This is a genomic window from Fortiea sp. LEGE XX443, from assembly GCF_015206815.1.
GTDB lineage: Bacteria > Cyanobacteriota > Cyanobacteriia > Cyanobacteriales > Nostocaceae > Nostoc_B.
On record NZ_JADEXZ010000007.1, the window covers coordinates 1 to 57,671 of the forward strand.

At 41.7% G+C, this 57,671-nt stretch carries 53 protein-coding genes, 2 tRNA genes, 1 other RNA gene and 2 pseudogenes (1 of these 58 running past the window's edge); 28 read left to right on the forward strand and 30 right to left on the reverse strand.

Features of this window, described 5'->3' with window-relative positions; genetic code table 11:
- The 4 genes and pseudogenes from IQ259_RS04745 to IQ259_RS04760 all read left to right on the forward strand — a co-directional run.
- Positions 1-93: pseudogene (locus tag IQ259_RS04745) on the forward strand (IS5/IS1182 family transposase); the annotation flags it as partial.
- Between the two features lie 88 nt (positions 94-181).
- Positions 182-973, forward strand: coding sequence for a Nif3-like dinuclear metal center hexameric protein (locus tag IQ259_RS04750; protein ID WP_193881614.1), 792 nt, complete (start codon positions 182-184; stop codon positions 971-973).
- Positions 974-1,249: 276 nt separating this feature from the next.
- Positions 1,250-1,465 (forward strand): hypothetical protein, encoded by a 216-nt coding sequence (locus tag IQ259_RS04755; RefSeq protein ID WP_193881617.1) that lies wholly within the window; start codon positions 1,250-1,252, stop codon positions 1,463-1,465.
- 477 nt (positions 1,466-1,942) lie between these two features.
- Positions 1,943-2,254, forward strand: a complete 312-nt coding sequence (locus IQ259_RS04760; RefSeq protein ID WP_096578253.1) for a DUF6679 family protein — start codon at positions 1,943-1,945, stop codon at positions 2,252-2,254.
- A 49-nt stretch (positions 2,255-2,303) separates the two neighbouring features.
- Here the strand turns inward: IQ259_RS04760 and IQ259_RS04765 are convergent, their stop codons facing one another.
- The 4 genes and pseudogenes from IQ259_RS04765 to IQ259_RS04780 form a co-directional block, all read right to left on the reverse strand.
- On the reverse strand, positions 2,304-3,974 hold the full coding sequence (locus IQ259_RS04765; RefSeq protein WP_193881620.1) for an MBL fold metallo-hydrolase: 1,671 nt from the start codon (positions 3,972-3,974) through the stop codon (positions 2,304-2,306).
- A 712-nt stretch (positions 3,975-4,686) separates the two neighbouring features.
- Positions 4,687-4,848, reverse strand: a pseudogene (locus IQ259_RS04770) (IS1 family transposase); the annotation flags it as partial.
- Positions 4,849-5,007: 159 nt separating this feature from the next.
- Positions 5,008-6,492 (reverse strand): site-2 protease family protein, encoded by a 1,485-nt coding sequence (locus IQ259_RS04775; protein ID WP_193881623.1) that lies wholly within the window; start codon positions 6,490-6,492, stop codon positions 5,008-5,010.
- A 336-nt stretch (positions 6,493-6,828) separates the two neighbouring features.
- Positions 6,829-8,757: an alpha-amylase family glycosyl hydrolase gene (locus tag IQ259_RS04780; protein WP_193881626.1), complete on the reverse strand. Its 1,929-nt coding sequence runs from the start codon at positions 8,755-8,757 to the stop codon at positions 6,829-6,831.
- Between the two features lie 771 nt (positions 8,758-9,528).
- Here IQ259_RS04780 and IQ259_RS04785 point away from each other — a divergent pair.
- Entirely contained in the window at positions 9,529-10,581 is a 1,053-nt protein-coding gene (locus IQ259_RS04785) for a hypothetical protein (RefSeq protein ID WP_193881629.1), read from the forward strand.
- Between the two features lie 4 nt (positions 10,582-10,585).
- Here the strand turns inward: IQ259_RS04785 and IQ259_RS04790 are convergent, their stop codons facing one another.
- Positions 10,586-11,137: a 2'-5' RNA ligase family protein gene (locus IQ259_RS04790; RefSeq protein WP_193881971.1), complete on the reverse strand. Its 552-nt coding sequence runs from the start codon at positions 11,135-11,137 to the stop codon at positions 10,586-10,588.
- Positions 11,138-11,287: 150 nt separating this feature from the next.
- Between IQ259_RS04790 and IQ259_RS04795 the strand changes: the two genes are divergently transcribed.
- From IQ259_RS04795 to queF, 5 genes are all read left to right on the forward strand, one after another.
- A complete protein-coding gene (locus tag IQ259_RS04795; RefSeq protein ID WP_193881632.1) occupies positions 11,288-11,554 on the forward strand; it encodes a YciI family protein in 267 nt (88 codons plus the stop codon).
- Positions 11,555-11,591: 37 nt separating this feature from the next.
- Positions 11,592-11,688, forward strand: an RNA gene (ffs, locus tag IQ259_RS04800) — signal recognition particle sRNA small type.
- A gap of 25 nt (positions 11,689-11,713) precedes the next feature.
- A complete protein-coding gene (locus IQ259_RS04805; protein ID WP_193881634.1) occupies positions 11,714-12,097 on the forward strand; it encodes a phasin family protein in 384 nt (127 codons plus the stop codon).
- A 158-nt stretch (positions 12,098-12,255) separates the two neighbouring features.
- Positions 12,256-12,651 (forward strand): hypothetical protein, encoded by a 396-nt coding sequence (locus IQ259_RS04810; protein ID WP_193881974.1) that lies wholly within the window; start codon positions 12,256-12,258, stop codon positions 12,649-12,651.
- Between the two features lie 115 nt (positions 12,652-12,766).
- Positions 12,767-13,165 (forward strand): preQ(1) synthase, encoded by a 399-nt coding sequence (gene queF / locus IQ259_RS04815; RefSeq protein ID WP_193881637.1) that lies wholly within the window; start codon positions 12,767-12,769, stop codon positions 13,163-13,165.
- 127 nt (positions 13,166-13,292) lie between these two features.
- Here the strand turns inward: queF and IQ259_RS04820 are convergent, their stop codons facing one another.
- From IQ259_RS04820 to IQ259_RS04835, 4 genes are all read right to left on the reverse strand, one after another.
- Positions 13,293-14,678 carry a cytochrome c biogenesis protein gene (locus IQ259_RS04820; protein ID WP_193881640.1) on the reverse strand — a complete coding sequence of 462 codons (1,386 nt, stop codon included), beginning with the start codon at positions 14,676-14,678 and terminating at the stop codon, positions 13,293-13,295.
- A gap of 3 nt (positions 14,679-14,681) precedes the next feature.
- A complete protein-coding gene (locus IQ259_RS04825; RefSeq protein WP_193881643.1) occupies positions 14,682-15,422 on the reverse strand; it encodes a cytochrome c biogenesis protein CcdA in 741 nt (246 codons plus the stop codon).
- A gap of 330 nt (positions 15,423-15,752) precedes the next feature.
- Positions 15,753-16,649 carry a CoA-binding protein gene (locus IQ259_RS04830; protein ID WP_193881647.1) on the reverse strand — a complete coding sequence of 299 codons (897 nt, stop codon included), beginning with the start codon at positions 16,647-16,649 and terminating at the stop codon, positions 15,753-15,755.
- Between the two features lie 106 nt (positions 16,650-16,755).
- Positions 16,756-17,985: a succinate--CoA ligase subunit beta gene (locus tag IQ259_RS04835; RefSeq protein WP_193881650.1), complete on the reverse strand. Its 1,230-nt coding sequence runs from the start codon at positions 17,983-17,985 to the stop codon at positions 16,756-16,758.
- 882 nt (positions 17,986-18,867) lie between these two features.
- On the opposite strand from IQ259_RS04835, the gene IQ259_RS04840 reads away from it, so the two are divergent.
- On the forward strand, positions 18,868-20,637 hold the full coding sequence (locus tag IQ259_RS04840; RefSeq protein WP_193881653.1) for a hypothetical protein: 1,770 nt from the start codon (positions 18,868-18,870) through the stop codon (positions 20,635-20,637).
- Positions 20,638-20,752: 115 nt separating this feature from the next.
- On the opposite strand, the gene IQ259_RS04845 is transcribed toward IQ259_RS04840, so the two are convergent.
- The 3 genes from IQ259_RS04845 to IQ259_RS04855 all read right to left on the reverse strand — a co-directional run bounded on the left by IQ259_RS04845 (position 20,753) and on the right by IQ259_RS04855 (position 22,926).
- Positions 20,753-21,376 (reverse strand): J domain-containing protein, encoded by a 624-nt coding sequence (locus IQ259_RS04845; protein ID WP_193881656.1) that lies wholly within the window; start codon positions 21,374-21,376, stop codon positions 20,753-20,755.
- 182 nt (positions 21,377-21,558) lie between these two features.
- The gene (locus IQ259_RS04850; RefSeq protein WP_193881659.1) at positions 21,559-22,152 is read right to left on the reverse strand and encodes an ATP-dependent Clp protease proteolytic subunit; all 594 of its coding nucleotides are present in this window, start codon (positions 22,150-22,152) and stop codon (positions 21,559-21,561) included.
- Positions 22,153-22,263: 111 nt separating this feature from the next.
- A complete protein-coding gene (locus tag IQ259_RS04855) occupies positions 22,264-22,926 on the reverse strand; it encodes an ATP-dependent Clp protease proteolytic subunit (protein ID WP_193881663.1) in 663 nt (220 codons plus the stop codon).
- 239 nt (positions 22,927-23,165) lie between these two features.
- Between IQ259_RS04855 and IQ259_RS04860 the strand changes: the two genes are divergently transcribed.
- From IQ259_RS04860 to ureC, 10 genes are all read left to right on the forward strand, one after another.
- On the forward strand, positions 23,166-24,422 hold the full coding sequence (locus tag IQ259_RS04860) for a VWA domain-containing protein (protein WP_193881666.1): 1,257 nt from the start codon (positions 23,166-23,168) through the stop codon (positions 24,420-24,422).
- Positions 24,419-25,699, forward strand: a complete 1,281-nt coding sequence (locus IQ259_RS04865; protein ID WP_193881669.1) for a VWA domain-containing protein — start codon at positions 24,419-24,421, stop codon at positions 25,697-25,699. The genes IQ259_RS04860 and IQ259_RS04865 overlap by 4 nt, the downstream gene beginning before the upstream one ends.
- Before the next feature lie 156 nt (positions 25,700-25,855).
- Positions 25,856-26,371, forward strand: coding sequence for a hypothetical protein (locus IQ259_RS04870; RefSeq protein WP_193881672.1), 516 nt, complete (start codon positions 25,856-25,858; stop codon positions 26,369-26,371).
- Between the two features lie 1,101 nt (positions 26,372-27,472).
- Positions 27,473-28,501: a hypothetical protein gene (locus IQ259_RS04875; protein WP_193881675.1), complete on the forward strand. Its 1,029-nt coding sequence runs from the start codon at positions 27,473-27,475 to the stop codon at positions 28,499-28,501.
- 362 nt (positions 28,502-28,863) lie between these two features.
- Positions 28,864-29,409: a PEP-CTERM sorting domain-containing protein gene (locus tag IQ259_RS04880; RefSeq protein ID WP_193881678.1), complete on the forward strand. Its 546-nt coding sequence runs from the start codon at positions 28,864-28,866 to the stop codon at positions 29,407-29,409.
- Between the two features lie 119 nt (positions 29,410-29,528).
- The gene (locus IQ259_RS04885) at positions 29,529-30,365 is read left to right on the forward strand and encodes an urease accessory protein UreD (protein ID WP_193881681.1); all 837 of its coding nucleotides are present in this window, start codon (positions 29,529-29,531) and stop codon (positions 30,363-30,365) included.
- 31 nt (positions 30,366-30,396) lie between these two features.
- Positions 30,397-30,699: an urease subunit gamma gene (gene ureA / locus IQ259_RS04890; RefSeq protein ID WP_193881684.1), complete on the forward strand. Its 303-nt coding sequence runs from the start codon at positions 30,397-30,399 to the stop codon at positions 30,697-30,699.
- 21 nt (positions 30,700-30,720) lie between these two features.
- Positions 30,721-31,026, forward strand: a complete 306-nt coding sequence (locus IQ259_RS04895) for an urease subunit beta (protein ID WP_193881704.1) — start codon at positions 30,721-30,723, stop codon at positions 31,024-31,026.
- 8 nt (positions 31,027-31,034) lie between these two features.
- Positions 31,035-31,571 (forward strand): DUF1349 domain-containing protein, encoded by a 537-nt coding sequence (locus IQ259_RS04900; protein ID WP_193881708.1) that lies wholly within the window; start codon positions 31,035-31,037, stop codon positions 31,569-31,571.
- Positions 31,572-31,580: 9 nt separating this feature from the next.
- On the forward strand, positions 31,581-33,287 hold the full coding sequence (gene ureC / locus IQ259_RS04905; RefSeq protein WP_193881711.1) for an urease subunit alpha: 1,707 nt from the start codon (positions 31,581-31,583) through the stop codon (positions 33,285-33,287).
- Between the two features lie 195 nt (positions 33,288-33,482).
- On the opposite strand, the gene IQ259_RS04910 is transcribed toward ureC, so the two are convergent.
- Positions 33,483-34,169 (reverse strand): hypothetical protein, encoded by a 687-nt coding sequence (locus tag IQ259_RS04910; protein ID WP_193881715.1) that lies wholly within the window; start codon positions 34,167-34,169, stop codon positions 33,483-33,485.
- A gap of 599 nt (positions 34,170-34,768) precedes the next feature.
- Here IQ259_RS04910 and IQ259_RS04915 point away from each other — a divergent pair.
- On the forward strand, positions 34,769-35,227 hold the full coding sequence (locus IQ259_RS04915) for a hypothetical protein (protein WP_193881719.1): 459 nt from the start codon (positions 34,769-34,771) through the stop codon (positions 35,225-35,227).
- A gap of 13 nt (positions 35,228-35,240) precedes the next feature.
- Complete coding sequence (locus tag IQ259_RS04920) at positions 35,241-35,486, forward strand: hypothetical protein (protein ID WP_193881722.1); 246 nt, start codon at positions 35,241-35,243, stop codon at positions 35,484-35,486.
- Here IQ259_RS04920 and IQ259_RS04925 read toward each other — a convergent pair.
- From IQ259_RS04925 to IQ259_RS04950, 6 genes are all read right to left on the reverse strand, one after another.
- Complete coding sequence (locus IQ259_RS04925; RefSeq protein ID WP_193881724.1) at positions 35,455-38,589, reverse strand: efflux RND transporter permease subunit; 3,135 nt, start codon at positions 38,587-38,589, stop codon at positions 35,455-35,457. The genes IQ259_RS04920 and IQ259_RS04925 overlap by 32 nt on opposite strands.
- Positions 38,590-38,715: 126 nt before the next feature.
- The gene (locus IQ259_RS04930; RefSeq protein ID WP_193881728.1) at positions 38,716-40,299 is read right to left on the reverse strand and encodes an efflux RND transporter periplasmic adaptor subunit; all 1,584 of its coding nucleotides are present in this window, start codon (positions 40,297-40,299) and stop codon (positions 38,716-38,718) included.
- Between the two features lie 330 nt (positions 40,300-40,629).
- Positions 40,630-41,103 carry a CRR6 family NdhI maturation factor gene (locus IQ259_RS04935; RefSeq protein WP_193881731.1) on the reverse strand — a complete coding sequence of 158 codons (474 nt, stop codon included), beginning with the start codon at positions 41,101-41,103 and terminating at the stop codon, positions 40,630-40,632.
- A 239-nt stretch (positions 41,104-41,342) separates the two neighbouring features.
- Positions 41,343-41,927: an RdgB/HAM1 family non-canonical purine NTP pyrophosphatase gene (gene rdgB / locus IQ259_RS04940; protein ID WP_193881744.1), complete on the reverse strand. Its 585-nt coding sequence runs from the start codon at positions 41,925-41,927 to the stop codon at positions 41,343-41,345.
- Positions 41,928-42,121: 194 nt separating this feature from the next.
- Positions 42,122-43,696 carry a calcium-binding protein gene (locus IQ259_RS27690; RefSeq protein ID WP_193881756.1) on the reverse strand — a complete coding sequence of 525 codons (1,575 nt, stop codon included), beginning with the start codon at positions 43,694-43,696 and terminating at the stop codon, positions 42,122-42,124.
- Positions 43,697-43,977: 281 nt separating this feature from the next.
- Positions 43,978-45,414, reverse strand: coding sequence for a phosphoglucomutase/phosphomannomutase family protein (locus IQ259_RS04950; protein WP_193881759.1), 1,437 nt, complete (start codon positions 45,412-45,414; stop codon positions 43,978-43,980).
- 166 nt (positions 45,415-45,580) lie between these two features.
- Between IQ259_RS04950 and IQ259_RS04955 the strand changes: the two genes are divergently transcribed.
- Positions 45,581-45,826: an AbrB/MazE/SpoVT family DNA-binding domain-containing protein gene (locus IQ259_RS04955; protein WP_193881977.1), complete on the forward strand. Its 246-nt coding sequence runs from the start codon at positions 45,581-45,583 to the stop codon at positions 45,824-45,826.
- Positions 45,813-46,202, forward strand: coding sequence for a type II toxin-antitoxin system VapC family toxin (locus IQ259_RS04960; protein ID WP_193881763.1), 390 nt, complete (start codon positions 45,813-45,815; stop codon positions 46,200-46,202). Before IQ259_RS04955 ends, IQ259_RS04960 begins: the two co-directional genes overlap by 14 nt.
- 66 nt (positions 46,203-46,268) lie before the next feature.
- Here the strand turns inward: IQ259_RS04960 and IQ259_RS04965 are convergent, their stop codons facing one another.
- The 3 genes from IQ259_RS04965 to IQ259_RS04975 all read right to left on the reverse strand — a co-directional run bounded on the left by IQ259_RS04965 (position 46,269) and on the right by IQ259_RS04975 (position 49,580).
- On the reverse strand, positions 46,269-46,487 hold the full coding sequence (locus IQ259_RS04965) for a PIN domain-containing protein (protein ID WP_228014363.1): 219 nt from the start codon (positions 46,485-46,487) through the stop codon (positions 46,269-46,271).
- A gap of 4 nt (positions 46,488-46,491) precedes the next feature.
- A complete protein-coding gene (locus IQ259_RS04970) occupies positions 46,492-46,728 on the reverse strand; it encodes a hypothetical protein (RefSeq protein ID WP_193881771.1) in 237 nt (78 codons plus the stop codon).
- Between the two features lie 314 nt (positions 46,729-47,042).
- A complete protein-coding gene (locus tag IQ259_RS04975; protein ID WP_193881774.1) occupies positions 47,043-49,580 on the reverse strand; it encodes a tetratricopeptide repeat protein in 2,538 nt (845 codons plus the stop codon).
- Positions 49,581-49,750: 170 nt separating this feature from the next.
- Here IQ259_RS04975 and IQ259_RS27505 point away from each other — a divergent pair, with 170 nt between their 5' ends.
- Positions 49,751-49,876 carry a hypothetical protein gene (locus IQ259_RS27505; protein WP_255525238.1) on the forward strand — a complete coding sequence of 42 codons (126 nt, stop codon included), beginning with the start codon at positions 49,751-49,753 and terminating at the stop codon, positions 49,874-49,876.
- Positions 49,877-49,975: 99 nt separating this feature from the next.
- On the opposite strand, the gene IQ259_RS04980 is transcribed toward IQ259_RS27505, so the two are convergent.
- The 8 genes from IQ259_RS04980 to murA form a co-directional block, all read right to left on the reverse strand.
- A tRNA-Leu gene (locus IQ259_RS04980) sits at positions 49,976-50,059 on the reverse strand.
- Positions 50,060-50,295: 236 nt separating this feature from the next.
- The gene (locus IQ259_RS04985; protein WP_193881777.1) at positions 50,296-51,396 is read right to left on the reverse strand and encodes an alpha-hydroxy acid oxidase; all 1,101 of its coding nucleotides are present in this window, start codon (positions 51,394-51,396) and stop codon (positions 50,296-50,298) included.
- 65 nt (positions 51,397-51,461) lie between these two features.
- Entirely contained in the window at positions 51,462-52,163 is a 702-nt protein-coding gene (locus tag IQ259_RS04990) for a DJ-1/PfpI family protein (protein WP_193881780.1), read from the reverse strand.
- Positions 52,164-52,250: 87 nt separating this feature from the next.
- Positions 52,251-52,673 (reverse strand): AraC family transcriptional regulator, encoded by a 423-nt coding sequence (locus IQ259_RS04995; protein ID WP_228014364.1) that lies wholly within the window; start codon positions 52,671-52,673, stop codon positions 52,251-52,253.
- 312 nt (positions 52,674-52,985) lie between these two features.
- Complete coding sequence (locus IQ259_RS05000; RefSeq protein WP_228014365.1) at positions 52,986-53,246, reverse strand: hypothetical protein; 261 nt, start codon at positions 53,244-53,246, stop codon at positions 52,986-52,988.
- A 72-nt stretch (positions 53,247-53,318) separates the two neighbouring features.
- Positions 53,319-54,251: a hypothetical protein gene (locus IQ259_RS05005; protein WP_193881786.1), complete on the reverse strand. Its 933-nt coding sequence runs from the start codon at positions 54,249-54,251 to the stop codon at positions 53,319-53,321.
- A 73-nt stretch (positions 54,252-54,324) separates the two neighbouring features.
- Entirely contained in the window at positions 54,325-55,200 is an 876-nt protein-coding gene (locus IQ259_RS05010) for a M48 family metallopeptidase (RefSeq protein ID WP_193881788.1), read from the reverse strand.
- A gap of 204 nt (positions 55,201-55,404) precedes the next feature.
- Positions 55,405-56,781 (reverse strand): UDP-N-acetylglucosamine 1-carboxyvinyltransferase, encoded by a 1,377-nt coding sequence (gene murA, locus IQ259_RS05015; RefSeq protein ID WP_193881984.1) that lies wholly within the window; start codon positions 56,779-56,781, stop codon positions 55,405-55,407.
- A gap of 364 nt (positions 56,782-57,145) precedes the next feature.
- Here murA and IQ259_RS05020 point away from each other — a divergent pair.
- Both IQ259_RS05020 and IQ259_RS05025 read left to right on the forward strand, forming a co-directional pair.
- Positions 57,146-57,227 (forward strand) — tRNA-Leu (locus IQ259_RS05020).
- Between the two features lie 84 nt (positions 57,228-57,311).
- Positions 57,312-57,671: the 5' portion of an RNA methyltransferase gene (locus tag IQ259_RS05025; protein WP_193881791.1), read on the forward strand. Its footprint extends 423 nt past the window's final position; only the first 360 of its 783 coding nucleotides appear in the window; its start codon is at positions 57,312-57,314; its stop codon lies beyond the right edge, outside the window.

Here is a 57,671-nt window from a genome sequence, read left to right on the forward strand (position 1 = left end):
CGATTAGTTCGAGATTATGAGTTATTGCCCGAAACATCGGAGACGTTTATTTACCTTGCCATGATCCGGATCATGGTGAGGCGATTGGCATAAAATTTCACCACTCAAAACTTTTCAAACACCCTCTTAGTGGTAGCGGGGCGTTCAGCTCGTGCTGAGTAAATATTTAACTAAGACAATTATGAAAATTATTGATTTAATTAGTTGGTTTGAAGAATGGGCGAATCCGGCTTGGTGTGAAAGCTGGGATAATTGTGGTTGGCAAGTTGAGCCTGGCGTTTTGCAGGAGTCAGCACGGGTGTTGGTATGTCTGACTCCGACTTTGGCGGTGATGGAAGAAGCGATCGCTCTCCATGCTAATTTAATTTTTGCCCATCATCCTTTGATTTTTACTCCTCCTAAATCTTTTCGTCGTGGTGAAGCGATCGCAGAAATGGTGCGTTTAGCTTTTACCCATAATATTGGTATATATACTGCTCATACTAATTTTGACCAAGTACAAGACGGTACGGCTGATGTTTTGGCACAAATTCTCAACCTTCAGGAAGTCACACCTATAGTACCTACTGTTTCAGGCTTGGGTTATGGACGTGTGGGAGTACTAGAAAAATTAGTGACACTACAAGAGTTATTAGCGGTGATTCAAAAGCAACTTGCTCCACCTAATTTGATTTTTTCCCCAACGGCTGATTTACAACAAACTATTTCACGCGTAGCAGTTTTGGGTGGTTCGGGAGCTAGTTACATTTCGGCGGTTGTGAAAACCGGGGCGCAAGTTTATTTAACTTCTGACTGCAAATTTCATCAGTTTCAAGAAAGCCGCGATCGCGGTTTAATTTTAATTGATGCTGGACATTACGCTACGGAACGCCCTGCTTGCGATCGCTTGTCACAAAAATTTATATCTTTAAACCTTGAGTGGGTGCAGTTGAGTCAACAGGATGAGGATTTCCGCCAATTTTTTGCTTTTTAAGTATATTTTATGACTAATATAATTTTATTATTTCTTAATAAGAAATTGTATATTTTTTTAATAGATTTTAGCAAGAATACTTAGGAGTTAGAAATTAATTATTTAATTTATACTGTTAAACAAGGAACTTGGGTTATTACCATGCTTGAAAGATACGTGATTTAAATCACAACTTCTTGTAATTATAATCACTAGTATAGACTGTCTTGATCAATCAGTATAGAACATTAATGTTCCATACTAGATGTATCAAATTGCTTATTATGCCCTAATCAAATGATTCGCGCACTCGTTGAATCTGCTTTTCAAACTGGATATCTTAGTGTTGAATCTGAAGGTCTGCTCCATCAAGTCCTAGCTACTAAGTGCTATCATTCTGAGGATTTGGCAGTTTTGGCAGACCTATATGATGCAGTTAGAGCAGGTGAAATCAAACGAGAAGGAACTTCGGAGCGACTTATAGAATTTCTCACCCAGTACAAATCTTGCTAGGTTGGCAAAAACTTCAGTGAAATCTCTCTTCTACACCCAGCCTAATCACCAAACAACAGCCTAAAATTTAAAACTCATAAGATGTTGTTGTTGAAAACCATGAAGGTCAGCAAAATAATGAGTTAAGATCAAATACACAGGGGCAAAAGTACAGCAGAATCCCCTGACTTCCCAGTAATGCCCATGACTACAAGTAGGCAACTTAAACAACCGCAATCACCGCTTGTTTTGGAGTATTTATTATTACATAATGATAGAAAGACTCACCAGCAGCTGTTAAACTGGTTAGGACGAATCCCGGATTGTGTGACTTCTCTGAAGTAGACAGTCGCTCTTACTATCCTAAAAGAGATTGAGTTCAACTGGTGCAGTCACTATGAACCGTGAAACTGACCTCTCTAAGGATGTGATCTAATGGGGTAAAACCCAAATTTTTTCAGGTTTAACGTACGTTGTTTAAAAAGGCAGAAGCAGTACATGCTACACCGCAAGATTTATCAACTGTGTTGCGATGGGCGGGAGGTATGTGTTTTCTTGCGGGACCAGCAACGCTGGATAGAACGCGCCCGCATCCTCGACATAGAGGGAGATTTGGTGACGTTACGCTATGAAACAGATGAGGAAGACGAAGTTTGTTCTTGGGAAGAAATGGTTCGCCTCGAAAGTATTGGCGCTGTCACTCAAAAATTAGCTTCCGTACCAAGGGGTAATGTCGAACCTCTCCTAACTGAAGATTGTCCTGAGGCTGAACGCATTCGTAACCGTTTTACCGACTCCAATCCTGATTAACTCAAAACACAGTGCTGCGTCCTGGGTGAGTGAGATTAACTTCCTTTACTCAGGACTCAGTAGTTGAAGAACGTTCAAAAGCTGGACAGTAACCTTCGAGAGTGACTTTAAAGTTATAAAGAGGAGAAGCAGGGTTCCAACAGCGTTGTCCTCTTTGGTGTCGGCAAGTACCACAGCAATCTACATCAGATAAATTATAGCGATCGCCGCTTTGATTCAATAATTCTCTTTGAGACAATCCCCGCAAGACAATTTCCTCTCCTTGCCAACGCGCTTCAATTAAACCCGTATCGGCAAATTCGCGCCAACGCGGATCTTCTGTAATCGCCTCAGGTAGGGTAATGGTGATGACTGTTTCTAGTTCTGTAAGTTCGCCTTCGTAGTTCGTCTCTGGTGCTGCTGGTTGTACAAATGTGTCACCAATAGGCAGTTCTACCAAGGTGTTAGCCGCTGGAGAATGGATATGATAGCGGTTTTGTAACTCTTCTAAGCTAGTTAAATCTGCTAAGTAGGCAGGAGAACCGTGGACGAATAGGACATGCTGGGGACGCAAATTATGAATTAATTGAGTCGTACCAGGGCCATCACTGTGTTGAGCGAGAAGATAGCTTTCAACCGTGGTAGGCGCTAAATATTGTTTATTAACTTTTATATCAATTTTTTCTGGGACAAGGATCAGCCAAGGGCCGGTGTTTGCTTGGCAGTATTCACCTAAATCAGCGGTTGAGTCAGTGAGAACTATACACGGCGAATTTCCAACAACAACGCGTTGTTCTGGCTGCAAACGCCGTACCCTAGGACGTACCCGTTCATCCCAAAACAAGGGTTGATGGCGAGCAAAGTTTTGGACGGATGGAGGGAGATAGGGTAGCAGTTCTAAATAAGCATCACACCCTTTAGCTACAGTACCATCGACCCAAATATCTAAATCCCGTCCTGTGAAGTGATGATGACTCCGTAGAAGCATCAGTAGTTCTTGTCCCAAACCTAATGCAGGTGTAGGTAAAAGTACAGAATTATACTCAGCGATCGCTCGATTGATGCGTTCAGCTAGTTGGTTTTCTTGGTTGCGGCGGTGGGGATGACGCGATGTGCCGTAAGTACCTTCGATGATTAGCACATTTACATCTAATCCCCGCAATTCTTCTAAGCGTAAACCTTCTACCAGTCGGGAATTTGATAAGAAAAAGTCACCTGTGTATAATACTTTGTAAGAGCGCTGCTCGGTTGTGTAGGTGAGTAGAATTGCTACTGCCCCTGGTAAGTGTCCTGAGGGAAATAATTCTACAACTAAACCCTCTTGCAATTCTATAGGCGATCGCAACGGCAGGGCATGACACAATTGGGGAATTTCTTTGAAGTTCTGCTCTGGCCAGTTCAACGGTAGTAACTTGGTTGTTACTTCACTGGCGTAGATTGGTAATAGTGGGAAAGCTTTGTGTAATGCCAACACGCCTCTAGCGTGATCGGGGTGAGCATGACTTAGTAATACCACATCAGCAGGTAACGGTGAACTACCTCGACGAGCCGATTTAGTTAGTCCCTTGTGTAATGAAGAAATATTCTCCATACCACAATCTAAGAGAATGCGATGTGGCCCTATCTTGACAAGTAAACACACACCCTCATCATCATGCTGGACACTGTAAGGAAAACAGTTTAATTCAACACCTGTTTCTTCAGTATCAAAGCGAGAGGATGCCGACAGATTATCCCTCATGCTTTCCCCCCTCCAACCTGATCATCATTGACATATCCCAAAAGCGAAGAATTCTGGCGATTTTGCTTTTGTGATCTAGGGTAAGTTTTGTCGTGCGTTTATACACCCTGAGATATGGATTTTTGATTGGAGAGAACGCCTTTTGCAAACCCGCACTGGTTTGGAAAAGATGGGATTTGCCCTAAAACTCTAAGTTAAGGGAACTGCTTTTTTGCTGTTGCACTATTATTAGTGTGCAGAGCCATTACCATGATAGTTCTCTGAATCATAAAATCCATTTTTCGTACCAAAAAACAGGCACGCAACTGTAAATACTACTGTTAATCCAGCTAGTATCAGCTTTACATCCATTGTTTACCATCCTCTACTAAAGACTTTCTTATCTTAATAGAATGCTTCCACCGTCGAGTGGAATCACCAGAAAATCTTTACTATGCTTGGGTTGATGGAGCAATAAGTAGATTTACTTTTATCTGTCAAATTGTAGAACTTTTCGGTAAACCTGTCCATCTATCTGAGTCTTGATGAACAAAAGATGATCAACAATTTGAAGAGATACCCGACTGTTCCCCGGATATTTACTCAAATAGCCAGAATAAGCGATACAATCGTCTAAGAGGATGTTTGAAAAGTACCAGACTGTATCAAGATCCCCCCTTAAAAAGAGGGGAATAACGGATCAAATTCCGGCGTTGCATAAATGCGGGAGGAATCAACTAAATACAGGTATTCGTCCATACTTGAGATAATGGAGTAATAAACGAATTGAATATTTAAGCATATCTACTGATTTGGAATAACATAACGTTTTGCGATGTAGACGTGCTAAATAATGACGTAAGCGTGTATTTTCTCCTTCTACTCTAGTCATGAAAAGGTAAACGCAGCGAAAAGTTCTCAGGAGGGTTGGAAACTTTTCAAGACAAAGTTACACAAAGTTTTTGTGGTAATAGTGGCGTGGGCTAATTAATTTAGTTGAGTCACGCCACTACAATTAATTTGTTGAAGATTCAGACTTCAAACTTCATACTTATCAGCCAATTCCCAAACGCCCAGCCAGTCCGGGAGTTAATGGCAAAAGAGTCGCAATCATCAAGAATAATGCCAAAAGACCTAAAGCGGCTCTGGCATCATCTGGTTCAGTGATTTCATTTAAGCTGGGGCGTTCTAAATCTCGTTGTAAAAACAAAATCACGATCGCCCAATACATCGCTAAAGTATTACCAAGGGAAATTACTGCCAACAAAATCAAAGTAGCAAATGTCGCCCGTCCAGCAGTTTTGCGGCCATAAATTGCTTGGACAATGCGCCCACCATCTAGTTGTCCGGCTGGCATTAAGTTTAAAGCAGTAATTACCAAACCTAGCCAACCAATGATTACCAAGGGATGGACGTTGACCACAGGTGATTGTAAAGCCGAACCGAGGACAACTCGCGCCAAGCTACCCACCAAAATTGAGCCTTGAAAAAACTGATTGGGCAATTGAAATAAACTGCCTGGATGGGAAAGCAGTAACCCAACAATCAACATAGTTAAAGATACGATACCGCCGGCGGCTGGCCCTGCCAAAGTAATATCAAATAATGCGGTGCGGTTGGGTAATAAAGATTCAAAACGAGTAATTGAACCAAAGGAGCCAATTTGCACAGCAGGTAAAAAGAAAGGCCAACTAAGACGGACTTGGTAACGACGGGCAAGTACCCAATGACCGATTTCGTGTGCTATCAAAACTACAAATATGCCAATGCCGATAGGTAAAGCTTGGGTGAAACGTGCAGGAGTGGTAAATAAGTCAAAATTCAGCAATAGTCCCGCAGTTTCTAAGCAAGTGGCAAGAGTGGCGATGAGTAATATCCCGGCAAAAGCTTTTTGCGCTGCTGTCGTTGGACGAGGATCGTTACGGCTAGGTAATACAATTACCACAGGTTTACCGTCTGTGTTTTCTACTAAAAATAGACGATATTGCTCACCAAGACGTTGTTGCAAACTAGCGCTGAGGCGATTGTGAACTTCTTGGGGTTCTCCCCGCAGATTACCTTTAAAGATAGCGCCTTCTTGGTAGGCGATCGTTTCTGTGGCGAAAAATGTATCAACACCAAAAATGCCTTTAATGGCGCTCAAGTCTGCTTCGGGAATTGATAATACTTCAATTTTCAGTTCGGTACTAACTGGTTGTTGTGCTGCATTTCCTTCTGCGGAGGAATTAGCCGCAAGCCTTTCTGTCGCTCGTTGCTTGAGGATGGCATCTTGTCCAGCAGCGCGCAGTTGTTTCCCAAGATAAATGTATAACCCAGCAGAAGCTACCACCAACAATAATATCCCGACTATGTTGAGGTAAATTCCAGCAGCAAATAAACCGAAGAATAACAGCCAGGGAGACATCAACACCACTGACTGCAACCAGGCTAAGATTCCCAGTTTTCCAAAAGGTCTGGCGCGATAAAAGCCCCAACCCAAAATTCCGAAAGCTACTAATACAATTGCCCCAATTATAGGAGTCTCTGAGGAAGCAAACATTTCCAAACCCTTCGCTGTGAAAGACCAAGCCTGAGTTGGTCAGGTGTGAGAGATATAGCAGGAGGCAGGAGGCAGGAGGCAGGAGGCAGGAGGAAAAGTATGACTATTCCCGCCATTCATGCTTTCTGTCTAAATCTCTATGCTTCTTGCTATACATTTAATGTATAACGCCACCTGTTTTTCGCCCAAATCACTCATAGGGTGATAGATAAGTTTTAGTAGCGTGACAATGTGTAATACTTAGAAATTACAACTTGTCACGCCACGCCCTGGGAGTTTTCAGACTTGACACTAGCCTGCGGCAAGCCGCTAAAAGCGTCTACAGACTTCAGACTTCTAAGATTCCCGTCCTGTTGCCCAAGTGTCACGCCATTTGACAGTGCCTTCTTTGGCTACTACCCAACGGCGGGGTGTGGTGTTTTCGCGTAGGGGCGATCGCTCTTCGCGCCACATGGCATATTTATAACTAATCAACTTGCCAGCACTTTCATCAAAGGGAATCTCGGCAAACCAAGTATTAGCGTTGATGTATTCCAACTGATAAGCTTTACTAATATCCCAATTGCCTAATTCTGGGCAGTCTCCAGTAACAACAATTGTTTCCCCAGGTTGGGTATTTACGCCGTTAAGTTGGACACGCACGATGGTTTGTCCTTTGATGCGTTCGCCAACGTGGCTAATAACAATCACTCCTCGTTCTTCTAGTTGCAGGTTGTTAATTTTGCCATCTTTAACTCCATATTTATTGCGAGTGATGACACAAGTGTGTTCACCGTCGGGTAATTCTGTCTCGATTTCTGGTAATGTCACTTCTCCACCCCGGTTGAGGGCGACGAAGCACAAAGAATCACGATAGCGGCGCACGTAGCAGTAAATATCGGGAGTGATGTATTTCGGCCATTGACTACCCATTGAGATGGCTGGATTCAAGCGTCGTAAGCCGGAGAGTAATCGAATGTAACGATAAACTTCTGTATCATTGTCCCATTTTTCCATCATTGGGCGGTTGTATGGGTCGTTACCGCCATCGGTATCGTTATGGAGATACTGCTCTGTACCGTAATAGATGCAGGGAATACCGCGCGATGTCATAATCAAGGCGATCGCTACTTTCAACATTGCTGGATCAGGGTTCAGCGATTGAAAGCGCGGCATATCATGATTGTCAATGAAGGTAATTAACTCGGTTGCGCCGCTGTAACGATAGTCTTCATCAAAGATGTATTGAATTGTGTGAAATCCGTTTTCTGAACCTTGAGCCAGTGCGGCGCGAATTGCCACACACAGCCCAAAGTCTAGTATAGTCATCCCGGAATTATTGGCAAATTCCACCGAGCGATCGTCACCAGGATGGCTGTAAATCCATTCGCCAAAAATAAATACATCTGGTCTGTGGTTGTACATATCGCCGGTGAATTCTTGCCAAAACCAGATGGGCATATGTTTCACAGTGTCTACCCGCAGTGCATCTACACCTCTATCTAGCCATTGTTTAATGGCTGATTTGATGTACTCACGATATTCACTGTTATTTTCGTTGAAGGTTGCCAAACCAGCTAATTCACAGTTTTGAACTTGCCAATCATCTTCCCAATTCTGCACTTCACCATAATGGTGATACCAGTGATTGGCATCGTTATTAAAGTCAGCAATTTTTACGCCATCGTCATACAATTCACCTTTGCTACCGCTGGTATCAGGGGTGCTATGGTTGCAAACTATATCTAGCACCAGCTTCATATTACGCTTGTGCAACTCTGCAATTAAGCGATCGAAGGTTGTATTTTTAGCTTCTTGAGTTTCATTTAAAGAAGGGTTTTCTCCTTGAGCAATATAGCGGGGATTGATGCGCTTAAAGTCTTTTGTCCAATAGCCGTGCATGGCTGCATTACCCACCAATAACTCTTCCACCTGCTCGAATAGAGGCGTTAACCATACAGCAGTGACTCCCATGTTTTTGAGATAGTCTAATTTGTCGATTACCCCTTGCAAATCGCCACCCCAGTACTTACCCCAGTCTTGTCCGCTGGGATCGTAGAGTTCTGAGTTAGTACCTTGACTATTTTCGAGGTCGCCATCATAAAAGCGATCTACAACAAGAAAGTAAATTGTTTCTTGGCGAAATTCAATATCTCTGGTGTAGAGAAACTCTAAATCAAGCTCTGTATCTGATGGTGGTGTTTGGATGAGAGCTTCTACTTCTGCTGTGGCTGAATCTACCTTGTATTGCTCTGGTGAGAATTGAGATGGAGGTGTTTGCACCATAAAAGTTTTAAGGTTGGATTTAAATATTTGCTATGTGTTGCTTTGCACTTCGGTATTATGCCATCCTTCCTTTGGTAAAGAAAATCTATCGAGAGCTAGTTTATGTTTCTATCGTTGGATATATTTCGCTTGCTAGAGGATAAAAACTGAAGAATGTCACAGTCAATTTCTAGAGATTTTAAAGCCAATCTTAAATTAATCCTAATAATTTTGTTTTTTTAGATGTATCTTTAAAAGACTGTCAAGCTTTTTTGATACAAAATATCTAAAAAATTGAGTGTTTGTTGATATTCAGCCTCTTCAATAAAACCGAGATTTACCAGTCAAAAGCTTTACGTGTTGTGTCCTCATCCTAAATCAGGATTGCAACCTCTGATTGCTCTAGAGAATTGCTGTTTGGTTATGAGAGAATTTATAGAACTGTTAAAAAAAATCATAAATTCCATTTTTATGGTAATCATTAGCAGTAGATGAATTATGAGATTCAACTATTAAAACCAAATAATTTTGATGAAAACTATTGTTCTCAAGACAGATTAAGATTAGTGATGAGCAACTTTCCCAAGTTTGCACCAAATTTTTGTTAATTTCTGGGATGAGCTAAGTTTTGAGAGAAGATTGCTAATTGCTGCTTGGATGTCTCATACGGAGGATGAAGAAAGTTAAGAGTATTGAATACAAATGAATTTCAACATGGCTTAGTGGAATTGAGATTCTAGGCGATCGCTAATTTTAAACAAAACTCGTAAGCAATTGACAGGTGTAGCAATTATGACTAAATATGACAAAGTTTTTAACTCACAAAAGACACTAGAAGAATCTTTAACACCCGAAGAAGCCGTAGCTGCGATCGCTGTGGTGACTGCAATTGCAGATTCTTCGGCTGAAGAAGTAGATCCAGAAGGTTTAGCAGGTATCCTGTGGGAATTTGAGGTTTTTGAAGAATACTCAGAAGATGAAATTATCGAAATCGTCGATAGACTCATCGGTATTGCAGAAGAAAAAGGGCTGAGTCCATTGTTTAATACCGCCAATGAATCGCTTACCGAAGATTTAGTACTAGATGGTTTTGCAGCTGGGGTAGTTGCACTTTTAGATGACGAAGAATTGATTATTCCTAATCAGAAACAGCCTTTTTTAAAACAGTTACAAGAAGCCTTGGAACTCGAAGATGAAGAAGCAGACGAAATTGTTAAGGAAATAATTGCTGCCTTTCAAGCAGCAGGAAATGAAGAATACTTAGATGATGAAGATGATACAATTACTGTAGAAGAATATACCGAAGATATCTATGAATCGCCCCTAGGAAATTTTACAGTCCCCATTCCCGTTGACCCAGAGCAAGGCGGTAAGATTCAAACACAAGAAGGAGTAGTCGGATTTTCTGATGACTTTGGTACTTTGCTACGGATCGATTATTATCCCGTACCTCCAGAACAGTTAGCAGAACTAGAATCTCAAGGACAGGAAGAATATCTGCAATCTATAGTAGTCGAAAAGTATGTACCACAAGCAATTTTTGCCAATGTAGCAGATGCTCAAGTCAAGTATAGTGAGTATCTAGAAGACATGTTTGAAGGAGCATACTACGCCTTAGTTGATATGCCTAAAGGTTCAACTATGTCTCAACAAGAAAATAATGGCACTTCTACTAGATTGGATGCTTACCGAGGACTGCTTGCCTTTATTAATGGTGAGTTTTTATATATAGTTAGCAATCAACGCAGCTTTTTAAATGGCGAAATACCTAATGATATCGCCGAAGAAGCTGAATATATCAAGGATAATATTTTGTCCTTTGTTGAAACTATAGAGTTCAGTTAGATATTCATTCGTTACTTGTCAAAAAAGTAAACTCCGATTTAATTTTCCATTGCTTACCATCATGAAGCAATAGCGTTAACTTGTCGGCAGTAAATTCAGAATGCAGCTGACGATTTTCAAATTCCTGCCAAGCTGCTTGAAAATTCTGTCGGGTTAAATCTCGAAACGCAACTGTCATATGCGGCGCAAAAGGACGCTTTTTACCAACCTCATCCACAATTCCTAAGCTGGTTTCTATGTGCATCATTAAATCTGCTTGCAAAGTCAAAAGTTCTTGACTTCTCACCACATCAATATATATGACGTGGTGAGCAAAAGCATTAAAGCCGTCGAGGGTTACTAGTAGTGACTTTTGTTGGTTAGCAAACTTTCTTAAAGTTACTTCTAAGGAGGATAACTTATCATCTGCCCATGCAAACGGCGGTTGCAGCGTAATGTGTAGCGGTGATTTTTGCGCGTGACGGCTGGCGTAGCAATCAGCAAAGTACTGTTTGATTTCGTTAGCATACGCCTGAATGTCTTGCGGCGGCAGCAAGGCGACAAAAAAACGGCTCATCATGGGATTACAAGACTCAAAAAATACTATTGATTATTCTGACTTCTAAACAACTTTGGCTTCAAGATTGTACCGCCAACGTCTGCGGGGAATGCCCAGAAAATATTACAACTAGATAGTTGAGCGTACAAAAGCGAGGTATTCAGCAAAATGCCGTGGTTTGTAAAGATAGAAGCAGGTAAAGTCGATAAAACCATCTTTGACCAATATATACCCGCCCACAAAGCCTATGTGCAGGAGTTAATTGCCAAAGGACATCAAGCCAAAACAGGCTATTGGGCAAAAATGGGAGGCGGAATGTTACTGTTTGAAGCCGCTTCTATGGATGAAGCACAAGCAATTATCGCTCTTGACCCCTTGGTAAAAAATGGCTGCGTCAACTACCAGCTTTACGAATGGAAAATTGTTGTCGAGTAGGACACAATTACGGACTTTTAGTGTTATGATTTCGTTAGACCTGGATCTATGCGACTGCAACGCCTAAACCTTGTCAGAACCGGAAGGTGGCAGCAACACGGGATGCTTGTGGTAGGCTTAGTCTCCGGGTCGCCCTATTTTTAGGAGCGATCAGCAGCGATGCCTGGTTTTGGAGATATTGTACAAAAAGCTTTTTACCTCGGTGTTGGTCTAGCTTCTTACGCGGGTGAGAAGGCGGGAGGAAAATTAGCCGAACTGCGATCGCAAGTCCAAAAACTGGCAGATGAAATGGTAGCGCGGGGCGAAATGAACACAGAAGAAGCCCGCCGCTTCGTTGAAGATATGATGACCCAAGCGCAACAGCCACCCACAACTGCTGACACTTCTGCAAGAACAACTGCTTCTGAACCTCGTCGCATCGAAATCCTAGAGGAAGATGAAGCGCCAACCGTAAAAGAAACCTCAACTGAGAATGTGGATGACTTGCGCGACCAAGTGCTAAAACTGCAAGAAGAGTTGAAAAGACTGCAACGCGATCAATAAACAGCAGTTTTTACCTCCAGCGTCAGCAATAAACAGCACTTGGACGTGATGTGAAACCCAAAAACTTGATAAGATACATTGCCTAGAATGTATTAATGTACTTGAATTTGGGTGGCTCTCAGCATCCTAACTTCATAGCCAGCAAGAGCGTCAAATTTATGGAAGAATGGCAAAAAGATTTAATGGGAATCGTAGAGACAGTGGCCGAGGAAGTAGATCGCTTCTTTCAAGGAATAAATGAAATGGTTGATAGCTTTTTTGACCTCACAGAAGAATTGACTGAGCAAGTACAGAATGACATTGCTACTGAAGTAGAACAATACTTACAAGAGATATCTGCACCCTTCTTAGAAATTTATTGGGAATTAGAAGATGTAGTTGCAGATGTAGATTCGGGTTTTCCCTATGCAGTTGAAGCTACAGCAGAACAAAATTCAGCCTGCATCGGTTGTACAAACTACCACGGTCAAGTTTATGGTGGTAATTTATTAGTCTGTGCCATGCACCCCAGCGGCTGGGATGATCAAAACTGTCCCGACTGGGAACAAGAGTGAAAAGGCAAAAGAAATAATGCTCATACTATCAGCTTTTGTCCAATTTTAGATGGGAGCTTAGTTTATGCTGCACTGTATTATTATTAAGGCAAAAATCACAAAGGACTGATAACAAATGACCAATGATACATCAGAAGTAAAGTATGGCGAACGCAACATTGCAGAAGGAAATTTAATTACCTTTCCCAATCCGCGGGTGGGTAGGCGATATGATGTCAATATTACTTTGCCGGAATTTACCTGTAAATGTCCGTTTTCCGGCTATCCTGACTTTGCCACAATTTATATCACATACATACCAGATGAACGGGTAGTGGAATTGAAGGCCTTGAAGCTTTACATTAACAGTTACCGCGATCGCTATATATCTCACGAAGAATCGGCAAATCAAATTCTAGATGACATGGTTGCAGCCTGTGATCCTCTAGAAATTACCGTTAAAGCAGATTTTTCTCCTCGTGGGAATGTGCATACAGTAATTGAAGTCCGCCACCAAAAAGCATCAGCGGCTTAATTCGCTGATGCTTAAAAATAAATATATTTATAGCAATAACCAAGGTAATTAGGATATCGGCAGATGAGAGAACTTAAAAACTAAAAGGCTTTTAACCCTATCACCTGTAACCTGTAACCTATCACCTCTAAATCACTAGTGCTGTTGACTGTGAATTATTCAGCCCATTTAAAATCTCCAACACTTCTCTTTCAAAAGCAACTTGAGCGCGATTAGTTTTACCACCGACATACAAGCGATCATCTTTTTGTAATGCCCAAATTTGGGAGTGGGAAAAGTAACTCATTACCACACCCGCCATCAGAATGGCAAACCCGCCGTAGACAATTGGTATACCAGGGTCAGATTTGATTTGTAAGCCTGTGCTACCAATAATGTCTAAAATTTTTAAGTTCGTTCCATTAACTTCGGCTGCCATACCAGTACGCACAGTGGTAATTAATTGACCTTTGGCATCGTAAATTAATACCATGCCTTGCAAGTCTCTCGCTATCAAAGACACACCCTCACTCAAATCTGGTTTGGTAGGAAGCCAAGTTCCCCAGATACGTCCTTTTCCTTGATCGGGGGTTTTCAACTCCGCCATTGGTAGCTTGAATACGGGGCTGTTATTGAATTGAAAGCGAATACCTGAGATTCCCCAATCTGCTTGATAGAAAGTTACGCCACGATAACGTAAAGGCTGATTCACAAAAATCTTCTTGTGGTCAACTTCTTTGCCTTCGTTATCTAAAACTGACATATCTGAATAAAATTGGTCAATACCGCCAGAGGGCGTATAGTCAATCCAAAAACGATTGACGCGCATCGACCAATCTTCTAAGTGTTTGGTGTTTGACCAAGGGCCAGCATTTATGATGTTTTTCACCTGGAATGTGTCGCCACTAGCAATGCGTTCATTGGCGGCAAATCCAGTCATTGACCCCCAAATTGCCCCCACAAGAATGGTGACAATGCCGATATGCACGATAATTGGGCCAATACGTCCCACTATTCCCTTGCGGGCGTAGAGGATATTATCTTTGTCTTGAAAAATTTTATAACGACGATTTTGCAATAATTGACTGAGAGTATCTAAAGAACCAGTATCTAATTCTGCACTTAAAGCTAATTTTTGAAATTGCCGGGGTTCTTCGTAATATTTCCAGCGTTGAGCAGCTTTTAAGGCTGGTAATTGACGAGTGAAAGTACAAGCGCTCAGACTACTACCAAACAAGATTAGTAATGCGTTAAACCACCAAGTATGATATACGCGGTTTAAACCAACTATGAGGATAACTTTCCAAGTCAAGAAACCAAACAAAGCCGGATGTTCTGGGTAGTTAGTTCGATAGAAACTGACTGACTCATCTTGTTCAATCACAGTACCGCTAACACTGAACAAAGCAATGATTAAGAATAATGCGATCGCCAAGCGTAAGTCTGTTAGTACAGGTAAAACTTCTTTGCGAATGAATCGCCAAGGTGCTGACAACCAACTTGATTCTGTAGACGCTGAATTATCTAAAGTCATAGGTTACAAACTGCCAAACGGAATGCGAGAAATTAGAGAAAAGACACCAAAGCCTACCAAAAGCGCCCCGCTAACTGGGTTAATCCAGCCAGACCAGCGACGCAACTCTAGCAGTTTTTTGATCGCAGCGGTAAAAGTACCTGCCAAAATTAATGGTGCTACATACCCTGCTGTATAAGAAAGTAACAAAACAGCGCCTAAAATTAAGTCTTGTGTGCTGGCTACCCAAGTTAACAAACTGGCTAAAACAGGTGTGCTACAAGGAGAGGCTACTAAGCCGAAAGTCAATCCGATAAAGTAGGAACGTACTCCTGGTGGCAAATCTTCGGAAATCCAATTCGTCTCGCCTAAAGAAGGAAATTGTATGGGCAAAGCTTCTAGTAAGTTCAACCCCATAATAATGGCGATGACACTGACGATAATTGGCAAACCAATTCCTATTTGTCCGTAGACTTTGCCCACTAAAGCCGCTATTACACCCATGCCGGCGAGGGTAGTTGCCAATCCTAAAGCAAACCAAGTTGACTGGGCTGCTGCTTGCAGTCGACTTTTTGTTTCATAGCCCCCAATGTAACCAATGGTAATTGGTAGCATCGACAACATACAGGGAGTCAAGCTAGTGATTAAGCCAGCCGTAAAAATAACCCCAATACTCAACAAGCTCAGGTGTGTTAGTTGGTTAGTAACTAGGGTGTTAGCAAATTGTTCGAGTTCGTAAATTCGAGTTTGTAGAGTCTCCAACATGGCATATTTTCGAGGTGTAAATGCTTGGTATGCTTGAATTTTAGCTTACTTCCTAGGCTGGGAGAGGAAAAGGAAATGGGGCAGAGGGCAAGTTCGTAATTCGTAATACTTCTCTACGAGAGGCTGCGCCAACGGCTGCGCTCAGTACAAGTTCGGAATTCGGAATTTATGACAAAAACATGATAATTACGGATATTTATAAGTAAATTTCATCAATAGCACTACAATTAAATACTTAATAATTTCCTAAGTTTCCTGAAAGGAATCTGGGGAAGGAAGAGTTCAATTTTCCATCCCCCCTTCGTGAGTAATTGACGAAATCAACTTATATCATGCTACAGAGATGGTTTTCATCTCGTTTTTGACCAATTCAGGAATCTGGGAAGGACGTTCAGCCACAGGAACTCCCGCTTCTTTTAACGTTGCTAATTTACTTTGTGCTGTACCAAAATTAGGGTCACGGCCAATAACTGTAGCTAAAGTTCCTGTTTGTTGCCAATTTTTGATTGGTGGTGCTTGTCTACCAGCAATGTAGGCAATTACTGGTTTATCGATCGCCTCAGTAATATATCGCGCTGCTGCTTCTTCACTGCCGCCGCCTGGTTGACCGACTAAAACGATCGCCTCTGTATTTTCATCTTCATCCAGAATTTGCAACCATTGTAAAAATGATGAACCAACAATCGCATCGCTCCCAATACTGACACTAATTGATTGTCCTAAACCAGCTTTGGTTAATTCCCTGGCGACTTCGTAGGTGAGGGTACTGCTGCGGCTAACAATTCCCACGGAACCAGGGGTATAAAATTCGCTGGGCTGAGTTCCTAAAAGAATTTTCCCTGGGACGACGATCCCCGGACTATTAGGCCCGATAATCAGAGTTTCACAAGCTTCGGCTTTGCGAAGTAATTGCACCATATCCAAAGGGGGCATCCCTGCCGAGATAATAATAATCTGGCGAATATTAGAGGCGATCGCTTCTAAGGCTGCATCTAAGACTTGGTAGGGGTGAACACAAATAATTGTTGTGTCAATTGTGCCGAACTGCGCCACCACCTCTTCAACTAAATCGAAAACAGGCAAATTGTATTTTTGCTGTCCACCACAACCGGGATCGACACCAGCAACCAAATTTGTACCATAAGCTTTCATTTGCACAATATTAGTTGCTGATATAAATTCACTGAAACCTTGAATGATTACTTTACTGTCTGGTGTTAAGTTCATAAAAAGTATGAAGTATGAAGTGTGTACTGCTAAAGCAGAACCCGCAGGGTAGTATGAAGCATCTATTTTTTTACCTTTAGCCTTAAGACTTCATCCTGTATAGTTCTTAGCCTTTAGCCTTTAGAGATTGATAAGCGGTTGACTTGGTAAGACGAACAGCTTGCGCTACAGCTTCGTCTAAATCTTCTACCAATACCAATTCACCTTGATTTTCTAATGTGGCTAATAAATCTTTGGCAACATTCAACTCAGAACCAGCCAGTCTGATAACCAGGTGAGGAACCTGAGACTCCCGGCGACGACTGCGGCTGCTATGAGTGCGTTCAATTTCACTACTATGATCTTGAATAAATTTGACAATGACTTGTGCAAGTGCGTCGGCTTGGGGAACACTACCGAGGAAGTTAATCAGGATTACTTGAATGCTTTTGTCAGCAGCGAAGAGGTTCATACCTTTAGCCAGGCGATCGCAAAAACTTGTCGGTGAGGTATCGGTCAAAAAACCATGTCGCAGATTTAAAGGATTACTTGGTTTACCTCCAGCGCTGACGACTAAATCAAAGGTAGCCATAATCGAACCAGCACCATTACCTAAAATTCCGATTTTGCCTTGTGTTTCTCCACTGTTCCAGTCTTTTAATTTGCCGTTAGTTTGGTTGCTGCTGTGACGTTTACTAATTTTTGCTGCCAATTCGGCAAGTTCTGGATGACGACCAATAGCCCGTTCGTTAATGCTGACTTTACCATTTAGCGCCATCACTTCATTCGCAGTATTGACTGCTAAAGGATTAATTTCTACTAAATCTAGGTCTTTTTGGATAAATAACTCATACATTTTTTCGACAACGTTGCTGACTGACTGCATGAGCGTACCTTGCAGACCCATTTTTAAAGCCAGTCGCCGCGCATAAAAAGGAGAAAATTCTTGTTCTACAACTACATACTGCAATTTTTCCCCTGCTGCTTCCCAATCAATATCCGCTTCTTTACAACCTAAAAGTATTGGTCTGGAAACAGCAGTATCTAAAACTACCGCTAGGTAAAATTCTTGTTTACTATCATATCTAGTTTCTGCTAATAAAACTTCTGGTAACTCACCCCAAATTGACAAATTAAAAATAGTTTGGGCTGCGGCGATCGCATCAATGGTTGTTTCGACAATCCTGACTCCCCCAGCGTGTATCCTTTCACCCGCATACACTTGGGATTTCAGGACAATTGGGTAGCGAATTTTTAACCGCTTGAGATCAGTCGGATGATCTATCCTTTGGGAAGGCAATACCGGGATGCCTATTTTAGCAAACCATTCTTTAACTTGATACTCTAATAAATCCATTGTGATGCACCTTTTTTTCCATTACGAAAAGTATTTCTGTGGTGCTGTTTTTTATTTTTTACAGCAACATAATTGCAGAATCAAGCCTAGTTCATCTTTGTAAATTAATTTTTGATGGATCAATTCTATCGAATTCGGCATATGCAGCAAATTAGTTTCTACCATCAACCTATGGAGCTAAATTTATATGATTTAATAAATATTATCAGTGAAATTGCCAGCATATAACAAAATTAGCAGTTATGTCAAAAGCTCTGGCATAGTATTTTTGCACTGATTTAAGATAATTTTGTAACTAATACAACAGTCATAAGTGACCGGACACAATTAAATTTCTGGGTGGAGATAGGGAACAGGCTTCCGCCGTGAGCGTCAGCCGAACGGTTATAGGGTATAGGTTACAGTCAAAGATTTATGTAATTAATTCTGTTTGATTACTTACTTGATTTACAAACTTACTCAAGCAATAGTGCGATGATGCTCCGCCCCGCCGGAGGCGATCGCTTCTCCCTATTTCTTCTGCTTGAGCCTGTTAATAAATGATTTGGGATGGCGATAAACATTAGACACACAGAATTTACTTATGACAAACAAAGTATTTTTAAATATAAAAAATTTTATTATTTCCATGTTTTATTTGTGATTTATTCTTATAGCCTGATTAGTAAATTCGCGCACATAAAAACGGCTAATCTTAAAAATACGAATAATTACTGATATTGTATTTTGCCTGAACAGTCAAAATCTATGTTAGAAAGTTGGTCTATTTTATTTTCGGCTATGGTTGGTTAAATTGTGCATCGGTATTCAACAAACGCAAGCGATTCATTTATTTCTCTCAAAGATAGAAAAACAATTATAGATAATCAGCAGGAACGCTCTATGAAAGTAGCAGTCCAGCAGGAAGATTTACAGCTGTTAGCCAGAACTTTGCAGGAACAAGTTCTGGCAGAAGTTCCATCGGGTCAAGTCTTCCAGATTAGATGTGCTGTCAACAAAGACGAGTTGATGATTCTGATTCAACATCCAGTCGATGTAAAGGTTGACATCGAACAAATATTTGCAGTGCTTGAGGATGCACTTCATTCGCTACCAACTTACAGGGAGCAAAGGGTGCAGTGTTTTCTCAGAGTCACTAGCGAAAAACTTCCCTACGCCAAACGTGCCATCACTATCAAGCATCGAGAAGAAAACACAGGGACAGGGGGATTCGGGGATACAGGAGACTTTTCTGATTCTTCCAGTTCCTTATTCTCGGCAGCTACAAATACAGATTCTGCCTTTACTCAAGAAAATTTAGTCGAGGAAGCAGCATTTGATCCCTTAGCCGATGCACCAGATTTATCTACTAACCATCGTAAACGTCCGTTAGTAGTTTTACCACTTTTACTGGGTGCAGGTTTACTAGGAATTGTCATTTTAGGAGTTGGTGGTTATTTACTAACTAGGCCTTGTGTGATGTTTGAGTGCAAAGAGATAGAAATTGCGGCGCAACTCAAAATGGAATCTAGGCAGCTGATGTATCGTGCTAAGTCAGAAAATGAACTAACAGGAGTAAAACAACGACTAGATGCAACTAGCTCTGCGTTGAGTATGATCCCTGGGTGGTCACCTCGCTATCAACAAGCCGAGGAACTCAAAACCACTTTAGCTGCACAGTCAGACAAAATTAACCAAGTTTTAACAGCTTTACAGGCTGGTGCTGAGGCCGAGCAGAAAACACAAACAACCACAAATAGTTTAGAGGAATTACAAGCCAGACAACATTTGTGGCGACAAGCGATCGTCCCATTAGAGACGGTTAATCCTAATAGTGAACTCTATAATTTCATCCAGCCAAAATTACTGAAGTATCGCATTAACTTGCAAACTGTCAATAAGCAGTTACTCGCCCAAGAACAATGGCTGAAAAAACTAACAGCTGCAAAAGGGGTAGCCAGTGTAGCCATCAAATGGCAAAATTCTGCCAAATCTTTAAGAGAATGGCAAAAGGTACAATCTACTTGGCAAGTCGCTATTAACGCCTTGATTGTGATTCCTCGGACTAGCCCAGCATACTCTCAAGCGCAAAAGCTGTTAATAGAATATAAACCACAATTAGCTAGAGCGCGCGATCGCGCCACCCTAGAACAATTAGCAGCTAAAAGCTACCAACAAGCAGTTAATATTGCCCAACAAGCCAAAGCCTACGAAAAACTCAATCAATGGCAAGCAGCAGCAGCGTACTGGGATCAGGCTTTACAGACAGCTAAAAATGTTTCCCAAGATAGCTTATACTACGCCCAAGCACAGAGTCTGATTGCACCTTACTCTAATGGACTCAAGCAAGCCCAAGAAAAAGTTCAACTTACTAACACTTGGCAACAAAGCCGCGTTGATTTAAATAAAACTTGTGCTGGTGAAATTCGGATTTGCACTTTTACTTTAAACAACACAGGAATTATTGTCAGAACCACCCCTGAATACGAACAAGCCATCCAAAGTGGCTTTTCCGAAGCTAATCCTGAAAATCCTAATCCCGCAATTAATGCAACTAATCACTGGCAAGTTTTGCAAGAAGCTCTCACCGTCATTAGTGAGAATGCTAATTTACCCATAGTTATCTACGATTCCCAAGGCCAAGAAATTTATGTCCGCACATCAGGCGGTTGACCTTTTAGCGATCGCAATTCTTGGAAAGGCGATCATTTTCCCAATACGGTTCGGTTAGGGATTGTTCATGGCGATTTCTGATAATTTGAAAAATTGGGCAAATCTATTTTAACGGTTAAAAAATCTGTTCTATTTTCTGAAAATCTCGTTGCACTTCATTCCACAAAGCTTTGTTATTGGGGTCAGTTTTTAGGGCTTTTTTCAGGTAAATTCTGGCTTTCAAGACTTGATGTTCGCTAATTAACGCTCTTGCCCAAATTTGATAAGCGATCGCTAACCATTGGCGTACTTCCGCATCTTTGGGTAAACGATCTACTAAAGCTTCGGCGAGGGCGATCGCTTGGGGAAATCTTTTTTCTTTTAAAAATCTTTGTAATTGCTCGTAAGTCTTCCACTTCAGCCGTTGTTCGATTTCCGCAATATTCGCGGGTGGTGTCTGTGGTTTTTCTGTAGTTACTGTGGTTTTTGGTGCTGTTTCTTGGCGCGTCGTCTTTGGTTCCTCGCGTCTAGACGTGAAAAACTGACTTGACGATGGTTCGACTGTTTCTTCTGGCGGTACTACCGTTAAGAGCAGCCTATAAGCTTCTGTCAAGGCAATAAACTTATCTTTAGCTTTTTTGTCATCTGGGTTGATATCGGGATGATATTGCTGCGCCAGTCGTCTGTAAGACGTTTTGATTTCGGCAAAAGAGGCTCCCGGCCTTAAACCCAATAAACGGTAGCAATCTCCTAGATCCATTTCGACATATCAGCTATCTAATATACAGCTATCAGCAGTCTGCTTTTAGCATCAAGTTTTAATGATAAACACTAATTTTCTAATTTATAGTTCAAACTAGACAGTTTTGGGAAAGTATGAAGTATGAAGGCTGAAGTTTGAAAAATAATGTTTCATACTTCACACTTCACACTTCACACTTCTTAGATTCGCTCTTCGATTACGCGGTCAATCAAACCGTATTCTTTAGCTTCTTGGGCAGACATAAAAAAGTCCCGATCCATGTCTTTCTCTATCTTGGCCAAAACTTGACCAGTATTTTGAGCATAAATGTTATTGAGTTGATGGCGAATCCGCAGAATTTCTCTAGCTTCGATTTCGATATCGGTTGCTTGTCCACGGGTTCCACCAGAAGGCTGGTGAATCATAATCCGGGAATGAGGTAAAGCCATCCGTTTGCCTTTAGCGCCAGCAGCCAACAAGAAAGAACCCATTGAAGCGGCTAGACCGACGCAAATAGTCACCACATCAGATTTGATGTGTTGCATCGTATCATAAATCGCCAGACCAGATGTTACCATCCCTCCAGGGGAATTGATATATAAATATATATCTTTACCTGGGTCTTCGGAATCTAGATAGAGCAGGAAGGCAATAATCTCGTTGGCGACTTGATCATTAACGTCTTCACTCAGAAAAATAATTCGTTCCAATGAAAGACGGGTATAAATGTGAACCCATTCTTCCATCTGTCCCCCTGGCAATCGATAGGGAACACTAGGATAACCAATAGGCATAATTTGCTCCGTTAGTAACTAATTGAGATTGAGGGCATAAATTAAGGATGTGGAGTAAAGATTGAAGGATGAAGGATAAAATTTCATACTTCATACTTCATCCTTCATCATTTAAAGGACACTAGCGGGTAGTGGTGGATTAGCGAGTTCTTCTTTTTCAAACACGCGGTCGATTAAACCGTACTCCTTAGCTTGGTAAGGACTCATGTAGAATAAACGATCCATATCTTTGGTGATTCTTTCTGCCGTCTGTCCAGTGGTACGGTTCAAAATCTCAACCATTGATGCTTTGTTTGCCAAAACTTCTTTCGCCCGAATTTGAATATCCGTTGCTTGACCTTGGGCGTAGCTCTTAGGCTGATGCAGGATAATAGTAGAGTTAGGCAAGCTGGCGCGGCAACCTTTAGTACCAGCACTCAACAACATTGCTGCCATACCCATTGCTGAACCGATACAAATGGTATAGATGGATGGCTTAATGTATTTCATTGTGTCATAGATGGCGAAGGCTTCGGTTTCAAAGCCAACGGGTTCGCCACTGTAATTGGAAGTGCCTGTGGAGTTGATATAGATTTTAATAGGCTTTTCTGGGTCATCGGACTGCAAATACAGTAGTTCGGCGATGATCAGTTTTGTGATAGCAGGAACCAGTGGCATTCCCAGATAGACAATTCGCTCCTTTAATAATAAAGACGATATATCTGGTGGCGGTTTCCGGTAAAATCTATCGCCGTAATAGGGGGATTGAGCAGCTTTGATAGGAGAGATGTCCATAGCAACTGATCGCCTGAAATTATGCCGTTAACTGTAATACATCCTAGCGTGATGCCAGCTTTCGTCAGGTGCGGTTTCCTCGCTAATGAGCGAGATAGCTGTCATCTGCTAGAGCTATGCTTCTAAGATATTGTGAATATCTTAATCCATCTGGGCGGGATCAGTTTTCCGTAGCGCTGATCTGGCGATTTGAAGTTATTTATAAATATGTATATATCCTGAATTAGGAATTTTGGGTTATGAAGGTCAATTTGCAGCCTACCCTGAATGATGTAAATGTTGACGCGAATCAAAGCAGTAGTCAACGTCAGTTGTCGGTATCGGTTTCGGCGATCGCGGAGACTCAAGATCGTCATCTCCCGATTAATTTATGCTTAATTCTCGACCATAGTGGTTCGATGAATGGCAGGCCGCTAGAAACTGTGAAAAAAGCAGCTAATTTGTTGGTTGACAGACTCAAGCCTAGCGATCGCCTGAGTGTGGTAGTCTTCGATCACCGGGCGAAGGTTTTGATCCCAAATCAATCTGTGGAAGATCCAGAACAAATCAAAAAGCAAATTAACCGCTTATCTGCTGATGGTGGGACGGCGATTGATGAAGGTTTGCGTCTGGCGATCGAGGAATTAGCCAAAGGCAAGAAGGAAAGAATTTCCCAAGCTTTTTTGTTAACCGATGGCGAAAATGAACACGGGGATAATAACCGCTGCTTCAAATTTGCCCAGTTAGCCGCTGGCTACAACTTGACTTTGAATACTTTAGGGTTTGGTGACAATTGGAACCAAGATGTTTTAGAAAGAATTGCCGATGCAGGTTTGGGTGTATTGTCTTATATTCAAAAACCCGATCAAGCCGTCCATGAGTTTAGTCGATTGTTCACCCGGATTCAAACTGTAGGCTTGACAAATGCTTATTTACTATTCTCCTTGATGCCCAATGTCAGGCTGGCAGAACTTAAACCAATTGCCCAAGTTTACCCAGATACTATCGAACTCCCTGTGCAACCAGAAGCCGATGGGCGCTTTGCTATCCGCTTGGGCGATTTAATGAAAGATGTAGAACGAATAATTTTAGCTAATATTTATTTGGGACAGTTGCCCGAAGGTAAACAGGCGATCGCTAATGTCCAAATTCGCTACGATGACCCCGCCGAAAATCAGACTGGGTTATTTACGCCCAATATCCCGGTCTATGGCAATGTTACCAGGGTTTACCAACCAGATATCAACACCCAGGTACAACAGTCAATTCTGGCTTTAGCTAAATATCGCCAAACCCAACTAGCCGAAGCGAAATTGCAACAAGGCGATCGCATCGGTGCGGCAACAATGTTGCAAACTGCGGCGAAAACTGCTTTGCAAATGGGCGATACAGGTGCAGCCACGGTATTACAAACTTCTGCTACTCAACTCCAATCGGGAGGAGAATTAAGCGAAAGCGATCGCAAGAAAACCCGTATTGTCTCGAAAACTGTGTTGCAAGAAAACCCGCCCCAATGAAAGTTCAATTGCTCTCGTCGCTAAATGATCCAAATATTGATGTGGCTCAAGTCAGCAGTCAACGTCAATTAGCAATTTCGATTTCTGCAATCGCTGATGAGTTTGACCGATGCTTGCCGCTAAATTTATGCTTGATTCTAGATCAAAGCGGTTCCATGCACGGCAAACCCATCCAAATTGTCATCCAAGCCGTAGAGCAATTATTGGATAAATTACAGCCAGGCGATCGCATCTCCATTGTGGCTTTTTCTGGTTCGGCGCAAGTGATTGTTCCCAACCAGGTAATTCAAGATCCCAGCACTATCAAATCACAGTTGCGAAATAAGCTCAGTGCCAGTGGCGGTACAGCCATTGCTGAGGGGTTACAATTGGGAATCACAGAACTGATGCAGGGAGCAAAAGGCACTGTTTCCCAAGCCTTTCTCCTCACAGATGGACATGGTGAAAGCAGTTTGCGGATTTGGAAGTGGGAAATTGGCACAGATGATAATAAGCGTTGTTTAGAACTGGCTCAAAAAGCCGCTAAAATCAATCTGACCATCAACACTTTAGGATTTGGCAGTAACTGGAACCAAGATTTACTAGAGAATATTGCCGATGCTGGCGGTGGGAGTTTGGCTTATATTGAGAGTCCTGAACAAGCGCTAGAAGTATTTAATCGTTTGTTTGGCCGGCTCAAATCAGTAGGGTTAACTAATGCTTACTTGTTATTCTCGTTTTTGCCTAACATCCGACTTGCAGAACTAAAACCCATCGCCCAAGTTTCTCCAGATACCATTGAGTTACCAGTGCAACCAGAAACTCAAGGCGGATTTTCTGTGCGTTTAGGCGATTTGATGCAGGATGTTGAACGGGTAGTTTTGGCGAATATGTATCTGGGCGACTTACCAGAAGGAGAACAGGTGATTGGACATATTCAAATTCGCTACGATGATCCAGCCCTCAACCAACAGACTTTACTCTCCCCGATTGTGCCGATATCTGCAAATATAGTCAGAAAATATCAACCTGAATTAAATCCCCAGGTGCAGCAGTCCATTTTGGCACTAGCTAAATATCGCCAAACTCAGTTAGCCGAGGTGAAATTACAACAAGGCGATCGCATTGGTGCAGCCACAATGTTACAAACTGCCGCTAAAACAGCCTTACAAATCGGAGATACCAATGCAGCCAACATCCTGCAACTATCTGCCACTCGCTTGCAAGCTGGCGAACAACTCTCTCCCGCCGAACTTAAAAAGACTCGAATTGTATCAAAAACAGTTTTACAAAATTAATAATTTGTGCATTGAGCAGCTTATTTGCCAGCTAAATCTTGAATATTGCAAGTTCTATACTTATTTTCAGTAATTACTCATAAAACTTTTGGTGAAATATGAAATATTTATAAAGGAAAGCCAATTGAGCAATTACATAAGGTAAAGGAAGGATTTATGCTAATTAATCAACGTCAGCAGTATCTATTAGGACTTGTACTTGTAAGTACCTTGAGCGCAAACATACAATCTGTAAGCGCTCTGACTGTTGAGCCTGTCAATGCTAATCCACCCGAAGTTACTAGTACAGCCTTCAACCGCGATGGTAAAACTCCATTAATGCTTACCAGTGACTACAACCAAAATTTCCAAAACAAAAATACTAGCAATACTACGGCTAACAAAGGATTAAACCCATTAACAAGCAAACGCAGTGGAACCCTTGTCAGCACTAGCTATAACACTGTTAGTATGCTGCGGGCGATGGAAGATTTACAAAACATCCGCTCCCTCGGAATGAATAATGTCGCTGAACCAATATCAGATGCCTTTACTAGAGAACTGAAGGTGACAACTCGCATAGCTCTCGTGCAAGATAAATCATGTGCTAATCCCGTAGATTTGAAACAACTACCAATTTGCCAAGACAAAAATGTAGGAAAGACAGCAGCCAAGGCTGTTATTCATGAGTAAAATTAGTCGGCGCAGATGACTAAAAATTTCTCTTTTTGACCGATGAATGTAAATAGTTTCATTAAAAAAGCCAACAAATAAACTTCTTGAAAGGCTGCTTGTAAAAGATCATGCAGTGATTAAATGAGGATTTTCAAGACGTTTGAACATCAAACCGCTCATGACTGTGTAAATTATAGATTCGCTCGTTTCTAGGAAAAGTTCAGAATCCTTACATGAGCGACAATATTCATTCTTACTATCCAAATATCAGCCCCAAAATCCCGGACTTGGGTGTGCGTGCAAAGCAGCTAAAATCAACACTATAGGATTTGGTAAGCTGTTGTACCTACAAGTTGCACCATTTAAATTGTGGGCAAAAGCTTCAAACTCTCTCACTGGTTCCACTCAATACCTTTCAGTTAGTGATGTGCAGAGAAATAAAATACCTAGAGCATCGATTCACTAATCAAAAACCTAACCTCCTAGTCCCCTTCCCTAGGCTACCGTGTATACACAGGTAATTTAATCACCCTAAATCTCGTTATGGGGTGTGTTATCGCGTCAGCGTAACGCACCGTAAATCTCTGATGGTGCGTTAAGACTTTAGTCCATAACGCACCCTACCAGATTTAAGCCTATTGTGGATCAGGTTTTTCCGACTTGTGTATACACCGTAACTTCCCTAGGAGGGAGCTAAACTCCCCTCTCCGCGTCGGAGAGGGGTTGGGGGAGAGGTTCTTTCAGCATTATTGAATTGGTGTTTTAGTATCCAGGATAGTGATTTCGACGGCGCTCAACCCACTAGCCTTTGGAGTAGTTTTTATTCACTTACCATAATTTTGTTACAACATACTGCTATATCTCAGCAAAAATTAACATAGCCTTACAAAATCTAAAAAGTTTACTGAGCAAGCTTTTTAGTGCATAATTTTGCTCTAGTTCAGCAAAAGTCATGTTAATTAAATTACTTTTTATTAAAAAATAATTTATAAAAATTTACAGAATAACATAGATCATAAATATGAAAGATAACCTCACTTTATTGCTGGCTTAACCATAAAAATTAAATAATAATAAAGAAAATCTGGTTTAGTTGTTATATAAGGTATAGAACGCTTTATGGTCATTAACAAAAGTCAACGGTATCTAGTAGGACTTGTACTTGCAACTACCTTGAGCGCAAACATACAAGCTGTAAGCGCTCTGACTGTTAAACCTATCGGGGACTTAGAAGGTGGATCTGTTTTGCTAACTACTGCACAGATAATTACATCTACATCTGCACTAGATTCGACTTTCGCGCCTTTAGTCACCCCAGGTGTGCATATTTTCAATGGCATCCAGTATGAACCAAATGCCTCCTTTATGCCGTTGAGTCACGATACTAAATCAACAGCCCTCTTTTCTAACTATGATGGCGGCTTATTCCAGGACACAGATGCAATGTCTGTAGTAACAAAAGAAGTTTTAGCGAGTTTTACTGTGAGTAAAGATAGCAAAACTCCAGTAGCTGCTAATAAAGTTTTCACCAATAGCCAGCAAGGCAAAGACATGATGCCTCTTAGGATTACATATGGGGAAAATACACCCACACCAAAAAGCCAGCCAAACGAAATCCAGCGTTCACGAGAGCAAAATCAACTCTATGTAGCTAACTCTCAAGACATCAAGCGCGGCACCCTTGTCAGCACTAATTACAATACTGTGAGTATGCTACGGACGATGGAAGATTTACAGAACATCGGCTACCTAGGTATGAATGATGTTAACGCTAAACCAATACCAGATGCTTTAACTAGAGAACTAAAGGTGACAACTCACATAGCTCTTGTGCAAGATAAATCGTGTGCTAATCGCGTAGATTTGAAACAACTACCAACTTGCCAAGACAAAAATGTAGGAAAGACAGCAGCTATGCCTGTTGTTCAGGATCAAAATTGGTCGGCGCAGATGACTAAAAATTTCTCTTTCGAGGTTAAGAATAAACTCGACGCTAAAGAGTTCCACATTCTTGAGGCAGATATGAAGAATAATATTATCTCCTACTCTGAAGACTTTAAGGCTAAAAATGTAGAAAAAAATCGCACTCAGTTACTGCAAGTGTGGCAAATGAGTGTAAATAGTTCCGCTACAAACGCGAGTAAATAAGCTTCTTGAAGTTAATATTAAGCTCCTATTTGATTTGTGAGAATTTTCGTAGCCATTAGTCCTTGGTTATTCTCATAAATTATTTAGGAATGCTTTAGAGCAATAATGTAGCCAATTTTCTACAAAATATGAAATTTAAGTATTATTTTTACCTCAAATTAAACTTGGCTTAAACCCACAAGAGAAAAATAAACTAACTCTAAGTATTTGCCAACTGACTTACTTGTCTTACGACATCGTAGTAGCTTGTATTTTTCATAGTTACTATCGGTCAAAAATTTCCATTTTGAAATTTAAATTGCATTGTTTTTGAACTTTGCAGTAGGCACGACTTATAGAAGTTTATCGAGAGGAGAAATAAGATGAAGTTGGTTACACAATTATTGCTGGCTACTGCTAGTTTAACGATAGGTCTAGCTACCTTAGATGGAAAAAATGCCTCTGCCGCTATTATTAATTATGCTTTTATAGTTGATAGTCCGACAAACAGAGGACAGGGCTTTTTTAGCTTTGATGATACCACTTTTAGTGATGATAATATTCCAGTAGCAATAGTTAAATCACTTTCTTTTAAATTCGATGGTGAACCAAATATTGTGTACACGGAGCAAGATGATCTCAATTTTCCAGATTTCCCTGTTGTATTTTTAACCACTTTCTTAACAGGAGAGCCATTTGTAGGATTAGATTATGTGTTTGATGATAGAGTCAGTGATTTAAGTTACGAAATCCTGGGTGAGGATTTTACAATTTTTTCAAGTACTGCTGCCAATACTGAAATCAGCGTTGGGACAGTTTCTTATACCAGAGTACCTGAGCCTACCACCTTAGCTGCTAGTTTTGTTACTTGTGGTGTTGGCTGTTTCATGAAAAGAAAGGGGAAATTGAGTAAAAAATTTAAAGTTTAATCTTGAAGTGCAGAGCAGATAATATAGTTGGGTATTATCCAATTAAAAATAAAAACTAATTATTAGATAATTAAGGATGAAGTATGAACTAGTTCTACTTCATTTCTTATTGATTAACAATGATTTCTAACCAACAAACAGCAGCTTGGCATGGCAAACTTAACTTAGTCTATGCCGATCGCCAAAATTTTACCCAACTAATTTACAATCACCATCAAGCACCGCTAAAAGTACAACGTCCGTTTTATCCAGAAGGGGATCAAGTTTGTCATAGCGTCATTTTACATACAGCTGGCGGTATTGTGGGAGGCGATCGCTTATCTGCCAATATCCACCTCCAACGTCACACCCAAGCTTTAATTACTACAGCCGCAGCCAGTAAGGTATATCGCAGCAATGGCTTGCAAGCTAGACAAGCCATAGATATACAAATTGATGTTGGTGCTTGTTTAGAATGGCTACCCCAAGAGACAATTTTGTTTAACGGCGCAGATTATCGCCAAGATTTACGGGTAGAATTAGCAATTGGAGCCAATTTTTTAGGCTGGGAAATTACTCGCTTTGGTCGTAGTGCCAGAGGAGAAAAATTTTACCTTGGAGAATGGCGATCGCATACTGAAATTTGGCAACAAGGTGTACCCTTGTGGATAGATCGCCAGTATTTACCAGGTAACACAGAAATTTTTCACAGTCCGCATGGTTTGTTTGGACAACCAATCGTAGGCAGTTTAGTCTGGATTGGGAATCCAGTATCAGCAGAAATTGTGGAAAAAGCAAGACATTTGTGGCATGGTGCAGGACATGCAGGTGTTACGCTGCTAGAACATGGACTTTTGTGTAGATATCGCGGTGCTTCCACATCGGAAGTGAGAAACTGGTTTACGGCTGTTTGGCAGATACTGCGAGTTTCTTTTTTAAGTCGTGGTATCTGTTTACCAAGAGTTTGGCAGATTTAAACGAACCGCAAAGGACGCAAAGGACGCGAAGATGCAACTTACGCCGCAGGAAAAAGACAAACTACTTATTTTTACTGCTGCTTTATTAGCGGAAAGACGCAAAGAAAGAGGGTTGAAATTAAATTATCCCGAAGCAGTAGCTTTTATTTCTGCGGCTATTTTAGAAGGTGCGAGAGATGGGCGCACTGTTGCAGAATTGATGAGTTATGGCACAACTTTATTAACAGGAGATGATGTGATGGCAGGAGTCTCGGAAATGGTGCATGAAGTACAGGTGGAAGCAACTTTTCCTGATGGAACAAAGTTGGTGACAGTACATAATCCAATTCGTTAATTTTTAATTTTTATAAATATTATGATTCCAGGGGAAATTATTACAGCGGCAGGTGAAATCGAACTAAATGTTGGTCGTCCTACTGTGAAATTACAAGTTTCTAATACAGGCGATCGCCCAATCCAAGTTGGTTCTCATTTTCATTTTTATGAAGTCAATTCTGCCCTAAATTTAAACAGAGAACAGGCAAAAGGAATGCGTCTTGATATCCCATCTGGGACAGCAGTTCGCTTTGAACCAGGAGATGAAAAGGAGGTCATATTAGTTCCTTTAGTTGGGAGTCGTCAAGTTTATGGGTTCAACGGCAAAATCAATGGTTCACTTTAACTATGGAAATGGAATGGTATAATAAACCGTCTGTTTGGGAAGTAAAAGATGATGCGATCGCAGTAACTTCCAACGGTAAAACAGATTTTTGGCGGGAAACTCATTACGGTTTCATTAAAGATAATGGTCACTTTTTTTATCAACAAATTAGCGGTGATTTTATTGTTGAAGTGAAAGTAAATGGCGATTATCAGGATTTATATGATCAAGCTGGATTGATGGTGCGCTTAGATGAGTTTAATTGGTTGAAATGCGGCATTGAATTTGTCAATGGTGTGCAGCAAGTTAGTGCTGTAGTCACACGCAATTACTCAGATTGGTCTGTTGTACCAATGCCACATAACCCATCTGCAATTTGGGTGCGTGTAACTCGACGTAATACAACTGTAGAAGTGGAATATTCCTTGAATGGGACTGAGTATACAATGCTGAGGTTAGCATATCTCAGTCCTGTGGAAACTGTAAGTGTAGGCGTGATGTGTGCTTCACCAGAAGGGAAAGGCTTTCCCATAAAGTTTGAAAAATTTCAAATTCGCAGTTTGTGAGGAGTAGTTATGAGTTATCGCATGGATCGCCGCGCCTACGCAGAAACCTATGGCCCCACAGTAGGCGATCGCATCCGTCTTGCTGATACAGAATTATTTATAGAAGTAGAACAGGACTTTACTACTTACGGTGATGAAGTCAAATTTGGCGGTGGGAAAGTTATCCGCGATGGGATGGGACAATCCCCTATTTCTAACGCCGATGGTGCAGTAGATTTAGTTATTACCAATGCTTTGATTCTCGATTGGTGGGGAGTTGTCAAAGCAGATATCGGCATTAAAGATGGCAAGATATTTAAAATTGGTAAAGCGGGTAATCCTTATATTCAAGACAACGTAGACATTATTATTGGCCCTGGAACTGAAGCTTTAGCTGGGGAAGGGATGATTCTCACCGCTGGCGGGATTGATAGCCACATTCATTTTATCTGTCCCCAACAAATTGAAGTTGCGATCGCCTCTGGTATTACTACCATGATTGGCGGCGGTACTGGCCCAGCTACAGGAACCAACGCCACCACCTGTACCCCTGGAACTTGGAACATTTACCGGATGTTGCAAGCGGCTGATGCTTTTCCTGTCAACTTGGGATTTTTGGGTAAAGGTAATGCCAGTCAACCCCAAGCACTTGTAGAACAAGTACAAGCTGGTGCAATGGGTTTAAAACTCCATGAAGATTGGGGAACTACCCCCACCGCCATTGATACCTGTCTGAGTGTGGCTGATGAATATGATGTACAGGTAGCCATCCACACAGATACCCTCAACGAAGCTGGGTTTGTAGAAGATACCATCGCCGCCTTCAAAAATCGCGCTATTCACACATATCACACCGAAGGCGCTGGTGGTGGACACGCACCAGACATCATCAAAGTCTGCGGACAAGCCAATGTTTTGCCATCTTCCACTAACCCTACCCGGCCTTACACCCTCAACACTTTAGATGAACACCTAGATATGTTGATGGTATGTCATCACCTCGACCCAAGCATAGCCGAAGATGTGGCCTTTGCTGAGTCTCGCATTCGTAGAGAAACCATCGCCGCTGAAGATATTCTCCACGACTTAGGCGCGTTTAGTATGATTGCTTCTGATTCTCAAGCGATGGGAAGAGTCGGTGAGGTAATAATTCGTACTTGGCAAACAGCCCACAAAATGAAGGTACAACGGGGAAGTCTTGCCGGAGATAGTCAAGCAGATAATTTTCGCGCTAAAAGATATGTTGCGAAGTATACTATTAATCCGGCAATTACGCATGGTATTGCTCAGTATGTAGGTTCAGTGGAAGCAGGAAAACTTGCAGACTTATGTTTGTGGCGACCAGCGTTTTTTGGTGTCAAACCAGAGATAGTAATTAAAGGTGGGATGATTGCATGGGCGCAAATGGGTGATGCTAATGCTAGTATTCCCACACCGCAACCAGTACACATGCAACCGATGTTTGGCAGTTTCGCTGGTGCGCGTCACGCTACATCTTTAACCTTTGTTTCGCAAGCGGCTTTAGAAAGAGACATTCCGAGTCATTTGGGATTACAAAAACCAGCTGTTGCTGTTGCTGGAACACGCCAATTAAGTAAACGCGATTTGAAGCTAAATGACACGTTACCCCAGATGGAAGTAGATCCCGAAACTTATGAAGTTAGAGCAGATGGAGAATTACTAACTTGTGAACCTGCAACAGTTTTACCAATGGCGCAGCGTTACTTTTTGTTTTGATATCAAACATTATAAGAGAGAATGCGATCGCACCCTCTCTTATAAATTATTAATTCCACTAGCTTTTAACTACCTGTCATATCATGTTCATCTAATTACCCATCATCATAACTTCGTTGCGATCGTCAGTTTTCACGATGAATGTTCAACTAGATGCCATATCACAGAAGTTTTTTACAACCCGATCTTATGCTGTTAATTGGAGGGAGATACAGAGCCTGGTTGGATCATATTGTCAGGTGTACCGCTGGAATCTGGTGCAGTTGTGCCACCTGGTGCTGGTGTAATTTGGTTAGGAACCGTGGAATCAGGGGTAGTTGTACTGCCAGGAGTGATAGAATCTGGTGCTGGTGTAATTTGGTTGGGAATTGTGGAATCAGGCACAGTTGTACCACCAGGAGTGATTAAACCTGGTGTAGTTGTATCACCTGGTGCTGGCGTAATTTGGTTGGGAATCGTGGAATCAGGCGCAGTTGTACCATCAGGAGTAATGGAATCTGGTGCGTTTATGCTACCTGGTGCTGGAGTTGTATTGGTAGGATTGGTAGAGTCAGGCGCAGTTATGTTATCGGGAGTACTAGGATCAGTTGGTACTGTTGTACTGTCAGGTGTAGTAGTTTCAGAAGGTTGTGTTTCTGGTACTGTGGTAGTACCAGAAGAACTTGGGGTTAGTGGTTGACCGTTGGGACAACGAGAATTTAGAGGGAAACGCTCACACAGAATTTTTAACCCTTCTGGTGACAGCTGAATTTCCGTTGATGAACTAGTGGATGTGTCACTAGATTGAGCAATTTGGGATTTACTGGATTGAGCAACTGCAACATTAGCAGTGAGAGCCAAAGTCAAAGCTGTACCAATCAATGACAGAGATTTTCCCTTCATTATGAAATTAACCTCAACGGAAACGGAACACTCGCCCCATTAAACCAAACAATTAAATTTAGAAAATCTTCCTAAAAGATGATGTTTATTTGTGCTGTGAAGTTTAGTCATACATGCTAAAACATCTTATTCTCAATATTTTCCCTTAAGGAAATTAGTTTTATAAAATACAAAAAACTAGCGACAAAATCTAGTTGTGCAACAAACAATCTTAGATAAAATCAGACATACAGAGTAAGGAACAGAAATCTATCAATGTAACTTAAATAACTCAGCTAATCAAATAAACCTGCTGTCTAGATATTGTCTAGAAAATTATTTATCTGTGCTGGAAGATTTGAGCGAGGCGCTGTTAGATTTTACCTAATTGTATCAATTTCTGCTGTGGCTGATGAATCAATACGGTTCAGTGAAGAAGAAAAGTAGGTTGGGTAGAGCGATCGCAAAACCCAATAAAAGCCTACATATGTTGAGTTTCATTCTTCAACCCAACCTACACTAGGTCTAATTTTTGACCATTTGCGATCGCTTCAAAATCCGAAAAGTTGTACAGTAAGCTTGTATATCACTTTGTTACTACTCAATTTAAGTACAAGCTTATGGTGGAACCCTTAACAGCAGCAGTGATTGTCTCTCTATTTTTCTCGGAAGCAATCAAAGAAAGTGGTAAAGCTTTAGGTAAAGGTGCGGCTGATACATTTCCAAAACTAGTAGACACCATTCGCGCAAAGTTTCAAGCAGAGGGAACAGAAGGGTTACTCAAACGAGCCGAAAATGATCCCACAGAAAAGAATAAAGAAAAGCTACAAGATGAACTGCAAACCCAGATGGATGCAGATGCAGAATTTGCGAATAAATTAAAAGTACTAGTTGAACAGCTAAAGTCACAAGATGCAACTATCCGTCAAGTAGTTTTGAGTTCGATTGAACTAACTGGCGATGTAACTGCAAAAGATATCAGTCAAAAAGCCTTGCGCGAGGGTTCTGTTGAGCAGGAAATGCTTAAAGATGTGAAGGCGGCAAATATTGATGTCGGTAATTTAAACCAAGAAGCTTAAAGTAATTCGTAGGTTGGGTGGAGCGATAGCGAAACCCAACAAAAGCCTCGGTAATGCGATCGCTGACATTATTAATGTTACGGCTTACATTGTGAATGCGATCGCTGACATTATTAATGTTACAGCTTACATTGTGAATGCGATCGCTGACATTATCGATTTAATTATTCGTTGCCGTAACACATCCTACTCAACTCTCAAAGTCCCCCTTTTTAAGGGGCTATTCTTTAAAGCATTGTTTCTTCTTGATGGGGCTTAATCAACGTTTCTGCCAGAGACTTAATCACGATGTACAAAATGGGTACTACAAACAAACTCAAAAATGTTGCAATTAACATCCCACCAAATACAGCTGTCCCCAAAGATTGACGACTTCCCGCACCCGCACCTGTAGCCACAGCTAGGGGAAAAATCCCCAAAAGGGTAGAAAAAGCAGTCATCAAAATTGGGCGTAACCGTTCTTGAGAAGCTTCAACAGCGGCTTTAGTAATTGACAGTCCTTGTTCTCGCAATTGGTTGGCAAATTCCACAATCAAAATCGCATTTTTACTTGCCAAACCAATCAACATAACCAGACCAATTTGACAATAAACATCGTTAGGAAAACCCCGCATTGATTGTGCTAACAGTGCGCCAAAAATTGCTAAAGGCACTGACAGCATGATAATTATTGGGTCGATGTAATTTTCATACTGAGCAGCTAACACCAAGAACACAAAAGTCAGTCCTAAACCAAAGATGATTGGCGCTAAACCACCAGATTCTAGTTCTTCTAGCGCTGTTCCTGACCATTCGTAGCCATAACTCGCTGGTAAAACTTGTTCAGCTACCTGCTCCATTTTTGTAATAGCATCTCCAGAACTAAAGCCTGGTGCAGCGGCTCCATTGATTTCTATTGAGCGAAAGAGATTATAGTGGTTAATTGTTTGCGCTCCTGTGGTAGGAGTAATTTTCACCAGGTTACTCAAAGGAATCATTTCATTTTTGCGAGATCGAACGTATAATTGCCCGATATCTTTGGGGTTAGAACGAAACTGTTCATCTGCTTGGACATACACCCGATAGTTACGCTGCTGGAGATTGAAATCATTCACATATTGTGAGCCTAAAGCAGTTTGTAGGGTATTGAAGATATCATCTACAGAAACTTGCAGTGCATTGGTTTTGTTGCGGTCTACCTCTACCAGTAACTGGGGTGTGTTGGCTGCAAAAGTGGTGAATACGGCTTGTAATCCTGGTGTTTGATTGGCACGACCTAGCAATTGACCCATTGACTGCACTAGGTTTTCTAAGCCACTATTACCTCTGCGGTCTTGGAGTTGAAAAGTAAAACCACCAAAGTTACCTAACCCCTGAATCGCCGGAGGATTCACGGCAAAGATTCTTGCTTCTGGGATACCAAATAATTTACCCTGCAATTTGCCGATGAGTGCTTGTACTGACTGATCTGGTCTTCCACGTTCTCTCCAAGGCTTTAATGTAGTAAATATAATACCACTGTTAGCAGTACTACCACTGAAACCGAAGCCGCCGACAGCGAAAGTTCCCAGGACTTCGGGAATTTGCAGAATTTCTGTTTCGACTTTGGACATCACATCGCTAGTGTATTGCAGCGAAACCCCTTGTGGCCCTTGAATAATTGTGATGAAATAGCCTTGGTCTTCATCAGGTAAGAAGGCTGTAGGTACGCTCGCATACAACCAAACAGTCATTCCCAAAGACACGATAAACAGACCAATAATTATACTTTTGATGCGTGTAAGGAAAATTAGCGATCGCCGATACTCGCGTGTTACCCAATCCAAAAATCTGTTAATCTGGTCAAAAATCCCACCAAGCCAACCCGTGGGTTTGTCGCCTTGACGCAGTAGCAAAGCACACAAAGAAGGTGTGAGAGTCAGAGCTAAAAAAGTAGAAATGACAATAGAGAAGGCGATCGTTAAGGCAAATTGCCGATACAATGCACCTGTGGTTCCAGGAAAAAACGCCACTGGTACAAACACTGCCATCAACACCAGCGAAGTAGCGATAACTGCACCAAATAGTTCCGCCATTGATTCACTAGCAGCACGACGGGGGCTTACCCCTTTATCTTGAATAAAACGGCTGATTTGCTCAACTACAACGATCGCATCATCTACCACCATCCCTGATGCGAGAGTCAAACCAAACAAGGTCAAACTATTAATCGAAAAGTTAAAAACTTTGACGAAGGCAAATGTCCCCACCAAAGCTAGAGGAATCGTTAGTGCAGGAATCAGGGTGGTTCGCCAATCTTGCAAGAATAAGAAAATTACAATTACAACCAGCACTACGGCTGCAAAAAGAGTCTTGATCACTTCTGATAAAGACTCTTCTACAAACATGGTAGTGTCAAAAGCTACCTGATATTTCATTCCAGGCGGAAAACTCGGAGCTAGTTCCGCCAATGCTGCTTTTACTCCCTTAGCTACATCTAAGGCATTACTACCAGGAACCTGATAGATACCCAAACCCACAGCATCCTTAGCCCGAAATCGCAGAAATGTGTTGTAATTCTCTGCACCTAATTCGGCTCGACCGACATCTTTGAGCTTGACTAAAGTGCCATCATCTTCTGATTTAATGACAATTTCTTCAAATTCCGCTGGTTCTGTAAGTCGGCTGGCAGCACGCACATCAATTTGATACTGTTGCCCTTCAGGAGCAGGTTCTTGTCCAATTCTCCCCGCACCAACTTGCAAGTTTTGTTGCGCCAAGGCTGTAGTAACATCTGCTGTTGTTAATCCCCGTGTAGCTAACCGATTCGGATCTAACCACAGGCGCATGGCATAGCGGCGTTCGCCAAAAATTCTGACATCACCTACGCCTTTGACTCTTTTTAAGGCATCTGCTACGTAAAGGTCAGCATAGTTGCTCAAGAATGTGTTGTCATACTCTTTATTGTCGGTGTATAAACCAATTCCTAAGAGAATATTGTTAGATTGTTTGCTTACCCTAACTCCTGTACGCTGCACTACATCTGGTAATTGTGCCTGGGCAATGGAAACCCGGTTCTGCACATCAACGGCAGCTATATCTTTATCTCGTGAAGCATCAAAAGTAACTGTAATAGTACTTGTGCCATCGTTACTGCTGCTGGAGGTCATATATTTTAGACCTTCAACACCGTTAATTTGCCTTTCTAAGATATTAGTTATGCCGCTTTCTACTACTTCGGCATTGGCTCCGCTGTAGTTGGCTGTAACGTTGATTTGCGTAGGACTAATATCGGGAAACCGGGCGATGGGTAATGTGGGAATACTAATTAATCCCACGAGCAGGATAACGATCGCACAGACTGTAGAAAAGACTGGTCGCTTGATGAAGAAATCAACAAACATAATTATGAAATATGAAGTATGAGGTATGAAGTAGGTAATTTTGTCCTTCATCCTTCATGGTTTTTTAGGAAGTGGCGAGTGTGAAGGATGAAGTATAAAGGGTGAAATTTCAGACTTCAGACTTTTCTATGGCATGGGGGTTATGGGAGCACCGTTGGTGAGGTTGAGAATACCAGAAACCACGATTTTTTCTCCTGTTTTTAGTCCTTGCAACACTTGGTAATTACTACCCTCAATGGCTCCTAACTTCACTGGTTTTTGTATAGCTACTAAAGATGGCGCTCCTGGTTTGGGATTTTCTGGTGCTTGGGCTACAAATACAAATGTCTCTCCACCCAAGCGCGACACAGCTGTGACTGGAATTAAAATTCCGGGGCGTTCGTTCCAAATGATTTTAGTTTGGACTAACTGGCGATTGAGTAGTCGTCCGTTGCTATCACTAAAAGTAGCTTTAGCAAAAAATGTTTGAAGATTAACAGCATTTGGAGAAATGAAACTGATCTTACCTGTAGCTGTGGGTTGACCTTGAGTATCTAGTATTTGGACAGGTAAGCCAACACGCAATCGCTTGCTTTCATCGGGTTCATCGAGTCGCACACGGATGTTTAATTCCAAGGAGTCATTTTTGGTCAGAGTGGCGAGTTGATCGCCTTTACTTACGAAATCTCCGACTCTCACAGGTATAGCTAATGCCCCAACAATACCTGCGAAGGGCGCTCGGACGTTGGTGTATTGCAGTTGGACTTCCGCGGCTCGTACTTGAGCCGCTGCTTGAGAAACTTGCGATCGCGCCTGGGCAATTTCTTCCTGGCGTGGGCCGTTTTCTAATCGTCTTAAGTTTTGTCTTTGTTGTTCAACCGCAGCTTGTAACTCGCTAATATCAGAATTTCTGCCTTTGCTGAGTTGCTCAAGCCGTCTCTGCGCCACAACTAATGATGCTGATGCGCTACGCTCTTCTTTCACATATCCTGCCATCAAGTCTTCCGAAATTGCCCCTTGTTTTTGTAATTTTCCGTAGCGCTCTGCTCGTGACTTGGCTAGTGCTAAATCAGATTTGGCGGCATCAATTTGGGCTTCGGCTTGCGCCATTTCTTCTGGTCTAGCGCCTGTTTGAGCATCTCGCAAACGAGCTTCGGCTTGGGCTAACTGCGCTCTGGCTTGGGCAATTTCTTCAGAGCGTGTACCTGCTTTGAGTTCTGCTAAACGCGCTCTGGCTTGTTCTAATGAGGCTTTAGCTTGCTGTAACTGAGCTTGAGCATCATCGCTTTGCAGACGAATTACTACTTGTCCTTGGGAGATGCGATCGCCTTCTTTAAATAAAATTTCAGTAATTCGTCCATCAATCTCTGGCTTAAGTGTCGCTGAACGGGGCGCATCTAACGTGCCATTAAACTGAGAACTGTCCTGGATAGTTGCATTCTCAACAGTGGCTAATTTGACGGGGATTCCCATCGGTTTACCAGCCGCTGCTCCAGCCCCAGGGGGTGCATTACTGGCTTGGCTAGTTTGCCACCATCTCCAACCCACGCCAACACCCGCAATTAACAGAACAACGCCTAAAATCACAGGCCAAGTTCGCTTTTTATTGAGTATTGATATAGGTTTTGGCTCTAGTGAAGAATCTGTTTGTTGAGCCTGATTAAAATCGGTAGTAACAGGCTTTTCTATTTCAACCGGAACCTGTGAATCAGGAAACTCAGATTGGGTCATTTTTGTTTTCTCGTTAATAAACTTAAACTTTGGCAACTTGGCTTGAAAATAAGGGTGTTTGGGCTGGAGACTAGAAAATATAGCTTTATTATTGATATTCATGCAAGTACTTGCTTGCATTATATATGGATGAATCAAAAAAGTGTATAAACTAAGTTAGACAGTAGTGATCGCTCAAAATTGACTGGTTTTGACTGAGGTAGAGAGGACGCAAAGAAACAGTGTTGCGGAGAAAAGTACCTTGCGCGGATTTCCAATTTACCTTTAATCCTGATGGAACTTGTCATCATATTTACAGGCGAAAGGGAGAATTCGCCTGTAAAGTCTCTTTTAAAACATCTCAAACAACCCTTCATCTAATTCATAACCCAGCATTTGCGCCATAGATTTGAGCCGCGATGTACTGGGGATTTCTTGTTGTTTTAACCAATCAGTCAAAACAAATATTTTGTGCATCAAAAAAATTTCTAAGGCTTCGGGATTATATTGAATACCTTCTTTTGCACTGAATTGGTGTGGTACAAGCATGGCGGTGTAACGAGCTAATTCCCCGGCTTTCCAATCTAGTAAAAAAGGTAGCCAGGGATATTTACTATCTAAGCGGATAAACCACAGGCGCAACTCTGGAACTTCCGAAAGTTCGCGGGGATCGCCGGGTTCTATCGGGTAATTGATCTCAAAGCTTAACTGTTGTTCGTGGGATGCGATCGCTCCCGCTTTCAGCAGTGGTTCAATTACTGTTAAAACGGGTGACAGATCCAATGTGTTAATGGAATTAGTATTGAGTGCGATCGTGATAGTCATAGTAATTTGTAATTCGTAATTGCTACGTCACGCCGTGTGCAACTTTTTCTCAAACCTAACCCCCAACCCCTTCCCTTGTAGGGAAGGGGAGCAAGAATTAAAGCCTCTAACACCACTTGCTACAACGCGGGAAACCCGCGCAACGCAGTGGCTCCTCCTGGTAGAAGAGAGGTTTGGAGAGGGGTTTTAAAAATAAATCGCACATCGCGTTACGTCTTTAAAAATAAGAAGTATGAAATTTACTCAGCACTCAGTATTGTACTCAGTTGCGGAAGTAAAGCTGCAAAGGCTTTACCTCGATGACTAACTGATTTCTTTACCTCTGGTAACATTTCAGCAAAGGTTAACTGCTTTTCTGAGACATAAAACACAGGATCATAGCCGAAACCACCATCACCACGAGGTGCATGAAGAATTTCGCCGCGACAAACACCTTCACATTGCAGAACTATTTCACCATCAGGACGCGCGATCGCTACTACACAAACAAATTGTGCTTGTCTGTTAATTTCGTTACCTAATTCTTGTAACAATCTAGAAATACGGTCTGAGTCGGTTTTGCCATAACGCGCCGAATATACTCCTGGCGAACCATTCAAAGCATCTACCTGTAAGCCAGAATCATCTGCGATCGCCCATTTTCCTGTAGCTTTGGCGACTTCGGATGCTTTCAAACAAGCGTTAGCAGCAAATGTATCACCTGTTTCTTCAATTTCTAATTCTTCTGGTTTGAGAATCACTTCCCAACCAGAATTCATCAGGTAAGCTTGCATTTCTCGCAACTTACCGGGATTGCTTGTGGCTACTACGAGTAATTTAGTCATTGGTCAATGGTCAATAGTCTATAGGACTCATATTTGATTTTGAAAAAAATTCACTACACTTCTACCTCGCTTGTTTCCTATTTCCCCCCTGAGAAAGGGGGGATTAAGGAGGGTAATTCAACTTGTCTGTAATAATGTTCTGCTACCAACGCCAGGATTTTTCAAACATGATGAAACCCCACCTAAAAAAATTCTTAACCGAGTGGTATTGCTGGTTGAGGGCCACCTGTTATTTGTGTGATTAATAAAGAGAAATCACTATTATCTAACAGAGGTTTATTGCTCAAAACAGCAAATTGTCCACCAATTCCTAATCCTGCAACTGCACCATCAGAGTTGTAGAAAAGGCTGCCAGTAGTTGTATTGTAAACTATGAAGGCACTGCTACTGCCTGCAAGACTGCTTTCAGTAGAACTATCGGCAGTAATCGTGGCAAATTCATTGGCAGCTATGCCATTAGTCAGGGTTAATGCGTTAAATAAACGATGGGATAATTGGATTTTATCGCTACCTTTGGTAAAGTCAGTTATGGTGTCTATGCCTAAATTACTAAAGCTACTCACACCACTAAAACTGAAGATATCCGCATCTTGCCCACCTGTTAAGATATCGTTACCTTGACCACCTGTGAGTAGATCGAGTCCAGTTTCACCCAAAAGAGTATCATTACCTAAACCCCCGTTCAGGGTATCATTACCTGAATTTCCGCTCAAGGTATCGTTGCCTGCACCGCCATTCAGGGTATCATTGCCTCCAAGACCTCTTAAAGAATCGTTTAAGCTTGTGCCAGTGATATTAAACTGTTCAATATTCAAATAGTCAAGAAATATTGCACCGTTTGAAAGGAAGCGAAAAACGCTAGTATTAGCAGGAATATCAATACCGAGTCCGTTAGTCAGATTGGGATGAACAGCATTGGTGAAGTCTGCAATGAGGGTGTCATTTCCCACTCCTCCATTTACTTCTCTTCTGGAAGAAATATTTCCCGTATAAGTCAGGTTAATAGTGTCATTGCCTGCTCCCGTACTAATAGCACCTGAAGAATTTGCAGCATTACCAATGATAGTATCGTTACCACTTCCTGTGATAATTGAGTCTAATTCTTCAAAATTGCTGACTTGTGCTGTGGTGTTTCCTAGTAGTTGAGAACCTGATAGATTGAGATTTAATGTCAAATCAGTGGTGGCGCTACTGAGGTTGATGTTGAGGCGATCTATTCCTGCTCCTCCATCAAGAATATCATTGCCACCGCCACCTGTAATGATATCGTTCCCTGCACCTCCAATTAGGGTATCACTACTTCCTAAACCGCTTAAAACATCATCGAAGTTTGTGCCGGTAACTTGAAATCTTTCGATGCTGGAGAATCTGAGCAGTATGGCATTACTTGAGCGGGTGTTAATGTGATTTAGACCAGCAAAAGTAATCTGAATGCCTAATCCACTAGAATCACTGAAATTGCTGTAATCTGCAATCAGAGTATCATTGCCAACTCCTCCATTCACACTTCCCAAAAGATTGATAATTACATCATCCCCTTCATCACCTCGAATGGTATTGGTTCCTCCGCCTCCATTTATGGTATCGTTCCCTCCTAAACCCTCAATCTCTTCATCAAAAATTGTCCCTTCAATCCAGTCATTTCCCTGTGTACCTCGAATAATTCCGCTTCCCTGCTCAATTATCCCTTCTTCAGAGGAAATTAATCCCGACTCTTCTTCCCAAAACAACAAGCTTCCTTGGTCTTCTTGTTCATGATTAAATGGCATACTAAGCTATCCTCAATAGACTTGTCTATTTTTTAGATACAAGAACTAAAGATTTATTTCCGTAAAATACTTAAGTTATGGATGATATAGTAATCACAGTTTGATTTAAAAAACCACGAGATAATACAGTGGGCTATATCTGTCTAACGAGTTTTTCAGAAATCAAATACTAGTCCTATGTGGTGTTTTTCTGATAAATTATGAACTTTTGACTACGAAATTTGGAACGCCAGTTGCTACAAGTCTGGCGATTGATCGCACTGGCTTTTGTTGACTAAATTTTACTCTGCCCATTGTCTCGCCCACTCAAGAGTTTGATGTACTTGTTCAATGGTTGCGGCTTCGCAGTAGAGGCGCAGCACAGGTTCAGTACCACTAAAGCGAATCATTAACCAGCTATTGTCAGCGAGACGGAATTTATAACCGTCAATTGTTTGACAGTCTATGACTGCTAACCCGGCAATTTCGGTTAAGGGTTGAGTTTGCAGTTGTTGCAAAAGACGCGATCGCACTTCCATACTAGCTAAGGGTAAATCAATGCGATCGTATGCAGAACTAAAACCTGCTTGTTGTTGCAAGTAGGAATAATACTCACCCAAATCTCGCCCAGATTCCACAATCGCCTCTAGCACATACAATGCTGAAAGTAGCGCGTCTCGTTCGGGAATATGGCTACCATAACCAATCCCACCGGATTCTTCACCACCCAACAACACCTGTGCTACTAACATTCTGTCGGCGATATATTTGTAACCGACTGGTGTTTCAAACAGTGACAGGTTATGCAGTGCTGCTATGCGAGGAATCAAATCAGAACCACTGACAGTTTTGATAATTTCACCCGTAAAGCCACGTCGCAAGGTTAAGTGGTCAATTAATATCGGGATTAGTATTTGGGAACTTAAAAAGTTAGCTTCTTGATCGACGGCGGCGATGCGATCGCAATCTCCATCAAATACTAAACCAACAGTTAAACCTGATTTATCGGTTTCTCGATGATTCTTAATAACTGCAAATAATTTATCAAGGTATTTGGGTAATGGTTCCGGCGCACCACCACCAAATAGTGGATCGCGGTTGCTGTTGATTTCCTTTACCTGATCACCTAATAATCTTGCCAGTCCGCCAGCCGCTGCGCCGTGCATAACATCGGCAAATAAAGTCAGCTTACCAGAGGCGATCGCTTCTCGAATTTTGACAATATCAACTTTGCCTTCTAATCCTGTGGTGTAACTAGGCCAAGGGTCAAACTTCTCCAACTTACCAGGTGTTGCTACTGGTTGTACTTCTTGCGGTAAAAGCGCTTCGATTTTTTTTGTAACTTCTGGCGATACCGAACCACCAAAATATCCCTTGACTTTTAACCCTAAATATGTGCCAGGATTATGGCTGGCTGTAATTACCAATGCGCCCAAAGCATTTAGTTGTTTAGCCGCCCAGCTAAAAGCGGGAGTTGGGGCGAAAGTTTCACTGAGCAAAACGTCAAATCCGACAGCGGTGACAGCATCAGCCGCAGCACGAGCAAAATCTTCCGCCATAAATCGGCGATCGTAACCAACAATAATAGTCCGGCTACCCACTGTAGAATAATAGGTATCATATAAGACTTTAGCGGCAACTGGCGCTACCAGGGCTAGGCGTTCAAAGGTGAATTCTTCACCAATCACGCCTCGCCAGCCATCTGTACCAAATTTGATTGAGTTAGCTACAACTGGCATCGGGGTATCCTAACTTTCCATCTGAGGATTTTAGCATTTGTACAGTGGATTGAGTAAAAAAAGAGTCTATTAATCAGTGATGATTGCTGATAATTTAGTATCGGAGTGCGATCGCTGATTTTCGTTATCATATAAAAATCAAGAGTGTATGTAAGGAATTTGCATGATGTCTAGTTCCAAAATTACCTCCAAAGGACAAGTCACTATTCCTCAAGAAATTAGGGATTATCTTAATCTTGATATAGGTAGCAAAGTTGATTTTATTATTGATGAAAATGGCACAGTGAAATTGATTCCCCTTAATGTTTCGGTGCAAAGTTTATCCGGGATTTTACAGCGCCCAAGGATGAAAAGTGCAACTTTAGAAGAAATGGAAACAGCAATTCAAGAAGGTGCAAGTGATTGCAGTTGATACAAATATTTTAGTGCGCTATTTGACCAAAGATGATGAACAGCAGTGGCGACAAGCTGCTGAAATTATCGAAGGAGGAGAGCAATGTTTTGTAGCTAACATAGTTCTTTGTGAATTGGTTTGGGTTTTACGAGGAAAGCCTTATCAATTTAGTAGAGAAGAAATTAGTAACACTATTGCTTTGATGCTGCAATGTTCAACTTTTGAGATGGAAAATCGCTCTGTAACTTATCGAGCATTACAACAGTTAAAGCAGGGAAAAGCAGATTTTTCTGATTATTTAATTGGTGCAGTTGCTCAAAATTTTGGTTGTATTTCTACAGCAACTTTTGACAAAAAGTTGAAAAACGAAAACGGATTTAATTTATTTGAATAATCCTAATTTTGTAACAGGCGATGTCTGATATCAAGCCGTAAGCCTCTACTCACATCATGCTAGATTTTAAGTTGAGCGAATGGTTATTAACTTGGATGCTCGAACTTGAAGATTACCAGAGTTAATCAGAGCTTGAACAGTTTGGCTAGATGGATCTGATTTAGCTTTGATTTCATCCGCAACAGATTGAGGAATGTAGAAATCATCAGAAGATTCAAAAAACTGATTCAAATAGTTCAACTTTGACAAGAAAATCAGAGGCGATGAATTAATAATAATCTGCATTCATTCACCAGCTTTTTTCTAAAGCAACATCTTCTTCACAGAGATACGAAAACTCAATACCCATCAGGTCTAGAATTTTAAGTAATTCTGCTGGTTCTAGCTGCATGACTTCCGCAGCTTTTTTCAGGCTAATTACTTTAGCAAGTAAAGCACCGAGTAAAAAAAGAAAGTTTTCTTTTTGTTCGATATTCTGAAATAATTGAATTTCGGAGGCGATCGCTTGAGTCAGTTCTTTATTCATCGGTAAGTTTTCATTAATTCATTGTTGGTCTGCTCATTCTACAATTAAACTGTAGCTTAGACGCTTGCAGCTTATCGTCAGACATTGCCTTCACAACAACATCATTCCACCTCAGAACATGAAACTTCGAGTAAAAAGGTAGAGCGATCGCCCCCATAACACCATCATTCCACCTCAGAACAAGAACATTCTCGTTTAGAACAGGAACGTTCTTGTTCAGAACACGGAACTTTGAGTTGTGAACACGAAACTTTGAGTTCAGAACACGGAACTTGGAGATAAAAGCTTGATTGATGATGTTGTGAACTTGAATTTTACTGTTGTGAGTTGAGGCGATGCCGCAAATATGCTAAATTTTCACGCACAGTCATAGTATGAGGATAATTCGCTCCTAACTGTCGCTCCAAAATATCTAAAGCTTGAGAGGACAGAAATTCGGCTTCGCTGTATTTTCCTTGGGAGTGGTAGAGTAGTGCGAGGTTGTGGAGGCTTTTTGCAAAATTGGGGTGTCTTTTTCCTAGAAAGCGCTCATCTAGTTCTAAAGCGCGCAGAAATAAAGGTTCGGCTTCACTGTATCTACCCTGGGATTCGTATAGTACAGCTAGATTAGTAAGGCTATCAGCAAGGAGAGGATGCTCTTTTCCTAATAGTTTTTCTTTGAGTTCCAATGCTTGTTTGTACAGAGTTTCTGCTTCGTTGTATTTACCTTGGGATCTGTAGAGTAATGCTAGGTTGTTGAGGGTTTTTGCAAAATTAGGATGTTCTTCTCCTAAAAAGCATTGATCTAGTTCTAAAACTTTCAGAAACAGAGGTTCTGCTTCTTCATATCGTCCTTGAAAGCGATAGAGTAATGCCAGGTTGTTCAGTACATTAGCAAGATCAGGATGTTGTTCTCCTGGTATTTTACGTAAGATTGCCAAAGCTTCTTGATATAGCGGTTCTGCTTTATTGTAAATTGTTTGTTCTCTGTAGAGTTCTGCTAAACCTTTGAGGCTATTGGCAACGGAGGGATGTTCTTCTCCCAAGAGTTTGCGCTGCAATGCCAAAGCTTGGATAAACAAGAATTCGGCTTTGCTGTATCTGCCTTGGGAACTGTATAGTCGTGCTAGGTTATTCAGGCTTTGTGCAAAATCGGGATGTTCTTTTCCCAAGAGTTTTTTACTAGCTCTTAGACACTGCTGATACCAAGGTTTAGCCTGATCATATAATCCTTGATGATAGTAAAATTGAGCGATGCCACAAAATAAGGAAAGTAAATCATCATTGCTAACATACGCAAGGAGATGGTTAGCTACTTCTGCTAAATGAGGTATGGCAGGGGATATGTCCTTAATTTGCTGAAGTGTGGGAATGTTGGGAATATATTGAGCAACTGCTACCACTACGCTGCAAACAGAACGCTTAAATTCCTCTTTCTGCTCTAAACCTGTCAGCTTATCTTTGAAAAACTCCCGCAATAGTGGATGTAGTTGATAAATTCCCTCACCTTTGAACTGAAGTAAATTTAACTGTAACAACTCACGTCTAGCTTTTTTCCAATCTTGAGCCTCATCATTTATTGTTATACCCTCCACCAACTCCCAAGGAATCGGAGCTTGAGCAAATAAACTCAGAAGACAGCCTAAAAGTTTGGCTTCTTCTTGCAACCGTTCCCAACTCAATTCAAAAGCAGCAGCAACACCTAATTGAGCAGTCATTTCTGCTTGAGCTTCATCTAAAGCCGGATTCTTTAAACGCTCCTTTTCCAAGTCTTTCAGAATTTCTGCTAGGGATAACTCCTCGTCACCCCATAAATAACGCCCGACTAATTCTAAACCTAACGGCAAATATCCCAACTGCTTACAAAGTCTTCTAGCAATTAACGGTTCACGTAGCAGTCGTTCCCTACCAATTATCGATTCTAATAACTGCATCGCCGACAGTGGTGTCAGCATATCTAAATCTAATCGCACTATTGGCGGCTGTAATTTTTCCCGTGTGGTAATTAACTGCTTAAACCGAGCCGGAACAGACTCTAAATAACACCTGACTTCTTCTCTATAGTTAGTGACGTTATCAATTACTAGTAAAACCTCACCCTCATGCCATCTTGTCAGACAGAATTGCACTCTTCCCACTAAATCTAAATCATCTGGGATGTTCAATTGCAGTTTATTAACGGCGAACTGCACCAGTTGTAACCCGACATCCTGTAATGCAGACAACCAGCAGATTCCGCCTTGATAAGTGACGCGGTGCGAATTGGCATATTGCAAAGCTAGTTCTGTTTTCCCAATTCCACCCATCCCCGCAATAGCAGCAATAGCTACCTGTTGATTTTCCCGCAACAAACGATGGAGGTTTTGCAATTCCGTTTCTCGTCCAACAAACTCCACCACGCCACTAAAGGGAATATTCTCGTAGCGGGTAGGCGTAGGTTGAGCTTTTCTACCTTCCGCACGTTGCACACCAAGCTTTACTTCTCGTCGGCTTTGCCATTCTGCATCAAATTTCTGCAAATTCCCGTCTTTGTCGCCTTTGTTATGCCAAAGTTTCAGCCGAAAATACCATTCGTCCGAACCTCGCTTTTGTACGCGCAAATCTTCAAGAATACCTAAAAAATCTTTCAGTGCATTTAGTGAGTCTCGGACTTGTTCTTTGTTTAAATCGCTAAGTTCCGCCAAGACTCTTAGCTGTGTCCTCACTATTACTTGCTGCGAGGTTTCCCAATTGTGGGCAATTTTATAAAGTTCACCATCTTCTAACTCATCATTAGCATAAGCCAAAAACCTTTCTAAAAGTTTCCTTACCCGCGCTTCGACTTCATCACCATAGCTAATATGCTTCTTTTTTTTGTCCTTAGCAGCATCCATCTGTGACTCTTGCCCAAATTTGCGACAAAGTTTCGGGATTCCCTAAACTTAATCTAGCATCCCCAAACTCAAATCTCCGCATATTCACGCATCACAGCTAACAGACTACCGCTTTTGCTTCCTCGTACTACCCCAAATTTACCGTTACATCAGCGTTCAAGGTAAAGCGAATGAAAGCTAAGAAGCTGATGGCGGTTGTGTTCTTCCTTATTCCCCTAATTGCTGACTGGTTCATCCCCGGTTCAGGACTGGTAATTGAGCTAACATTCCTCATTTGGGAATTGTTGCAACCATAATAAAATGATTTGAAGCGATCGCTCGTGTAAACTGTTAATTGAAAGCCTATCTACGCAAGCCTCAGCATTTTTTGCTTGGAGGTAACTTCAATTTAAAAGTGGGCAGGAGGAGAATCGAACTCCTATGACCGCAAGGTCGCCACATTTTGAGTGTGGTGCGTCTACCAGTTTCGCCACCCGCCCTTGGGTGCAACTTTCCTACTATAACCTATTTAGTGAATTTACGGCAAGTGATTTTGGTGGTTTGATAGCTAAATTTTTTCATGGTTTCTGAGCCAGAAGCTGATAAGCTAGTCGTCATTTAAATTGCACAATTTTCATAATAGTAAAAGCTGCAAACCCTCTCCCTTGCTCCCTGCTCCCTGCCCCCTTGCGGTCTTAATGTGCTTTCTTATATGCTTAACAGCTTACTGAGGCTTTTAGTGTTTGACAGTAATTAAACTAGGGTCAATATCTTGTATTTGTGTACAGCCACTGAGAGCCATTGCCACACTTAACTCATCTTCTAAAAGCGAGATGATATGAGATACACCAGATTGTCCTGCTACCGCCAATCCCCATAATACAGGTCGACCAATGAAGACTGCTTTTGCACCAATGGCCAAGGCTTTGAGGATGTCTGTCCCTCGGCGGATACCTCCATCTAACAGAACTTCTGCTTGATTATCTACGGCTGCAACTATCTCGGCTAGTGCATCTAAAGAGGCGATCGCCCCATCTAGTTGTCTGCCACCATGATTGGAAACTACAATTGCTTTGGCTCCATACTCAACCGCCCGTACAGCATCATCACTCCGCAAAATGCCTTTGACTACCAAAGGTAGTGGAGATAATGACTGCAACCATTCCAAGTCGCGCCAAGTAACTTCTGGGTTTAATTGCTGGGCAAAATAGACAAATAATCCCGATTCTCCTGGTTCTTTGGGAATATTCAAGCCTGAGATAGTTGCAATATTCGCCAAATGTAAGCCCGGTGGTAAAGTAAATTCGTTACGCAAATCTCGCTCTCGTCGTCCCAAAATAGGCGCATCTACCGTCAGACAAAGAGCTTGATAACCAGCGGCGTAAGCTCTTTCTACTAGAGTTTGAGTCAACCCCCGGTCTTTGTGGATGTAAAGCTGGAACCATTGTAAGGCATTATGTTTGTAACCTACCGCAGCGACTTCTTCGAGGCTTTTTGTTGCCATTGTACTCAACACCATACCCACGCCTGCGGTTGCGGCTGCTAAGGCTGTAGCCATTTCTCCTTCTGGATGGGCTAGACACTGGAAAGCCATCGGTGCAATTAATAACGGTAGTTGCAGAGGCTGTCCTAAAATAGAGGTATTTAATTTGCGATCGCTCACATCTACAAGCATCCGGGGGCGCAATTTAATCCGCTCAAAAGCAGCACGGTTATCTCGCAAGGTGATTTCATCCCAAGCACCGCTACAGTAATAATCAAAAGCCATCTGTGATAAATACTGTTTGGCTAACTGCTCGTACTCCCAGAGATTAATTGGCTGAGATACATCTGTCATAGTGTGGAATGAAACCGCTGCTCTAATTAAAGTTGTTGACTATTTTATTGCTAAATGAGTAACTCTTACGGCTGGATTCCTAAGCGAATTGCTACTTGCTTAGATTCTGCCAAGGTTGCTGCTAAAATTTCTGCCCCTGCAAGTTTGACAAATTTTGTTACTTTACCTGCTGTTTCAGGAGAGCCAGCATTAAATGGTGGTTCGGGATTATACTCTAAAATCAATTGGATGAATTTTGCTGTGTTTTCATCACAGAGTTTCGCTACAACTACGAGTCCGAAGTCAATACCTGCGGTAACACCACCGCCTGTAATTCGATTTCCATCAATGACAACACGTTCATGACTAACGGCGATTCCCATATCAGCAAGACAATCTCGAAACATCCAGTGACAGCTGGCTTCGTAGCCCGTAAGTAACCCCGCCGCTGCTAGAATTAACGATCCTGTACAGACTGAGGTAATGTATTGGGCATTTTTTGCCTGCTGGTTGAGAAACGTCAGTACTTCCACATCACGCATAATTTCAATTGTCCCCATTCCCCCACCGGGAACACAGATCACATCTAGCTGTGGACAATCAGCAAACGTAGTTGTGGGATGAAGAATTAAACCGCCTGCATCTTTGACAGGTGCTAAATTTTTCCAAATCAAATGCACACAAGCAGCAGGCAACATAGAGAACACCTGATAAGGGCCAGTCACATCTAATTGAGTAAAGTCTGGGTAGATCAATAACCCGATGTTGTATGGAGTTGAGTTAGTCATAGTTACTTTGTTGCTACTAGGTTTACTGTAGGCATACATCAAAGTCACTATCTTGTAAATTATTGAGATTTTTTCGGTAGCTTCTTGCTATTGCGATCGCATAGCTTTTGGAGTCAGCCCAACTATACGTTTAAAATGTTTAGTCAAATGGCTTTGATCTGTAAAACCACACTCTAAGGCAACTTCAGCAATGCTTAATTTTCGGTTTTTCAACAGAATTTTGGCTCTTTCTATTCGCTGTTGAATCAAATATTGATGAGGAGTTGTGCCAATTGATTGTTTGAATAGGCGGCAAAAATAGTAATGACTAACTCCTAAAAGTTCGGCAATATCTGTTAACTTGATATCTTGGTCAAGATGTGAATTGATATAGTCAACGGCTAGTTGTAGCTTGTTTTTGGCCAGACCATCGCCGTAAGTTCTAATTACTAGCTTACGTGTGGCATAAGCTTGGAGTAGACGAACTAACAGCATTGTTGCGGCTGATTCACCAAACAGGGCACTAGGCAAACATTCGGTTTCAATCGCTGCTTTTAGTGCTGCGGCTGTGTGCTGTATAACAGGGTCAGTAATAGAAAATTGCGGAATTAGTTCAACAGCATTTCCTTTGGCTGATTCATAAACTAAGTAGAAAGGTGCAAATAAACCGAACTATGTAACGGAAAGTAAAGTAGCTTGAAAACCTCTTCCGTTCTGCCTTCTGCCTTCTGCCTCCTGCCTTGTCATAACGACAATTTTTAACACCGATCTACTTACTTTTTCCATGAACTGAGGACAAAGGGTAACTATCAAGAATTCTCCCTCTCTGTCCCAGCGTAGCCACTAGCTAACGTTAGCAGGTGTTAATTGAATTACACCATTGTCTACTAGCTGAGTTCTTGATTTACCATCTTTTCGGACTTTTAATTGGAATTGATTGTAAGCGATCGCTAGGACATGATGAGTCAAATAGTGTTCAGTTGTGGAGTGAGCAGGATGGCGATAGTAAAATAACCCAACATTTGACCATCCGGTGTGTTGGCTTGAGAGGATGGGAGGAGTTGGCAAAATTTGCAGTGACTCTTCCTGCTTGATAAAATTCACTACAAGCCTTTTGCTATCGTTCATCTAGTAAATTATGCGATCGCATTTATTTTGTAAATTTTTTACCATTCTCTACAGAAATCTATTTAATAATTCTTCCCGCGAGAGTTGTAATAATAAAGGAGTAAATTCTTCTGGAGATAATGCTAATAAAGGTTCTATAATTCCTCTTAATTCTGCATCTAAATCACCAAAACGAAATCGCAATAAATTTTCTATAACTTTTCGTCTTTCTGCTTGAATGCCTTCTTGAATGCCTTCTTGAATGCCTTCTTGAATGCCTTCTTGAATGCCTTCTTGTTTAGTTTCTGCCAATTTCTGCTCGTAAATAGGTGATAAGCGCATAATTAAATCTCTATCCTCTTCTTCTATATTTTGATTTACTTCCAAGGTCATCTTCAAACTTAATAATAAATCAATTGCTTTAGCACGTAAGGGATTATCTTGCGGAAGTGCTTCCAGTTCATCTATTGCTTGTTTCTGGACTTTGCCTTTTCCTAAAATTCTTAACCATAATGTTTCTTCAATACACGGTAATTGATGAATTGCGACGATCGCTGTTCTTAAATAATTACCGAGGAAATTTATTCCTACTCCCCAGTTTTCTAGATTCTGGCTAGTTCTAAATCCCTCTAATATAGATTCCGAAGCTGTCGGTGATAAAATCCATAATCGCGGTAATTCAGATTCAGTAACCCGGTTGTTATCAACTTTAGACTGACGCTTAATTTCAGCAAATATATCGAATAACTTGTTTATACAACTGCGGATTTCTGCAATTGTAGCCGCATTTCTAAAGGGCTCTATTAATGCTGGTGTAGATGCAATTTTTCCTAATAATCCCAAGTCTAGTTTATCACTTGTTGATGGAGATGTAGGTGCGAAATAAACATCAATTTCTCGGATTTCCGCAGAAACTTTGCGACTAGTTTCTATTTCTCCTAATGGTTGTAATAATTCTTTAAGATAATCTTTGGCAAATTGGTCGTAGGGGAACCTGGTCATTAGCTCATTTTGGCACTTTACACATATCTTACATGAGGGCGATCGCCTCCGACCTACCGCAGATTATCTTGGTTTACCAGTTACGCCAACCGCCTTTAGCTGGAAGTTCACTGGAATTTTTTAACCCGTGAGAGTGCAGTAGGGTTTGATATTCTTGACTACTAGCCCAACGGTCAATTTCTCTAGCTCGCAGTACTGGGACAGGATGGGTTAATTGGGCTGTGCGGGCTGCTTTCACCATTTCACCCAATTCTGTCTTACTAATATCATCATAAGCACGGGCTTGGGCAACAAAAGCATCAAGGTTGAGTTGTGGTGCGAGTATTGGTGAACCACCTGCTAGTTTCATCAACACAGACATGACAACTTTGGGGTTTTGGGTGGCTAACAAAGCGGCGCGATCGCAGGTAAACTCAGCACAACGTACCCATTCTAAAAGTTGTGTTTGGATGGCTTGGGCAAGCAAATTACCCACATTTGGTACAATTGCCGCAGCTAAGATTAATAAATTTACAGGCGTTAGGTAAACGCTGTGGTCGCATTTGAGATGCCCTAATTCATGGGCAATTACCGCCTGAATTTCTTCTGGTGTCAGGATATCTATTAAAGACGTGTGCAGTACAACAAAAGGCTGCTTACCTCGCATGGCAAAAGTGTAAGCATTGGGAGCCGGGTGTTGCCGCACATATAATTGGGGTGGCTCAATATCTAACGTTTTGCAAGCTTCTCGCAACAAATTGTGTAAATTGGGCAGTTGATTTTCACTGACCAAAATACTAGAGGCAATATTTTCTACATAAAAAATCTGCTCCGCCATTGGCCCAAGCCAATTTCGTACCATCAAGTCAATACCAGGTATTTGCTTGAGAGCTTTGGTAGATTCCAAGTCTAAGGGATGACGAAAGGAGTCAGCTTTTAAACCAGTTAGCGGGGTTTTAGTGAATGACATGATGTAGGCAGCTTGAACACAAAGACTGTAGGATTTGGGCTGTTGGGATAAACAGCCACCCACAGCTAGTATAACGATTAAGTCGGGTGGGCATTGCCTAGCAGAACTTACGCAACAAGACTATTGGTTTTGGCAGGGTGTAAGGGGGTAAGGATTTGAACACCTACACCCCTTATACCTGTTCAGAGGTAATTCCTACCTACACTAGGTCGAAATCGTTACTGGCGCTGTACTGCCATTGGGAGTAACATCTGCATCTGTAGGTACTTCTTTGACGCGCTTGATTTTAGCTCCCAATTGTTGCAACTTGAGATCAAGTCTGTCATAACCGCGATCGAGGTGATGTAATCCTTGAATGGTAGTTTGTCCTTCCGCCGCTAGTCCTGCTAAAACTAGGGCGGCCGATGCTCGTAAGTCTGTGCCTAATACAGGCGCACCTGATAACATCGGTACTCCTCGCACAAAGGCTGCATTACCTTTAACGCGAATATCTGCTCCTAAGCGATTTAACTCAGAAGCATGGCGTAAACGATTTTCAAAGACAGATTCGTTAATGATGCTGTCACCTTCAGCCAAGGCGAGTAGTGCCATAAACGGTGCTTGCATATCTGTAGGAAAGCCGGGATGGGGCAAGGTTTCAATATATGTCGCCTTGAGAGTCTCCGCCGGTAGCAGCCGCAAGCAATCTGGGGCTTCCTCAATTATCGGTACGCCAATTTCTCGTAATTTGGCAATCACAGGAATTAAATGATCTGGGACAACTGGGGATAGTAAGATTTCGGAACGAGTAATCGCACCAGCAACTAAAAAGGTTCCAGTTTCAATGCGATCGGGAATAATGCTGTAGTCAACAGAATGCAACTGCGGAACACCCACAATTGTAATTATGCTAGTACCAGCACCTTGGATTTTGGCTCCCATCGCGTTGCAGAAATTTGCCAGATCGACAACTTCTGGTTCGCGGGCGGCATTTTCGATGATGGTTTCACCATCTGCAAGGGTAGCAGCCATCATCAACGTTTCCGTTGCTCCCACGCTGGGAGTGTCAAAGTAAATTTTGGCTCCTTTTAATCTGCCACCACCGGGAACATAAGCATTACAAATGCCATGTTCAATCTGCACTTCGGCTCCCATTGCTTGCAGTCCTCGGACGTGCAAATCAACTGGTCTGGCTCCAATTGCACAGCCACCAGGTAAGGGCATTTGTGCTACTCCTAGCCTTGCTAGTATGGAACCAATGGCAAAAAAACTTGCCCGTAGTTGAGTAACGAGTTCGTAGGGAGCTTTAGATGTAGTAATGTGGCTGGCATTAATATCTAAAATGTCGCCTTGGCGTGTGACACTTACACCCAAAGCTGATAAAACTTGACCCATTTTTTCGACATCCGCTAACAAGGGAACATTGCGGATGTGACAATCTCCAGAACAGAGCAAGGCTCCAGCCATGATTACCAGTGCTGAATTTTTTGCTCCGCTAATTTTTACATGACCGTGCAAAGGATGCCCACCCAAAATTTGCAAGACTGAGGAGTCTGCTTGAGGTGCAAGCTTGGCATCTGGTAAGCTGGTAGAAGGATTAATAAGCCTACCTCCAAAGATAATACGTAATTTTCAAGGGTTGAAGTTGGTTTTGATTCTACAGTAAAGATTTAATTTGTCTACATCTTGTATTCATCAATATATTTTTTGGGTCGGAACTGACGACGGAAAATCACCAGAATTTAGCCTGGGGGTAGATGAGTAAAACTCAATACTCCAGATAACTATGTTATGTTTTTTTCGCACTAGACATTGGGCTATGGAAAACCCAATCACTCATCATAGTTCCCAATGTTTCATCTGGAATATCTATACATGGATATTTACACGGGTATTTTTTGATCTTAGTTGACAACAATCAATAATTGAGTAATAATTAGAAATTGTCGATATAAAAACGATGCCAGCGGAACTGGCGGAATTGGCAGACGCGCTAGATTCAGGTTCTAGTGCCGCAAGGCTTCCGGGTTCAAGTCCCGGGTTCCGCATTTAAAGTTAAAGGGTAAAAGGTAAAGGGCAAAAACGTAAGTCTTTTACTTTTTACTTTTGATTTTTTACTTTTGCCTTTAATTGTGTTAACTAGTTTACAGAATTCTCTGGTCAAGCAAATTCGCAAGCTGCACTCTACTAAGGAGCGACACAAGCAGGAATTATTTTTGCTAGAAGGGACGCATTTGCTGGAAGAAGCTTGTGCGGTGGGTTATCCCTTAGTGACGGTGTGTTGTACGTCCCAATGGCAAGTATCTCACTCGTCATTGTGGGAAGCAGTATCTAGTCGTTGCGATCGCGCAGAAATTGTCAGTGAAGAAGTTTTAGAAGCGATCGCTACTACAATTCAACCAGATGGGGTCGTAGCAACAGCAAAACGCAGTATTGGTCAAAATCAAATCCCACTTACTGGGATTGCTTTAGCATTAGAAACCATCCAAGAT

Excerpts from the sequence above, each read along its gene's own strand:
- IQ259_RS04750 (WP_193881614.1), top strand. The coding sequence starts at position 182 with ATGAAAATTATTGATTTAATTAGTTGGTTTGAAGAATGGGCGAATCCG.
- IQ259_RS04755 (WP_193881617.1), top strand. The coding sequence starts at position 1,250 with ATGATTCGCGCACTCGTTGAATCTGCTTTTCAAACTGGATATCTTAGT.
- IQ259_RS04760 (WP_096578253.1), top strand. The coding sequence starts at position 1,943 with ATGCTACACCGCAAGATTTATCAACTGTGTTGCGATGGGCGGGAGGTA.
- IQ259_RS04765 (WP_193881620.1), bottom strand. The coding sequence starts at position 3,974 with ATGAGGGATAATCTGTCGGCATCCTCTCGCTTTGATACTGAAGAAACA.
- IQ259_RS04775 (WP_193881623.1), bottom strand. The coding sequence starts at position 6,492 with ATGTTTGCTTCCTCAGAGACTCCTATAATTGGGGCAATTGTATTAGTA.
- IQ259_RS04780 (WP_193881626.1), bottom strand. The coding sequence starts at position 8,757 with ATGGTGCAAACACCTCCATCTCAATTCTCACCAGAGCAATACAAGGTA.
- IQ259_RS04785 (WP_193881629.1), top strand. The coding sequence starts at position 9,529 with ATGACTAAATATGACAAAGTTTTTAACTCACAAAAGACACTAGAAGAA.
- IQ259_RS04790 (WP_193881971.1), bottom strand. The coding sequence starts at position 11,137 with ATGAGCCGTTTTTTTGTCGCCTTGCTGCCGCCGCAAGACATTCAGGCG.
- IQ259_RS04795 (WP_193881632.1), top strand. The coding sequence starts at position 11,288 with ATGCCGTGGTTTGTAAAGATAGAAGCAGGTAAAGTCGATAAAACCATC.
- IQ259_RS04805 (WP_193881634.1), top strand. The coding sequence starts at position 11,714 with ATGCCTGGTTTTGGAGATATTGTACAAAAAGCTTTTTACCTCGGTGTT.
- IQ259_RS04810 (WP_193881974.1), top strand. The coding sequence starts at position 12,256 with ATGGAAGAATGGCAAAAAGATTTAATGGGAATCGTAGAGACAGTGGCC.
- queF (WP_193881637.1), top strand. The coding sequence starts at position 12,767 with ATGACCAATGATACATCAGAAGTAAAGTATGGCGAACGCAACATTGCA.
- IQ259_RS04820 (WP_193881640.1), bottom strand. The coding sequence starts at position 14,678 with ATGACTTTAGATAATTCAGCGTCTACAGAATCAAGTTGGTTGTCAGCA.
- IQ259_RS04825 (WP_193881643.1), bottom strand. The coding sequence starts at position 15,422 with ATGTTGGAGACTCTACAAACTCGAATTTACGAACTCGAACAATTTGCT.
- IQ259_RS04830 (WP_193881647.1), bottom strand. The coding sequence starts at position 16,649 with ATGAACTTAACACCAGACAGTAAAGTAATCATTCAAGGTTTCAGTGAA.
- IQ259_RS04835 (WP_193881650.1), bottom strand. The coding sequence starts at position 17,985 with ATGGATTTATTAGAGTATCAAGTTAAAGAATGGTTTGCTAAAATAGGC.
- IQ259_RS04840 (WP_193881653.1), top strand. The coding sequence starts at position 18,868 with ATGAAAGTAGCAGTCCAGCAGGAAGATTTACAGCTGTTAGCCAGAACT.
- IQ259_RS04845 (WP_193881656.1), bottom strand. The coding sequence starts at position 21,376 with ATGGATCTAGGAGATTGCTACCGTTTATTGGGTTTAAGGCCGGGAGCC.
- IQ259_RS04850 (WP_193881659.1), bottom strand. The coding sequence starts at position 22,152 with ATGCCTATTGGTTATCCTAGTGTTCCCTATCGATTGCCAGGGGGACAG.
- IQ259_RS04855 (WP_193881663.1), bottom strand. The coding sequence starts at position 22,926 with ATGGACATCTCTCCTATCAAAGCTGCTCAATCCCCCTATTACGGCGAT.
- IQ259_RS04860 (WP_193881666.1), top strand. The coding sequence starts at position 23,166 with ATGAAGGTCAATTTGCAGCCTACCCTGAATGATGTAAATGTTGACGCG.
- IQ259_RS04865 (WP_193881669.1), top strand. The coding sequence starts at position 24,419 with ATGAAAGTTCAATTGCTCTCGTCGCTAAATGATCCAAATATTGATGTG.
- IQ259_RS04870 (WP_193881672.1), top strand. The coding sequence starts at position 25,856 with ATGCTAATTAATCAACGTCAGCAGTATCTATTAGGACTTGTACTTGTA.
- IQ259_RS04875 (WP_193881675.1), top strand. The coding sequence starts at position 27,473 with ATGGTCATTAACAAAAGTCAACGGTATCTAGTAGGACTTGTACTTGCA.
- IQ259_RS04880 (WP_193881678.1), top strand. The coding sequence starts at position 28,864 with ATGAAGTTGGTTACACAATTATTGCTGGCTACTGCTAGTTTAACGATA.
- IQ259_RS04885 (WP_193881681.1), top strand. The coding sequence starts at position 29,529 with ATGATTTCTAACCAACAAACAGCAGCTTGGCATGGCAAACTTAACTTA.
- ureA (WP_193881684.1), top strand. The coding sequence starts at position 30,397 with ATGCAACTTACGCCGCAGGAAAAAGACAAACTACTTATTTTTACTGCT.
- IQ259_RS04895 (WP_193881704.1), top strand. The coding sequence starts at position 30,721 with ATGATTCCAGGGGAAATTATTACAGCGGCAGGTGAAATCGAACTAAAT.
- IQ259_RS04900 (WP_193881708.1), top strand. The coding sequence starts at position 31,035 with ATGGAATGGTATAATAAACCGTCTGTTTGGGAAGTAAAAGATGATGCG.
- ureC (WP_193881711.1), top strand. The coding sequence starts at position 31,581 with ATGAGTTATCGCATGGATCGCCGCGCCTACGCAGAAACCTATGGCCCC.
- IQ259_RS04910 (WP_193881715.1), bottom strand. The coding sequence starts at position 34,169 with ATGAAGGGAAAATCTCTGTCATTGATTGGTACAGCTTTGACTTTGGCT.
- IQ259_RS04915 (WP_193881719.1), top strand. The coding sequence starts at position 34,769 with ATGGTGGAACCCTTAACAGCAGCAGTGATTGTCTCTCTATTTTTCTCG.
- IQ259_RS04925 (WP_193881724.1), bottom strand. The coding sequence starts at position 38,589 with ATGTTTGTTGATTTCTTCATCAAGCGACCAGTCTTTTCTACAGTCTGT.
- IQ259_RS04930 (WP_193881728.1), bottom strand. The coding sequence starts at position 40,299 with ATGACCCAATCTGAGTTTCCTGATTCACAGGTTCCGGTTGAAATAGAA.
- IQ259_RS04935 (WP_193881731.1), bottom strand. The coding sequence starts at position 41,103 with ATGACTATCACGATCGCACTCAATACTAATTCCATTAACACATTGGAT.
- rdgB (WP_193881744.1), bottom strand. The coding sequence starts at position 41,927 with ATGACTAAATTACTCGTAGTAGCCACAAGCAATCCCGGTAAGTTGCGA.
- IQ259_RS27690 (WP_193881756.1), bottom strand. The coding sequence starts at position 43,696 with ATGCCATTTAATCATGAACAAGAAGACCAAGGAAGCTTGTTGTTTTGG.
- IQ259_RS04950 (WP_193881759.1), bottom strand. The coding sequence starts at position 45,414 with ATGCCAGTTGTAGCTAACTCAATCAAATTTGGTACAGATGGCTGGCGA.
- IQ259_RS04955 (WP_193881977.1), top strand. The coding sequence starts at position 45,581 with ATGTCTAGTTCCAAAATTACCTCCAAAGGACAAGTCACTATTCCTCAA.
- IQ259_RS04965 (WP_228014363.1), bottom strand. The coding sequence starts at position 46,487 with ATGCAGATTATTATTAATTCATCGCCTCTGATTTTCTTGTCAAAGTTG.
- IQ259_RS04970 (WP_193881771.1), bottom strand. The coding sequence starts at position 46,728 with ATGAATAAAGAACTGACTCAAGCGATCGCCTCCGAAATTCAATTATTT.
- IQ259_RS04975 (WP_193881774.1), bottom strand. The coding sequence starts at position 49,580 with ATGGATGCTGCTAAGGACAAAAAAAAGAAGCATATTAGCTATGGTGAT.
- IQ259_RS27505 (WP_255525238.1), top strand. The coding sequence starts at position 49,751 with ATGAAAGCTAAGAAGCTGATGGCGGTTGTGTTCTTCCTTATTCCCCTA.
- IQ259_RS04985 (WP_193881777.1), bottom strand. The coding sequence starts at position 51,396 with ATGACAGATGTATCTCAGCCAATTAATCTCTGGGAGTACGAGCAGTTA.
- IQ259_RS04990 (WP_193881780.1), bottom strand. The coding sequence starts at position 52,163 with ATGACTAACTCAACTCCATACAACATCGGGTTATTGATCTACCCAGAC.
- IQ259_RS05005 (WP_193881786.1), bottom strand. The coding sequence starts at position 54,251 with ATGACCAGGTTCCCCTACGACCAATTTGCCAAAGATTATCTTAAAGAA.
- IQ259_RS05010 (WP_193881788.1), bottom strand. The coding sequence starts at position 55,200 with ATGTCATTCACTAAAACCCCGCTAACTGGTTTAAAAGCTGACTCCTTT.